The 57,671-nt window shown below is 46.8% G+C and carries 59 protein-coding genes and 1 other annotated feature (2 of these 60 only partly in view); of the genes, 56 read left to right on the top strand and 3 right to left on the bottom strand.

What is annotated here, in order from left to right:
* From IRE19_RS03740 to IRE19_RS03960, 45 genes are all read left to right on the top strand, one after another.
* Positions 1 to 211 carry the 3' portion of a YceD family protein gene (locus IRE19_RS03740; protein ID WP_191713981.1) on the top strand. 323 nt of this gene lie to the left of the window's left edge, so 211 of the gene's 534 nt are visible here — the last part of the coding sequence; its start codon lies beyond the left edge, outside the window; its stop codon occupies positions 209 to 211.
* A 24-nt stretch (positions 212 to 235) separates the two neighbouring features.
* On the top strand, positions 236 to 412 hold the full coding sequence (rpmF, locus tag IRE19_RS03745; RefSeq protein ID WP_006828847.1) for a 50S ribosomal protein L32: 177 nt from the start codon (positions 236 to 238) through the stop codon (positions 410 to 412).
* Between the two features lie 122 nt (positions 413 to 534).
* Entirely contained in the window at positions 535 to 1,287 is a 753-nt protein-coding gene (locus IRE19_RS03750; protein ID WP_203339388.1) for an enoyl-CoA hydratase/isomerase family protein, read from the top strand.
* 231 nt (positions 1,288 to 1,518) lie between these two features.
* The gene (locus tag IRE19_RS03755; protein WP_203339389.1) at positions 1,519 to 2,868 is read left to right on the top strand and encodes an acetyl-CoA carboxylase biotin carboxylase subunit; all 1,350 of its coding nucleotides are present in this window, start codon (positions 1,519 to 1,521) and stop codon (positions 2,866 to 2,868) included.
* Positions 2,865 to 3,080, top strand: coding sequence for a biotin/lipoyl-containing protein (locus tag IRE19_RS03760; RefSeq protein WP_191713984.1), 216 nt, complete (start codon positions 2,865 to 2,867; stop codon positions 3,078 to 3,080). The genes IRE19_RS03755 and IRE19_RS03760 overlap by 4 nt, the downstream gene beginning before the upstream one ends.
* A 219-nt stretch (positions 3,081 to 3,299) precedes the next feature.
* Positions 3,300 to 4,850: an acyl-CoA carboxylase subunit beta gene (locus tag IRE19_RS03765; protein ID WP_203339390.1), complete on the top strand. Its 1,551-nt coding sequence runs from the start codon at positions 3,300 to 3,302 to the stop codon at positions 4,848 to 4,850.
* Between the two features lie 79 nt (positions 4,851 to 4,929).
* A complete protein-coding gene (locus tag IRE19_RS03770) occupies positions 4,930 to 5,793 on the top strand; it encodes a ketopantoate reductase family protein (protein ID WP_203339391.1) in 864 nt (287 codons plus the stop codon).
* Positions 5,790 to 6,167, top strand: coding sequence for a DUF3397 family protein (locus IRE19_RS03775; protein ID WP_203339392.1), 378 nt, complete (start codon positions 5,790 to 5,792; stop codon positions 6,165 to 6,167). The genes IRE19_RS03770 and IRE19_RS03775 overlap by 4 nt, the downstream gene beginning before the upstream one ends.
* Positions 6,168 to 6,245: 78 nt before the next feature.
* A complete protein-coding gene (gene bshC / locus IRE19_RS03780; protein ID WP_203339393.1) occupies positions 6,246 to 7,865 on the top strand; it encodes a bacillithiol biosynthesis cysteine-adding enzyme BshC in 1,620 nt (539 codons plus the stop codon).
* A gap of 148 nt (positions 7,866 to 8,013) precedes the next feature.
* Positions 8,014 to 8,445: a division/cell wall cluster transcriptional repressor MraZ gene (mraZ, locus tag IRE19_RS03785; protein ID WP_203339702.1), complete on the top strand. Its 432-nt coding sequence runs from the start codon at positions 8,014 to 8,016 to the stop codon at positions 8,443 to 8,445.
* Positions 8,446 to 8,465: 20 nt separating this feature from the next.
* Positions 8,466 to 9,404, top strand: coding sequence for a 16S rRNA (cytosine(1402)-N(4))-methyltransferase RsmH (gene rsmH, locus IRE19_RS03790; RefSeq protein WP_203339394.1), 939 nt, complete (start codon positions 8,466 to 8,468; stop codon positions 9,402 to 9,404).
* A 12-nt stretch (positions 9,405 to 9,416) separates the two neighbouring features.
* Positions 9,417 to 9,776, top strand: coding sequence for a cell division protein FtsL (gene ftsL / locus IRE19_RS03795; RefSeq protein WP_191713990.1), 360 nt, complete (start codon positions 9,417 to 9,419; stop codon positions 9,774 to 9,776).
* On the top strand, positions 9,773 to 12,211 hold the full coding sequence (locus IRE19_RS03800) for a penicillin-binding protein (protein WP_203339395.1): 2,439 nt from the start codon (positions 9,773 to 9,775) through the stop codon (positions 12,209 to 12,211). The genes ftsL and IRE19_RS03800 overlap by 4 nt, the downstream gene beginning before the upstream one ends.
* Positions 12,212 to 12,236: 25 nt before the next feature.
* The gene (gene mraY, locus IRE19_RS03805; protein ID WP_191713992.1) at positions 12,237 to 13,205 is read left to right on the top strand and encodes a phospho-N-acetylmuramoyl-pentapeptide-transferase; all 969 of its coding nucleotides are present in this window, start codon (positions 12,237 to 12,239) and stop codon (positions 13,203 to 13,205) included.
* Entirely contained in the window at positions 13,206 to 14,570 is a 1,365-nt protein-coding gene (gene murD / locus IRE19_RS03810) for a UDP-N-acetylmuramoyl-L-alanine--D-glutamate ligase (protein ID WP_203339396.1), read from the top strand.
* 19 nt (positions 14,571 to 14,589) lie between these two features.
* Complete coding sequence (locus tag IRE19_RS03815; RefSeq protein ID WP_203339397.1) at positions 14,590 to 15,375, top strand: cell division protein FtsQ/DivIB; 786 nt, start codon at positions 14,590 to 14,592, stop codon at positions 15,373 to 15,375.
* Entirely contained in the window at positions 15,353 to 16,078 is a 726-nt protein-coding gene (locus IRE19_RS03820; RefSeq protein WP_203339398.1) for a DUF881 domain-containing protein, read from the top strand. The genes IRE19_RS03815 and IRE19_RS03820 overlap by 23 nt, the downstream gene beginning before the upstream one ends.
* Positions 16,079 to 16,094: 16 nt before the next feature.
* Entirely contained in the window at positions 16,095 to 16,811 is a 717-nt protein-coding gene (locus IRE19_RS03825; protein WP_191713996.1) for a DUF881 domain-containing protein, read from the top strand.
* Between the two features lie 2 nt (positions 16,812 to 16,813).
* On the top strand, positions 16,814 to 17,176 hold the full coding sequence (locus tag IRE19_RS03830; RefSeq protein ID WP_191713997.1) for a small basic family protein: 363 nt from the start codon (positions 16,814 to 16,816) through the stop codon (positions 17,174 to 17,176).
* 101 nt (positions 17,177 to 17,277) lie between these two features.
* Complete coding sequence (ftsA, locus tag IRE19_RS03835; RefSeq protein WP_191713998.1) at positions 17,278 to 18,561, top strand: cell division protein FtsA; 1,284 nt, start codon at positions 17,278 to 17,280, stop codon at positions 18,559 to 18,561.
* 59 nt (positions 18,562 to 18,620) lie between these two features.
* Positions 18,621 to 19,814, top strand: coding sequence for a cell division protein FtsZ (gene ftsZ, locus IRE19_RS03840; RefSeq protein WP_191713999.1), 1,194 nt, complete (start codon positions 18,621 to 18,623; stop codon positions 19,812 to 19,814).
* A gap of 110 nt (positions 19,815 to 19,924) precedes the next feature.
* Positions 19,925 to 20,596 carry a YggS family pyridoxal phosphate-dependent enzyme gene (locus tag IRE19_RS03845; protein WP_203339399.1) on the top strand — a complete coding sequence of 224 codons (672 nt, stop codon included), beginning with the start codon at positions 19,925 to 19,927 and terminating at the stop codon, positions 20,594 to 20,596.
* On the top strand, positions 20,593 to 21,087 hold the full coding sequence (locus IRE19_RS03850; protein ID WP_191714001.1) for a cell division protein SepF: 495 nt from the start codon (positions 20,593 to 20,595) through the stop codon (positions 21,085 to 21,087). The genes IRE19_RS03845 and IRE19_RS03850 overlap by 4 nt, the downstream gene beginning before the upstream one ends.
* Before the next feature lie 20 nt (positions 21,088 to 21,107).
* Positions 21,108 to 21,371 (top strand): YggT family protein, encoded by a 264-nt coding sequence (locus IRE19_RS03855; protein ID WP_191714002.1) that lies wholly within the window; start codon positions 21,108 to 21,110, stop codon positions 21,369 to 21,371.
* A 66-nt stretch (positions 21,372 to 21,437) separates the two neighbouring features.
* Positions 21,438 to 22,223: a YlmH family RNA-binding protein gene (locus IRE19_RS03860; protein ID WP_203339400.1), complete on the top strand. Its 786-nt coding sequence runs from the start codon at positions 21,438 to 21,440 to the stop codon at positions 22,221 to 22,223.
* Positions 22,224 to 22,317: 94 nt separating this feature from the next.
* Positions 22,318 to 22,839: a DivIVA domain-containing protein gene (locus tag IRE19_RS03865; RefSeq protein ID WP_191714004.1), complete on the top strand. Its 522-nt coding sequence runs from the start codon at positions 22,318 to 22,320 to the stop codon at positions 22,837 to 22,839.
* A gap of 37 nt (positions 22,840 to 22,876) precedes the next feature.
* Positions 22,877 to 23,091, top strand: a binding site (T-box leader).
* 42 nt (positions 23,092 to 23,133) lie between these two features.
* A complete protein-coding gene (gene ileS, locus IRE19_RS03870) occupies positions 23,134 to 25,896 on the top strand; it encodes an isoleucine--tRNA ligase (protein WP_203339401.1) in 2,763 nt (920 codons plus the stop codon).
* A 125-nt stretch (positions 25,897 to 26,021) separates the two neighbouring features.
* On the top strand, positions 26,022 to 26,498 hold the full coding sequence (gene lspA, locus IRE19_RS03875) for a signal peptidase II (protein ID WP_191714006.1): 477 nt from the start codon (positions 26,022 to 26,024) through the stop codon (positions 26,496 to 26,498).
* On the top strand, positions 26,498 to 27,409 hold the full coding sequence (locus IRE19_RS03880; protein ID WP_203339402.1) for an RluA family pseudouridine synthase: 912 nt from the start codon (positions 26,498 to 26,500) through the stop codon (positions 27,407 to 27,409). Before lspA ends, IRE19_RS03880 begins: the two co-directional genes overlap by 1 nt.
* 191 nt (positions 27,410 to 27,600) lie before the next feature.
* Complete coding sequence (gene pyrR / locus IRE19_RS03885; RefSeq protein WP_191714008.1) at positions 27,601 to 28,140, top strand: bifunctional pyr operon transcriptional regulator/uracil phosphoribosyltransferase PyrR; 540 nt, start codon at positions 27,601 to 27,603, stop codon at positions 28,138 to 28,140.
* 27 nt (positions 28,141 to 28,167) lie between these two features.
* A complete protein-coding gene (locus IRE19_RS03890) occupies positions 28,168 to 29,454 on the top strand; it encodes a solute carrier family 23 protein (RefSeq protein ID WP_203339403.1) in 1,287 nt (428 codons plus the stop codon).
* A 133-nt stretch (positions 29,455 to 29,587) separates the two neighbouring features.
* The gene (locus IRE19_RS03895) at positions 29,588 to 30,457 is read left to right on the top strand and encodes an aspartate carbamoyltransferase catalytic subunit (protein WP_203339404.1); all 870 of its coding nucleotides are present in this window, start codon (positions 29,588 to 29,590) and stop codon (positions 30,455 to 30,457) included.
* Between the two features lies 1 nt (position 30,458).
* Positions 30,459 to 31,736, top strand: a complete 1,278-nt coding sequence (gene pyrC, locus IRE19_RS03900; RefSeq protein ID WP_203339405.1) for a dihydroorotase — start codon at positions 30,459 to 30,461, stop codon at positions 31,734 to 31,736.
* On the top strand, positions 31,733 to 32,830 hold the full coding sequence (locus IRE19_RS03905; protein WP_203339406.1) for a carbamoyl phosphate synthase small subunit: 1,098 nt from the start codon (positions 31,733 to 31,735) through the stop codon (positions 32,828 to 32,830). Before pyrC ends, IRE19_RS03905 begins: the two co-directional genes overlap by 4 nt.
* On the top strand, positions 32,823 to 36,011 hold the full coding sequence (gene carB / locus IRE19_RS03910) for a carbamoyl-phosphate synthase large subunit (RefSeq protein ID WP_203339407.1): 3,189 nt from the start codon (positions 32,823 to 32,825) through the stop codon (positions 36,009 to 36,011). The genes IRE19_RS03905 and carB overlap by 8 nt, the downstream gene beginning before the upstream one ends.
* Positions 36,008 to 36,775 (top strand): dihydroorotate dehydrogenase electron transfer subunit, encoded by a 768-nt coding sequence (locus tag IRE19_RS03915; RefSeq protein ID WP_203339408.1) that lies wholly within the window; start codon positions 36,008 to 36,010, stop codon positions 36,773 to 36,775. Before carB ends, IRE19_RS03915 begins: the two co-directional genes overlap by 4 nt.
* Positions 36,772 to 37,686: a dihydroorotate dehydrogenase gene (locus tag IRE19_RS03920; protein WP_203339409.1), complete on the top strand. Its 915-nt coding sequence runs from the start codon at positions 36,772 to 36,774 to the stop codon at positions 37,684 to 37,686. The genes IRE19_RS03915 and IRE19_RS03920 overlap by 4 nt, the downstream gene beginning before the upstream one ends.
* A complete protein-coding gene (gene pyrF / locus IRE19_RS03925; RefSeq protein WP_203339410.1) occupies positions 37,683 to 38,372 on the top strand; it encodes an orotidine-5'-phosphate decarboxylase in 690 nt (229 codons plus the stop codon). Before IRE19_RS03920 ends, pyrF begins: the two co-directional genes overlap by 4 nt.
* On the top strand, positions 38,369 to 38,992 hold the full coding sequence (gene pyrE, locus IRE19_RS03930; RefSeq protein WP_225218326.1) for an orotate phosphoribosyltransferase: 624 nt from the start codon (positions 38,369 to 38,371) through the stop codon (positions 38,990 to 38,992). Before pyrF ends, pyrE begins: the two co-directional genes overlap by 4 nt.
* Positions 38,993 to 39,149: 157 nt before the next feature.
* Positions 39,150 to 39,494 (top strand): PadR family transcriptional regulator, encoded by a 345-nt coding sequence (locus tag IRE19_RS03935; RefSeq protein WP_203339411.1) that lies wholly within the window; start codon positions 39,150 to 39,152, stop codon positions 39,492 to 39,494.
* Positions 39,478 to 40,152 (top strand): DUF1129 family protein, encoded by a 675-nt coding sequence (locus IRE19_RS03940; RefSeq protein WP_203339412.1) that lies wholly within the window; start codon positions 39,478 to 39,480, stop codon positions 40,150 to 40,152. Before IRE19_RS03935 ends, IRE19_RS03940 begins: the two co-directional genes overlap by 17 nt.
* A gap of 85 nt (positions 40,153 to 40,237) precedes the next feature.
* On the top strand, positions 40,238 to 41,575 hold the full coding sequence (dsdA, locus tag IRE19_RS03945; RefSeq protein WP_203339413.1) for a D-serine ammonia-lyase: 1,338 nt from the start codon (positions 40,238 to 40,240) through the stop codon (positions 41,573 to 41,575).
* Positions 41,576 to 41,581: 6 nt separating this feature from the next.
* Entirely contained in the window at positions 41,582 to 41,872 is a 291-nt protein-coding gene (locus IRE19_RS03950; RefSeq protein WP_203339703.1) for a hypothetical protein, read from the top strand.
* Positions 41,869 to 42,153: a TIGR04104 family putative zinc finger protein gene (locus tag IRE19_RS03955; RefSeq protein WP_238943044.1), complete on the top strand. Its 285-nt coding sequence runs from the start codon at positions 41,869 to 41,871 to the stop codon at positions 42,151 to 42,153. Before IRE19_RS03950 ends, IRE19_RS03955 begins: the two co-directional genes overlap by 4 nt.
* A 98-nt stretch (positions 42,154 to 42,251) precedes the next feature.
* Complete coding sequence (locus IRE19_RS03960) at positions 42,252 to 42,662, top strand: VOC family protein (protein ID WP_203339414.1); 411 nt, start codon at positions 42,252 to 42,254, stop codon at positions 42,660 to 42,662.
* A gap of 41 nt (positions 42,663 to 42,703) precedes the next feature.
* Here the strand turns inward: IRE19_RS03960 and IRE19_RS03965 are convergent, their stop codons facing one another.
* The 3 genes from IRE19_RS03965 to IRE19_RS03975 form a co-directional block, all read right to left on the bottom strand.
* Entirely contained in the window at positions 42,704 to 43,384 is a 681-nt protein-coding gene (locus IRE19_RS03965; RefSeq protein ID WP_225218383.1) for an amino acid ABC transporter permease, read from the bottom strand.
* A gap of 12 nt (positions 43,385 to 43,396) precedes the next feature.
* Positions 43,397 to 44,185, bottom strand: a complete 789-nt coding sequence (locus tag IRE19_RS03970) for a transporter substrate-binding domain-containing protein (RefSeq protein ID WP_203339705.1) — start codon at positions 44,183 to 44,185, stop codon at positions 43,397 to 43,399.
* A 386-nt stretch (positions 44,186 to 44,571) separates the two neighbouring features.
* The gene (locus IRE19_RS03975) at positions 44,572 to 46,236 is read right to left on the bottom strand and encodes an Rqc2 family fibronectin-binding protein (RefSeq protein WP_203339415.1); all 1,665 of its coding nucleotides are present in this window, start codon (positions 46,234 to 46,236) and stop codon (positions 44,572 to 44,574) included.
* Between the two features lie 263 nt (positions 46,237 to 46,499).
* On the opposite strand from IRE19_RS03975, the gene gmk reads away from it, so the two are divergent.
* The 11 genes from gmk to rpe all read left to right on the top strand — a co-directional run.
* On the top strand, positions 46,500 to 47,120 hold the full coding sequence (gene gmk / locus IRE19_RS03980; RefSeq protein WP_191714024.1) for a guanylate kinase: 621 nt from the start codon (positions 46,500 to 46,502) through the stop codon (positions 47,118 to 47,120).
* A complete protein-coding gene (gene rpoZ / locus IRE19_RS03985) occupies positions 47,120 to 47,344 on the top strand; it encodes a DNA-directed RNA polymerase subunit omega (RefSeq protein WP_142826599.1) in 225 nt (74 codons plus the stop codon). The genes gmk and rpoZ overlap by 1 nt, the downstream gene beginning before the upstream one ends.
* Positions 47,345 to 47,418: 74 nt before the next feature.
* Positions 47,419 to 48,624, top strand: a complete 1,206-nt coding sequence (gene coaBC / locus IRE19_RS03990) for a bifunctional phosphopantothenoylcysteine decarboxylase/phosphopantothenate--cysteine ligase CoaBC (protein ID WP_203339416.1) — start codon at positions 47,419 to 47,421, stop codon at positions 48,622 to 48,624.
* Positions 48,614 to 51,010: a primosomal protein N' gene (gene priA / locus IRE19_RS03995; protein ID WP_203339417.1), complete on the top strand. Its 2,397-nt coding sequence runs from the start codon at positions 48,614 to 48,616 to the stop codon at positions 51,008 to 51,010. Before coaBC ends, priA begins: the two co-directional genes overlap by 11 nt.
* A gap of 19 nt (positions 51,011 to 51,029) precedes the next feature.
* A complete protein-coding gene (gene def, locus IRE19_RS04000) occupies positions 51,030 to 51,539 on the top strand; it encodes a peptide deformylase (protein WP_191714027.1) in 510 nt (169 codons plus the stop codon).
* Positions 51,536 to 52,468 carry a methionyl-tRNA formyltransferase gene (gene fmt / locus IRE19_RS04005; RefSeq protein WP_191714028.1) on the top strand — a complete coding sequence of 311 codons (933 nt, stop codon included), beginning with the start codon at positions 51,536 to 51,538 and terminating at the stop codon, positions 52,466 to 52,468. Before def ends, fmt begins: the two co-directional genes overlap by 4 nt.
* A complete protein-coding gene (gene rsmB / locus IRE19_RS04010) occupies positions 52,465 to 53,817 on the top strand; it encodes a 16S rRNA (cytosine(967)-C(5))-methyltransferase RsmB (protein WP_203339418.1) in 1,353 nt (450 codons plus the stop codon). Before fmt ends, rsmB begins: the two co-directional genes overlap by 4 nt.
* A 33-nt stretch (positions 53,818 to 53,850) precedes the next feature.
* The gene (locus IRE19_RS04015) at positions 53,851 to 54,600 is read left to right on the top strand and encodes a Stp1/IreP family PP2C-type Ser/Thr phosphatase (RefSeq protein ID WP_203339419.1); all 750 of its coding nucleotides are present in this window, start codon (positions 53,851 to 53,853) and stop codon (positions 54,598 to 54,600) included.
* Positions 54,601 to 54,602: 2 nt separating this feature from the next.
* The gene (gene pknB, locus IRE19_RS04020) at positions 54,603 to 56,576 is read left to right on the top strand and encodes a Stk1 family PASTA domain-containing Ser/Thr kinase (RefSeq protein WP_203339420.1); all 1,974 of its coding nucleotides are present in this window, start codon (positions 54,603 to 54,605) and stop codon (positions 56,574 to 56,576) included.
* Positions 56,577 to 56,599: 23 nt separating this feature from the next.
* On the top strand, positions 56,600 to 57,499 hold the full coding sequence (gene rsgA, locus IRE19_RS04025) for a ribosome small subunit-dependent GTPase A (RefSeq protein WP_191714032.1): 900 nt from the start codon (positions 56,600 to 56,602) through the stop codon (positions 57,497 to 57,499).
* A protein-coding gene (rpe, locus tag IRE19_RS04030; RefSeq protein ID WP_191714033.1) for a ribulose-phosphate 3-epimerase crosses the window boundary here: on the top strand, positions 57,492 to 57,671 show its start. 486 nt of this gene lie beyond the right edge of the window; the window shows 180 of its 666 coding nt (coding positions 1-180); it begins with the start codon at positions 57,492 to 57,494; its stop codon lies beyond the right edge, outside the window. Before rsgA ends, rpe begins: the two co-directional genes overlap by 8 nt.

The raw sequence follows: 57,671 nt of genomic DNA on the forward strand, positions 1-57,671 counted from the left end.
TGATCTTCAGCCGATACTGGAAGAATTAGTTTTGCTGGAAATACCGATTCAGGTGTTTAAGGAAGACGCTGATCAGGCCGTCATCAAAGGCGGGAATGATTGGTCGTATTCAACAGACGAAGAGTACGAGGCTGAGAAAGAAGCGGCACCACCAAAACCGGATCCAAGACTTGCTGATTTAGCAAAGTATTTTGATCAGTCAGATGAATAGAATTAGTGTAAGGAGGTGTCACCAATGGCTGTACCAGCTAGAAGAACGTCCAAAACCGCTAAAAGAAAACGCCGTACACATTTTAAATTGTCAGTGCCGGGCATGGTAATTTGCCCAAGCTGTGGCGAAAGTAAATTGGCTCACCACGTCTGCAAAGCATGTGGATCATACAAAGGGAAAGAAGTAGTAGCAAGCAAATAAAACAGTATTTGCTGCTGAAAGGCTATTGAGAGGCCATGGCTCTCGATAGCCTTTTTCTCTATACATAAGCAAGTGGCGGATTTAACCGCCAACAGAAAAATTGGCAGAAGAGAGGGATTCTATTGTCTTATACAATCAACTTTACAGAGGGCATTATGACATTTACGATTGACCGGCCCCATATCCGCAACGCCATCAACGATGAAGTCACAATGGGGCTGGAGGAATTGGTAGATAAGGCACAGCATCCTTCTGTCCGGGCCGTCATCATTACAGCTGCCGGCAAACAGGCCTTTTGTTCAGGCGGCGACCTGTCGGTATTCCATGCCCTTCGAACGGAAGAACAGGCATACGGCATGCTGAAGCGCATGAGCGAAGTGCTCTATTCGATCAAAACACTGCCTGTACCGGTTGTGGCAGTTGTTAATGGTGCAGCAGTCGGCGGCGGCTGTGAAATCGCCACAGCGTGCGATTACAGGCTTGTATGGGATCATGCCAAGTGCGGCTTTATCCAAGGCACGCTAGCCATCACCAGCGGCTGGGGAGGCGGAACATATCTTCTGGAAACCTTGCAGCATGACAAAGCGTTGCAAATGCTCAGTGAAGCTAAGGTATATACAGCGTCTGAATTAAAAGAGTCCGGTTGGGCATCAGCTATTATTCGCAGTGACCAAGATATCATTGACTTTTTCAAATCGATGAAGAAAGTCCATCCCGACGTTCATCGTGCCTATAAGGAAATGTCCATCCGCAAATGGCAGAAGACCGATTTGAAAGAACGTGTGGAACAGGAAGTTAGAAGATGCGCTATTTTATGGGAGAAAGACGCCCATCATGATGCAGTCGATGGCTTCCTCAATAAAACAAAAAAATGAAATCCCTTTTCGAAGGGGTTTCTTTTTTTATGGAATTCTTCAGAAAGTCCGGGTGTGGCGCGCTTGAAGAGTAGACTGGGTCGTAGCTCCACACAACACGGGCTTGGCGATTTGAGAAAATAATTTTAAGTTTCAATCTACTTATAAAGAAATATTTTAATGAATAGTTGAAATCGCTTACAAAATTCGTATATGCTATAGAAGGGAGAAAACATAGGGGGTATTTCTAATATGAAAAAAATCCTGATCGCGAACCGGGGAGAAATCGCACGCCGAATCATTCGGACTTGCGAACGACTCGGCATCGAGACGGTTGCTATTCATTCTGAGGCAGATGGGGATCTGCCTTACGTCAGTGAAGCGACCCAAGCTGTACTGATCGGTCCAAATCCGGTCGTACAGTCTTACCTGCAAATTGATAAAATTATTGAAGAAGCTAAAAAACACGGTGTGGACGCCATCCATCCGGGATATGGCCTGCTGTCGGAAAATGCCGGTTTTGCCCGTCGCGTGGCAGAAGCCGGGATGGTCTTTATCGGACCTTCAAGCGATATCATCGAAAAGATGGGGGATAAAATTGAATCCCGCAGAACGATGATCAAGGCTTCTGTACCTGTCGTCCCTGGTACAGAAGAAGGTGTGACGACACTTGAAGAAGCTTTGCAGGAAGCTGAAGCTATCGGTTATCCATTGATGCTGAAAGCCAGTGCAGGCGGTGGTGGAATCGGTATGGTGCGCTGTGAAAGTGAGCAAGCGCTCACTCAACAGTTTGTCTCCGTTAAAAACCGCGCGAAGGCCTATTTTGGAGACGATGTGGTTTATTTGGAGAAATTTATTGCTGACGCCCGCCATATTGAAGTTCAGATTTTCGGCGACCACCATGGCAATCTTGTTCATTTATACGAACGGAATTGTTCAGTCCAGCGCCGCAACCAGAAAGTGATTGAAGAATCGCCTTCGCCGAATTTGCCGCAAGATGTCCGTGAACGGCTTTGCGAAGCTGCGCTGCTGGCTGGAAAAGCGGTTAACTACACCAATGCGGGAACCGTCGAATTTATCGTCGACCCGGATAATAACTTTTATTTCCTGGAGATGAATACGCGTTTGCAAGTCGAGCATCCTGTCACCGAAGAAGTGACAGGGCTGGATCTTGTTGAATGGCAGCTGACTGTAGCTGATGGGGGAGAATTGCCTTCTCAGGACAGCATACAGACAAAAGGCCACGCCATTGAGTACCGCGTGTATGCTGAAGACCCAAAAACATTTTTCCCATCTCCAGGTAAGCTCGAAAAGCTTCAATGGGGAGAAGGCGCACGTATTGAAACGGGTTATGAAGAAGGCAACCAAGTGACGCCTTTCTACGATCCGATGATTTCAAAAATTATCATCCGCGGAACCGACCGGATTGATGCTTTGTCAAAATCACAGACTTTTTTCAATCATGTTACAATTACTGGTGTAAAAACCAATATTCCTTTATTTAAGGAATTTATTAGGTCAGAAGAATTTATTTCAGGTGATTACGCAACTGCGGTATTGCCGCAATGGATGGAAAAAATAAAGGAGGAACACACATTATGAAAGAATTGAAAGCGTCTATGGCAGGAACGGTATTAAACGTATTGGCGGCTGAAGGGGAAGCGGTAACTGCCGGACAAGCTGTTTTGACAATCGAGTCCATGAAAATGGAAATTCCAGTAGAAGCTGAATTTGGCGGAAAAGTCGAGAAAGTTCATGTCGAAGTTGGCGGCTTTGTCAACGAAGGCGATCTGCTGTTGACGGTCGGCGAATAAAGAGAAACTTCAATCAGTGGGGGTTCTTCATCCCCCACTGGTAAAAAGCGGAACATCGGCTAAACGCGCCGCGTCCTGCGGCAACGCCTATGTAACCGACATCCTGTCGGCCCGATCCAATCGGACTTTTACGGTCAGTGGATCTCCCGCTTGCAGAAGCGGGAGTCTTACTGCCCGTTAAAGCGGGATGATCGATTTTATTGCAAAGGGGACAGTGAAATGACGAAAACCACTGAAACAACAGGGTATAACGAACGCTTGGAACAAAAGTTGTCGAAGATTTTTGCTGGGGGGCAGCAAAAATACCACGATAAACTGAAAGAAAGCAATAAATTATTTGTCCGTGACCGTCTGAAGCTATTGTTTGATGACGAGAACTATGCGGAAGATGGACGCTTTGCCAATGTCGAAGCAGAAGATCTTCCGGCGGATGGCGTTATTACAGCCATTGGGAAAGTCAACGGGGAAACCGTTTGTGTAATGGCCAACGATTCAACTGTCAAAGCTGGTTCATGGGGCTCGCGTACAGTAGAAAAAATCATCCGCATCCAGGAAACAGCTGAAAAAATGCAAGTGCCGATGCTCTATTTGGTGGATTCTGCGGGAGCCCGGATCACAGATCAGCTGGATATGTTCCCAAATCGCCGGGGAGCAGGCAAAATTTTTCATAATCAGGTGAGAATGTCCGGAATGGTTCCGCAAGTGTGCTTATTGTTCGGTCCATCTGCTGCAGGAGGTGCCTATATTCCGGCTTTCTGTGATATCGTCATCATGGTTGAGGGCAATGCCTCGATGTATTTGGGATCGCCTCGTATGGCGGAAAAAGTCATCGGAGAAAAAGTGACGCTAGAAGAAATGGGTGGAGCCCGCATGCACTGCACCGTCAGTGGCGTCGGCGATGTCTTAGTGTCGACGGAAGAAGAAGCAATTTCTGAGGCGCGCCGCTATTTAACGAATTTCCCGTCTAATTTTGCCATCAAGCCTGAAAAGATTGAGGCGAAAGCAGCCAAAGCAGGGCGTTCGCTGGAAGCAATTATCCCGGAAAACCAAAATGCGCCGTTTGACATGTATGAACTGATTGATCAATTAGTCGATGAAGGCAGCTTTTTTGATATCAAAAAGCTGTTCGCTGGGGAATTGATTACCGGAATTGCACGTATCGACGGCCAGGTGGTCGGCATTCTTGCCAACCAGCCAAAGGTTAAAGGGGGAGTCCTATTCGGTGATTCAGCCGATAAAGGAGCAAAATTCATCAACCTTTGCGATGCATTCTCGATTCCGTTGTTGTTCCTGGCAGACGTTCCAGGCTTTATGATCGGCACAAAAGTCGAACGTGCCGGCATCATCCGCCATGGTGCCAAGTTCATCGCCGCAATGAGTTCAGCGACAGTGCCGAAAATCTCTGTCATTGTCCGCAAAGCCTATGGAGCCGGTCTCTATGCGATGGCAGGCCCAGCCTTCGAACCGGATGTCTGCATCGCGTTGCCGACAGCGCAAATTGCAGTGATGGGTCCTGAAGCGGCGGTAAATGCCGTTTACTCGAATAAAATTGAAGCCATCGAAGATCCGAAAGAACGCCTTCAGTACGTACAGCAAAAACATCAAGAATACAAAGAGGAAATCGATATTTATCGTCTGGCATCTGAATTGATCATTGATGAAATTGTTGCGCCGCATCAATTGCGTTCGGTTCTTTCTCAACGCCTGTCTTTTTATGAAACAAAAGATTTGCCATTGCCATATCGAAAACATCCGATTTATCCTGTATAATAAAGTTTATTATTGGAAGTCTGCCTAATATGGGCAGGCTTCTTTTTTAAGAAACTGTGGCACTGTAAGGAGTGATTCTATGAAATATGCAATTGTCGGAGCTGGAGCCAACGGAATGCTGCCAGCCTATCTATTGAAAAAAGCGGGCCATGATGTACAAGTGGTCACGGAGCATGAAGAACAAGCTGCGTCGATCAACGAGCAGGGAATCATACATGGTAAGGACCGGCAGTATATAAAAGCCTACACGGATATTGAGCAGATCGATCCGGACGCTTTTATTCTTCTGACGGTGAAGTACGAAGATCTTCAGCCGATTTTAAGGCTTCTGAAAATCCGCTGTCCAAGCAACCGGATTGTTTTCCTTCAGCAAGGGATGCTGTTTTTGGAAAAAGCCAGAACTTTGTCGCATCGCCATATTGCAGCAGCTGTTTTGGAAACAGATTGCGTCAAGTTGAGCAATACGGAAATTAGTTTCAACAAAACTGCACACGTCACCTATGGTTTGGTAAAAGGCCATATGGAAGAGTTTCAGCCGCTTCTTGAATCTTCTGCCTGGCAGACAAATTGGGTGGAGACGATTGAAGAGCAGCTTTTTGAAAGCTTGCTGTTCAGCAGCTTGATCGATCCATTGACAGCGTTGATGAAAATCCGCAACGGTGAATTGATCACCAATCCACATGCATATGAATTGTTCAGAAACCTGTACAACGAACTTTATCTGGCATTTCCTGAAATTGAATCGCTGCAGCCGATTGAGAAAGTGGCTGCATTCTGTGCAGCAGAGCCAGAACGAGCATCGGCAATGTTGACAGATCGCTTGGCAGGCGATCCGATGGAAGTTGAAGGATTGATGCTGTATGTCTTGAATCGTTCCAAATTGGAATTGCCTTTATTCAAGGCTTTCTATCACCTATTAAAAACTGTTGAGGTAGAAAAATGACGCTATTACATACAATTGGAACGATTTTTCTTTATATTCCCTTTCTTCTTTTCATCTTTGTTTATTTTTTGTTTTTAAGAAAGAAAAAACGGAAAGCGCTTGGTGTGGCATCTGATATCACCACTTTCTTGCTGTTTTTTTCCGTACCTGCGTCGGTAGACTTCCTATGGGGCTATTCTGTATCTGCGATTGTTTATTTCGTGGCACTTGTATTGGCGATCGTCTTGCTGGTCATCGAATGGAGAACCGCCAAAGAAATTGAAATCATCCCGTTTTTCCGGAAATTATGGAGAACCTGCTTTCTGCTATTGGCTTTCGCTTATGCGCTTGTATGGCTGGCCGGACTGGTAATGATCATCATTGAATCAGTTTAGCAGGCGTATTTTTTTTCTTTAGGAGATGCGTTTGATATAGTAGATTTTAAATGTAAAGGGAAAAGGGGACTTTTTTTCATGAAGGTAGAGGAACAATATATAGAACCGGCCAGTAAATTGATGAGTGATTATGTAAATGGCAGACCGGCCATCCGCCAGTATTTTTCATATGATCCGCAAATGCAGTCACTTGAAGGGCGATTGAAGAAGCTTCAAAGCCATTCTGTCGATCGTATCAAACTGTCAGGCGTTTTGCGTCAATACATGGGACGGAATGGATTGTCCGAATCAGCAGAACGGCATTTGAAGAGTTTCGAAGAAGGTGCGCCGGTGGTTGTGACAGGCCAACAGGCAGGCCTCTTAACAGGTCCCTTATATACGGTACATAAAGCAATATCGGTTATTGTTCTGGCCAAACAGGCTTCTGCGCAGCTGAACACCAAAGTGGTGCCGGTATTTTGGATTGCCGGAGAAGACCACGATTTGGCTGAAATCAGCCATCTGTACAGAGAAGTCAATGGACGAGTGGATAAATTAAACATTCCGCACGCTGAATATGGAAAGCATTCCGCTTCTTCTGCCACGCTGAATAAACCGAAGATCGCTTCTTTTCTGGAAGAGTATTTCCGCAGTCTTCCCGAAACCGAACATACCAAAGAAATCCATGGCCTGGTTTTCGGTTTGTTGGAACAATCCGTATCCTTCACCGATTTCTTCGCATGCCTGCTCGATCATTTTTTCAAAGAAGAAGGACTATTGTATATCGATGCGGCAGATGAAAATCTTCGCAACTATGAGTCTCCTTATTTCAAACAGATGATTGAACGATCCGCCGAAATTGCGGAAACGGTTGCAGCCGCTGAGCGATCATTGGCGAAGGACGGCTATAGTGCCGTCATCGGAGCCGAAGAAAACGCAGCCCATTTGTTTATTACAGTGAAGGGGGAACGCTTGCTGCTAGAGCGCCAAGACGGGGAGTTTGTTGCGAACAACGGTGCCATCCGCTTTACAAAGCAACAGCTTTTGGATATAGCTGAAAAGACTCCTGAACTGCTGAGCAATAATGTGGTGACACGACCGCTGATGCAGGAAATGGTCTTCCCGGTGCTGGCTTTTGTAGGCGGCCCTGGAGAAATCGCTTATTGGGCAGCTTTCAAAGGCGCTTTCGAATTGTTCGGCATGGAACTGCCGGTTGTTATGCCGCGCTTAAGCCTGACTTTAGTGAACCGCCAGACGCAGCGTCTTTTAGAAAAGTACAATTTGGATTTTGCTGCAGTGGTCAACGAGCGGCAAGTGGCCATCAAAAGAAATGAGTTGATGGAATCGATCCGTGAAAAGGAAGCCGAGGCCCTGATTGCGGAGCTGCAGGACCAGGTCGAAAAAGCATACAAAGAGATCCATGAAAAGTTCTCTGCCATCAGCACGGGATTAACGCCGATTGTGGAAAAAAATCTGCAATTGCACGTTAAGCAATTAAGTTTTTTGAAGAATAAACTGGAAGATGAAGTGGTGCTTCAAAATAGCATTGAGTTTGGCCATTACGCTGCCATTGAAAACGAGTTGCTGCCGAATGGTGGGTTCCAAGAACGAATCTATAGCCCGTTTATTTATATGAATCAATACGGAAGTGGACTCGTAAAAGATCTTCTGGCATTGCCATTGAAGTATGATAAAAACCATAAAATTATTTGGTTATAATTGTCAAAAAGTCTGCATTCGCAGGCTTTTTTTATGTCAAAATAACTTGTTGAGACATTTTAATGTAACAAACGTGAAATATTTCAAAAACAAGTGGTGACAAGTGGGGGATTGTGGTACATTTAGTACAATAAGTGGGGTGAAGGGTATGTTCATGGGCGAATATCAACATAGCGTTGATGCGAAGGGACGGTTAATCGTTCCGGCAAAGTTTCGTGAGCAGCTGGATGACCAATTTGTCATTACCCGAGGCCTAGATCAATGCTTATTTGGTTACACTATGGACGAATGGCAGAAAATTGAAGAAAAGCTGAAAGAGCTGCCGGTCACCAAAAAAGACGCTCGTGCTTTTACACGTTTCTTTTTTTCAGGAGCTACAGAAGTGGAACTTGATAAGCAAGGACGCGTCAATATACCGACGACATTAATTTCTTATGCGAAACTTGAAAAAGAATGCATCATCTTAGGTGTGTCCAACCGTTTTGAAATATGGGCAAAAGATTCATGGGAAAGCTATTTTGCAGCATCTGAAGATTCCTTTAACGAAATCGCGGAAAATTTAACTGATTTTGACTTTTAAAAATGAACGGGGGAAATGGATTGTTCAACCACACCACGGTTTTACTGCATGAAACTGTCGATGGTCTGAACGTTCGTCCTGACGGCATATATGTGGATTGTACGCTGGGCGGCGCAGGCCACAGCGAATATTTGGTTCAGCAATTATCTGACCAAGGTCATTTGTATTGCTTTGATCAAGACGCGACGGCACTGGCTCATGCAAAAGAAAAACTGCAAGATTACTTACATAGAATTACATTCATCCATGCCAACTTTAAGTTTTTAAAAGAAGAGCTGGAAATGCGTGGAGTGGAAAAAGTCGATGGCATTCTTTATGACCTCGGTGTTTCTTCCCCGCAATTAGATACTCCAGAACGCGGTTTCAGCTACCATAACGACGCGCCACTGGATATGAGAATGGACCAAAGCGCTGAATTGAGCGCCAATCACGTCGTCAACGAATGGTCTTTTGAAGACTTGGTAAGAATTTTCTACCGCTACGGTGAAGAAAAATTCTCTAAACAGATAGCCCGCAAAATCGAAGCTGCACGAGAAAAGCAACCCATTGAAACAACGGGGCAACTAGTCGAATGCATTAAAGACGGTATTCCTGCTTTTGCGCGCCGCAAAGGCGGACACCCTGCGAAACGGGTATTTCAAGCGATTCGGATTGCCGTAAATGATGAACTGGGCGCTGCTGAGACATCGCTGCAGGATGCAATTGATCTATTGGCCATTGGGGGAAGAATCAGTGTCATCACCTTCCATTCCCTTGAAGACCGGCTTTGCAAAGCGATTTTCAAAGAAGCCTCGTCCCTCCCGGAACTGCCGCCGAATTTGCCGGTGATTCCAGACGGGATGGAGCCGATACTGAAGCTGATTACAAGAAAACCGATTCTGCCAACAGAAGAAGAGCTTGCACACAATAACCGGTCAAGATCCGCAAAATTGCGGATTGCAGAAAAAATAAACGAGTAAGGACGTGTTCAAATGGCGTTGAATGCAAGAACTGAAACCTACATCCAACAGCCGGCCGTTCCTCAAAATCCGAGTCGGCAGCCGGTAAGAAGAAAGAGTTTAATCACTAAAGGTGAAAAAATACTGTATGTAACTTTCGTAGCAGTCTGTATCCTGTGCGCCTTGGTGATTTTGCAGAATCAATCAAAGATTCAGGCATCCACACAAGAAATCCAAACAATTGAACAATCAGTCAGTGAAATGACGAAGCAAAATTCAGATTTGTCCGTACAGGTGAAAGAACTGTCTTCATACGAGCGCATTTGGGCAAAAGCGAAAGACCTTGGCCTTAAATTAAATGAGCACAATGTAAAGGTAGTGCCTGGACAATGAAAAAAAAGTTTCGATTTCAAGGAGGAGCCTTTCTGCTATTTTTGTTATTTGCAGGGCTCTTTTTCCTTTTATTGACCAGAATTGTGACGATTCAAGCAACGGGAGAAGTGGAAGGGCAGGAACTTGCTGCCAGAGCAGCAGCGAAATACAGCCAGGAAGAAGTATTGACTGCTGAACGGGGCCGCATCATTGACCGGAGCGGAGAAGTGATTGCTGAAGACACACTCACTTACAAACTTGTCGCGGTACTGGACGAATCAGCAACGCAAAAAGCCAGTGATCCACGGCATGTCGTAGACGTGGAAGAAACAGCCGAAAAATTGGCTGGATACCTGGATGCTTCTGAAGAAAGTATTTTAGAGACATTGAAACAAGGCGTGGAAAAAGATCGCTACCAAGTGGAATTCGGTTCAGCAGGACGCGAAATCAGCCACACAAAGATGCTTGAAATGAAAGAAGCCAATATTCCGGGATTATTGTTTGTCCGGGATTTGAAAAGGCTATACCCGAACGGTGTCTTTGCGTCTCACCTGATTGGTTATGCCATGAAAGAAGAGCTGAAGGATGGCGAAACCAAGACTACTGGGAGGATGGGACTGGAATCCATTCACAATGAAGTGTTGACCGGCAAGAACGGAAAAATGGAATTCGATACGGATAAATGGGGCTTCCTATTGCCTAATAGTGAATCGGCAGTCACTCCAGCCGAGGACGGTTCAGACGTTCAGCTGACTTTAGACAGAACCTTGCAGAATTTCCTGGAAGACGCCATGTCTGGAGTTCAAGAAGAATACGATCCGACGCGAATGATCGCCGTAGTTGCAGATCCGAAAACTGGTGAAATTCTGGCTATGTCACAACGTCCAACGTTCAACCCGAATACACGCGAAGGGCTTTCGGACAATTGGCTGAACGAAAGCATCGAACTGACGATTGAACCAGGATCGCCAATGAAGATGTTTACATTGGCAGCTGCAATAGAAGAAGGCAAATGGGATCCGAACGCTGTCTATAACTCTGGAACCTACAATTTATTAGGCATTACCATCGGTGACCATAACGGTGGGCGCGGTTGGGGAACCATCTCCTTCCTTGAAGGGATTCAACGCTCTTCTAACGTATCGATGGCCTATTTATTGGAGCGCATGGGAGCAGACACGTTTATGAAATACGTGGATGCATTTGGATTTGGCAAACAGACCGGCATCGATCTGCCGAAAGAGGCAACCGGTAAAATACTGGATCAATACCCAATCAATAAATTGACGACAGCATATGGACAGGGATCGACAGTAACGCCGATTCAGATGATTCAAGCCGCCTCTGCTATTGCAAATGACGGCGTCATGATGAAACCGTACGTCATCGATCAAATCAAGAACAAGGATACTGGAAAAGTCACGGTTAAAAGTGAGCCGGAAGAAGCCGGGAAGCCTGTGTCAGCAGAAACTGCTGAAAAAGTACGGGAAGTTCTTGCGTCAACCGTGACTTCCGAAGTCGGTTCAGCAAGAGGATTTGCATTGCAGGATTACACGATTGCCGGGAAGACGGGTACAGCGCAAGTTCCGAAAGAAGGCGGCGGCTATTTGAAAGGCAGAAACAATTATTTGTTCTCGTTCCTTGGAATGGCGCCTGCAGATGATCCGGAACTGCTTATCTATATCGGTGTCCAGCAGCCGAATGTGCCTGCTGATGAATATGGTTCTGTACCGGTAGCGAAAATCTTTACTTCTGTCATGGAAAATAGCTTGAAGTATTTGAACATTGAGCCAGAAAATATGGCGGAAGCTACGACGATGCCTGTGGAAGAATATACAGGCAAATCTGTGGCAGAGGCTACTGAAGAGTTGACTGAGCTTGGTGTCGAAGTCGTTGTTACAGGTGACCAGTCAGAAGTCGTGGCTCAGTACCCGGAAAATGAGGACACTGTACTGAAAGGCGGCAAAGTTATTCTGAAGACAGCGGGTAAAACGGCGTTGCCTGATTTTACTGGCTGGTCAAAACGTGAACTGCTTGCCTATCAGTCCTTAAGCGGCTTAGCATTGGAAATTGCGGGCCAAGGATATGTTTTGACGCAAAGCATTGCGGAAGGCGAAATTGTAGAGGATAATGAGCCTGTAGTAATTGAGCTTCATCCTCCGGAAATTTATTATCCAGCGCAGGCACAAGAAGACGCGGCCGAAGAAGACGATGGCGAGCAGCTGCTTGAAGAAGAGGCTGCAAAAGGTTTTGAAGCTGAAAGTGAACAGCAGGAACCACAAACGGACACTGAAGCTACGGAAACAGAAGCACAAACTTCTGAAACACCAACAGTGGAAACAGAAGAAGTAGAAGCAACAACAGAAGAAGCAACAACAGAAGAAGCAACAACAGAAGAAGCAACAACAGATGAAGCCGAAGCCACGGAAACAGAAACAGAAGAAACAACCGAGTAATCTCGTGTTTAAAGGAGCTCTCTAAATGAACGCTTATACAATAATGGGTCTTGGACTTGCTTTAATCCTAACGGTCGTGCTTATGCCGATTTTCATTCCGTTGTTGAAACGGATGAAATTCGGGCAAAGCATCCGTGAAGAAGGACCTGAATCACATATGAAGAAAACAGGAACGCCGACTATGGGCGGACTGGTTTTCTTAATTTCAATCATCATCACTGTGCTATTGGTTGCCTGGTTTGCCGAACTTTTGAATGCCAAAGTACTGATTCTATTGCTTGTACTTTTCGGATATGGATTGATCGGATTCCTGGATGACTTTATCAAAGTAGTCTTAAAAAGAAATCTGGGATTGACTTCATTGCAGAAGTTAATCGCACAAATCGTCATCGCAGTCATTTCGTTCTTGGTATTGAACGGCATCGATTTTGAGACTGGCGTAACAATTCCATTTACAGATATCGCACTGGAATTATCCTGGTTCTATGTATTTTTCATTGTCTTTTGGCTGGTCGGGTTTTCCAATGCAGTCAATTTGACAGATGGGCTCGACGGCTTAGTGGCCGGCACAGCTTCAATTGCATTTGCTGCATTTGGCCTATTGGCGATTTATCAAGACCAAATCGGCATTGCCATCTTTACTTTTTCCGTCACAGGCGGTTTGCTTGGATTTTTGATTTTCAATAAATATCCGGCTAAAGTCTTTATGGGAGATACGGGTTCATTGGCTTTGGGTGGCGCATTGGCCATGGTGTCTATTTTGTTGAAACAGGAATTGCTGCTATTGCTGATTGGGCTTGTTTTCGTTATCGAAACAGCTTCAGTTATTCTGCAGGTCGGCAGTTTCAAATTGCGCCAGAAACGAATCTTTAAAATGAGCCCGATCCACCATCATTTTGAATTAAGCGGATGGTCAGAATGGAAAGTAGTCATCGTATTCTGGTCAGTCGGTCTTATCAGCGCGGCAATCGCAGTCTTTTTGGAGGTAATGTAAATGAAAGAGGTGCCACAATTACACCATAAAAAAATCTTGGTTCTGGGTCTTGCGAAAAGCGGATTTACCGCTGCACGCATCCTTCACAAACTGGGAGCATTTGTTACAGTCAACGACTCCAAGCCTTTTGAAGAAAATCCGGAAGCGCAAGAGTTATTGAATATGGGCGTCACCGTTATTTGTGGGAGACATCCTGAAGATTTACTGGAAGAGGGATTTGAACTGGTTGTCAAAAATCCGGGTATCCCTTATACCAATGTATTGATTGAATCTGCACTGGAGAAGAACATTCCGGTTTGGACTGAAATTGAGTTGGCTTATCTGATCAGTGAAGCGCCATTTATCGGCATCACTGGATCTAACGGCAAAACGACAACGACCACTTTGTTGTTTCATATGCTCAACCAAGACAATAAAAAGCCATTGATTGCCGGGAATATCGGCACAGTTGCAAGCGGGGTTGCTGAAAAAGCGAAGCCTGAAAATGTGGTGGTGACCGAATTGTCTTCTTTCCAACTAAAAGGAACTGATTCTTTCCGCCCGAATATCGCAATTATCACGAATATTTACGAAGCGCATCTGGATTATCATGGGACGATTGAAGACTATCGAGCTTCAAAAATGAAGCTTACTGAAAATCAGACAGCTGAGGATTATTTCATATATAATGCCGATCAGCCTTTGTTGGTGAACCATGCCAAAAACTGCAAAGCGCAGTTGGTGCCGTTCACTTTAAAAGGACGGACGCCGACAAGCATCAGTGCTGACAGTGATTTCATATACTGGAAAGGCGAAAAGCTGATTGAACGTTCAAAAATTATACTTGGCGGACAGCATAACCTGGAGAACATTTTGGCGGCAACCGCTGCAGCTATGTTGTGGGGTGGAACGAAGGAGACCATCATACGTGTTTTGACTTCTTTCACGGGCGTTAAGCATCGTTCCCAGTTTATTGTGGAGTGGCAAGGACGCAAATTCTACAACGATTCGAAGGCGACCAATGCCTTAGCGACGAAAAGTGCATTGGAAGCTTTCCCGGAAAATATCATCTTATTGGCTGGAGGTTTGGAGCGAAACCATTCACTCGAAGAAATCCGTCCTTATATGAATCGGGTCAAAGCTTTGATTACGTTTGGGGAGACGGCACAGCGCTTTACAGCTTTTGCAGAAGACTGTGGTGTAGCACATATCGTACAAGCAGGGAAAATGGATGACGCGGTCGAGAAAGCGATCAATCATTCCGCCAGCGGCGACACGATCCTCTTATCTCCTGCATGCGCAAGCTGGGACCAATACGACAGTTTTGAAATTCGAGGCGATGCTTTCATTACCGCAGTCCAGCAGATGACGGAAGCCAACGAATAAAAGATAAGGGGCAGCAATTATGGACAAAGTGATTGACATCGAAGAACGCATCCCGACGCTCCGCGAGCGCCGGAAAAGAAGAACCAATCGCAAGTTCGTGGCGCTGCTGTTCATTTTCCTCACTTTGCTTGCCGTACTTTTATACAGCCAGTCGAAGTACAGTGAAATCCAGACGATTACCATTGAAGGCGCTGTGCTCTTTGACAAGGAAAGCTACCAGGCTGCAAGTGGATTAGCCGTCGGAGATTCGATGTGGTCTTTCGATGCAGGAGCGGTAGCGAAAGAATTGGAAAAACTCGAGTGGATCGAAGACGCCTCTGTCGAGAAAAAATGGCTGACAGGCGTGGAAATCAAGCTGACTGAATATGTTCAAATGGGTTACTTAGACCGTGGCAACAGCTACCAGATTGTTCTATCCAATAATTTGGCTCTGGATCAGCCGGTCACTGTCGTAGACGGTCCGATCTATTCGAATTTTGAAGACGATAAGAAACGGCAGAAACTGGTAGATCAATTATTGGAAATCGATGCTGAGGTTCTTCAACTAGTTTCACAAGTGATACTGGATCCTGATCAGGAAGACGCAGACTACGTAACTTTATATATGAACGATGGAAATGAGATCCACGGCATTTTGAGTACCTTGGCTGAAAAAATTAATTATTATCCTTCTGTCATTGCTCAATTGGAAGAAGGGCAGAAAGGCATTATCGATATGGAAGTCGGGATTTTCTTCCGTTCTTATGAAGATGTCTTTGGCCTCGAGAAGGAAGGTGCCGACGATGAAGAACCCGAAGAAGAGTAACCGCAAAAACTTCAGTAAATCGATCGTTTTTTCACTGGTCTTTTTGGTTCTTGGTTTTATCATGGCTTATTCCTACAGCTTGTCGAATGCCAATAAAGAAACAGAAGGATTTACAGGTGGAGCCTTTTTTGAACAGGAAGAACGGTATCGGAAGGACCTGATCGAGCAGCAGGAACACAATAAGGAATTGCGTGAAGAATTGCAGGAAAAGCAAGGCAAGGTCCAAGAATTTGAAAAATCATTTGCGGATGGAGAAAATCGCTATACCGAATACGCAGCCGAAGCCGAAGAACTGCGGAGGTACCTTGGGTTGGTGCCAGTTCAAGGGAACGGTTTGAAAGTGACGTTGCAGGACGGCGATTACAATCCCAATTCAGTGAATCCGAACGATTACATTGTTCACGAAAGCCATGTTTTCCAAGTGATCAATGAATTGTATATTTCCGGAGCTGAAGCCATTTCCATCAATGGCCAGCGCATTCATGGAAACTCCTACATCGTCTGTACAGGGCCGGTCATCACCGTCGATGGCGTGCAATACCCAGCACCGTTTGTCATAGAAGCGATTGGTGAACCTGATGTATTGACTTCTTCGATGGAATTGACGGGTGGCATCATGGATCAATTGCTGAATGATAATATCATTGTGACGTTGGATGAGGGGCAATTGATTGAAATGCCTGCTCTTCTGGCGGAATCATGAGTCAGGGGGGAATTGCGTGAAGAAAAGGATTCTTACCCGATTTACGGTGATTATGTTTATAATCGGTTTAATGACAGCCATTCAGTACAATACGATCAATGAACCGGACATCCGTGATACACGGGATGCCTGGGAAATCAGACAGGAATTGGCAAGAGAAAATCAGCTTCAATCAGAGCTGTTATCTGAAATCAGCTCACTCGATGATACTTTAGGCAAATACGAAGCTGCTTCGGATGCGAGCCCAGAGCAAGCGCTGCGGGAAACAGCGGGTGAACTTAGAAAAGCCGCTGGCCTGGCAGAAACTGTTGGACCCGGCATCGAAGTCCTGATTGAACCTTCCCTGGAAGCGGTTGCGATGGGACTGGACATTGAAGGGATTTCACCAGATTTGCTTATTCGCCTGGTAAATGAAATCAACCGTTTCAATGGCTTATATGTATCGATCGATGGCAAACGAATCATCAACACGACAGCGATCCGGGATATAAACGGCCAAACGACCGTCAATACGAAACCGGTCGATACACCGCCGTTTTCCATCAAAATCATCTCGAAGTCGTTGGAAGACTCGGAAAAGCTGTATAATCATTTATTGGCGTCGCGTATTCTGGACGACTTCTATATCGATAACTTGACATTGACAGTCTCTGAGCCTCAAACTGACCTTGTCATCGAGGCATACGACGGTGCTATCGACACCAAATATTTACAGGCATCAGAGGGGGAATAGCGATGTGGTTGTCCATATTAGGTTTAATACTCGGAATATCGCTCGGGCTTTTGACGGATATTCAAATCCCTCCGGAATATGCCAATTACCTGTCCATAGCCGTATTGGCATCACTCGATACGCTTTTTGGCGGAATTCGTGCACATCTTCAGCAGGTTTATGACGACAAGGTATTTGTATCCGGTTTTTTCTTTAATATCGCCCTTGCAGCAGGTCTTGCTTTTCTGGGTGTCCATTTAGGGGTAGATTTATACTTAGCGGCAATCTTTGCGTTCGGCGTTCGGCTATTCCAAAATATCGCAGTCATTCGACGCATCATTTTAGCGAAATGGGCAGAAAAGAAAGAAGTTAGAGAAATAAATTGAACAATTGAAGGAAATTTTTCTAAGTTTTGCGATTTTCTTAGACAAGGTGCATGATTTGCAATAGAATATAAGTACAGCAGTTTATAAGGAGGTGCCACGAATTGAGTCAATCAGAATTATACGTTAGTCTAGATATCGGTTCGTCATCCGTTAAAGTTTTAATCGGGGAAATGGCCAACAAGTCGCTGAATGTAATCGGCGTCGGAAATGTAAAATCTAATGGAATCAGAAAAGGTGCGATTGTTGACATAGATGCAACTGTGCAGTCCATTAAAAAAGCAGTCGATCAGGCAGAACGCATGATCGGAAAATCCATCCACGAGGTCGTATTGGGAATTCCGGCAAACAAAGCGGTGCTTCAACCTGTTAAAGGGATTGTGGCAGTCAACAGTGAAAACCGGGAAATTACAGACGATGATTTGGATCGCGTATTGGAAGCGGCACAAGTTATGTCGATTCCGCCAGAACGCGAATTGGTCAACATCATTCCTGAACAGTATGTGGTCGATCATTTGGGTGAAATCAAAGATCCACGGGGCATGATTGGTATCCGCCTTGAAATGGATGGTACAATGGTGACGACTTCAAAGACCATTTTACACAACGTACTTCGCTGTGTGGAAAGAGCAGGCTTGGAAATTCGTGATATTTACGTACAACCGCTTGCTGCAGGAAGCTACGCATTAACTGAAGATGAAAAAAATCATGGTACAGCGTGTATCGATATCGGTGGAGGTTCTACTTCTATTGCCATCTTCCAAGAAGGCCACTTGACCGCTTCTTCTGTTATTCCAGTTGGAGGCGACCACGTTACAAAAGATTTGTCCATCATTCTAAAGACACCGACGGATCAAGCTGAAAAAATCAAACTCGAGCATGGCCATGCATTTTTTGAAGATGCTTCAGAAGATGAAGTGTTTGAAGTTCCGGTCATCGGATCAGATTCCACAGAACAATACAATCAAAAATACATATCTGAAATAATCGGAGTTCGCCTGGAAGAACTTTTCGAACTGATTTTGGATGAGTTTTACCGCTTAGGTGTACAAGACCTGCCAGGAGGAGTCGTTTTAACCGGTGGTATGGCTAAATTAGATGGCTTGCCTGAACTTGCACGGAACATCCTGCAAACGCGTGTCCGTCTGTTCACTCCGGAGTTTATCGGTGTACGCGAACCTCAGTACACAACAGCAGTTGGCCTGATCCAATACGCATACATGGAAGATGTCTTCTATGGCCGAGTTGGAACTGGAACAGCTGCCGCAAGCGCTGTGAAAGTTGAGCACCAAGAAGTACAACAGCCTAAGAAACAAAAACAGCCAAAACAAAATTCCGAAGGTGTCGTAACTAAAGCCAAGAAGATGTTTGATCGATTCTTTGAATAAAATCAACATTGTATCTAGCTTGCAAGTAAAAAAGCTGAGCAATTTTAGGAGGAAAAAGAATGTTGGAATTTGATACAAATATTGATGCAATGGCCATAATTAAAGTCATCGGTGTAGGCGGCGGCGGGAACAACGCTGTCAACCGGATGATCGAGCATGGAGTCCAAGGTGTAGAATTTATTGCAGTAAATACAGACGCACAGGCATTGAACTTGTCAAAAGCGGAAGTACGCCTACAAATCGGCGGTAAATTAACGCGCGGCCTTGGTGCTGGAGCAAACCCTGACGTAGGGAAAAAAGCTGCAGAAGAAAGCAAGGAACAGATTGAAGAAGCATTGCGCGGAGCGGATATGGTATTCGTAACTGCAGGAATGGGCGGCGGTACAGGTACTGGCGCAGCACCGGTTATTGCCGGAATCGCTAAAGAACTTGGCGCTTTGACTGTTGGTGTCGTAACTCGTCCTTTCACATTTGAAGGCCGCAAGCGTTCAACACAGGCAATCGGCGGAATTTCCATTATGAAGGAATCTGTTGATACACTGATCGTTATTCCAAACGACCGTTTGCTTGAAATCGTAGACAAAAACACACCGATGCTTGAAGCATTCCGTGAAGCGGATAATGTGTTGCGCCAAGGTGTATCGGGTATCTCAGATTTGATCGCCGTCCCTGGATTGATCAACCTGGATTTTGCCGATGTTAAAACAATCATGTCCAACAAAGGTTCTGCATTGATGGGAATCGGTGTCTCTTCAGGAGAAAACCGTGCCTCTGAAGCTGCTAAAAAAGCAGTTTCGAGCCCGTTGCTTGAAGTATCCGTTGATGGGGCAAAAGGCGTCTTGATGAACATTACAGGCGGCTCTAACCTTAGCCTTTATGAAGTACAGGAAGCAGCGGATATCGTAGCTTCAGCGTCTGATGAAGAAGTGAACATGATTTTTGGATCGGTTATCAACGATAACTTAAAAGACGAAATCATCGTTACTGTAATTGCTACTGGATTTAATGAAGAACAGTTGCAGCCAAGAACTCCTAGAGGTTCTGGATTGAACTCGAGCCGTGTCCAGTCGATCCAACAGCAGACTCCTGCACCTTCAATCCGTGATGCACGCCGTGAAGAACAACGCCGCGACGAGCAGCGCCGTGAAGAACAACAGCCTTACTACAATCAGGAACCACAAAGACAAGAAAAACATAACGAAGATGCATTGGACATCCCGACGTTCTTGCGTAATCGTCAAAAGAGACGTTAATCCGAACAGCTGCCGGTTGGGCAGCTGTTTTTTTTAGGAAATGGCTTAATTGATAAATCAGCCGAATCTTGTTACAATATACTGGACTTCTATAGAAAAGTTGTGAAAGCATGGAACCTATCAAACCAGTTTTTGAAGAAATTACTGAACAGTTAAATTCGATAAGAGAACACATCCAAGTGATTGCTGTCACCAAACAAGTAGGTGTGGAACGCACCAAAGAAGCCATACAGTCGGGGATCCGCCATTTAGGTGAAAACCGTCCTGAAGGATTGGCCCAAAAACTAGAGGCAATCGACGAAGATGTTTGCTGGCATTATATCGGCAATCTTCAAACCCGAAAAGTAAAAGACGTCATCGAAGAGATTGATTACCTGCATTCCCTGGACCGTTTAAGCTTGGCAAAAGAAATTCAAAAACGTGCGACCCGCCAAGTAAAATGTTTTGTACAGGTAAATGTATCGGGTGAAGAGTCAAAGAGTGGAATTGCTCCGGAAGAGGCAATTGAGTTTATACAATCCTTGGAAGCCTTCGACAAAATCCAGGTAGTCGGATTGATGACGATGGCACCGAACACAACGGATGACCAAGTGATTCGTAAAGCATTTAAAGGATTAAAATTACTCCAACTCCAAGTATCAGAGAAACAGTGGGCACATGCTCCATGCACAGAATGCTCCATGGGCATGTCCAATGATTACTTAATCGCTGCAGAAGAAGGGGCAAGTTTCGTCCGGATCGGAACAGCATTAGTCGGGTCGGAAAGTGAGGCAAAACAATGAGCATGAAAAATAAATTTAAAAACTTTTTCTACTTAGATGAATACGAAGAAGAACAAGTTCGTGAACAGCCTGTTCGTGAACAACCAGCAACTCAACAAAAGCCAGCTCCGCGGTATGAAAAACCGGCAGTCATGCAAGAGCCGAAAAAAACACCAAAAGAACGGCGCCAGAAAGTGGAGGAGACCATTGTGCCTAATTTAGTTAGTTTGCAGAGTGCTTCAAAATCTTCAAAAGTCAGCTTGGCAGAACCACGGGTTTATGCAGAAGCGCAGGATATTGCAGAAAGCCTGAAAAGCAAGCAGGCCGTTGTCGTAAATCTTCAGCGTATTGAAAAAGATCAAGGTCTTCGGATCATCGACTTTTTGAGTGGAACAGTTTACGCCCTTGGCGGAGATATTCAACGCATCGGAACTGACATCTTCCTATGTGTACCAGACACTGTTGAAGTGGATGGCGCCATTTCAGGATATTATTACGATGATCAAGAATAAGAGGGGTGCCATAAAATAATATGATAGTTCTTGTAAATTTATTGCTCTCGGCCATTAATATCTATTTTTACATTTTAATCGTCAGCGTCTTTATGAGCTGGGTGCCGAGCATCAAGGAATCAGGATTCGGCCAAATGATTTCTAAAATCACCGATCCCTACTTGGATATTTTCAGGCGTTTTATCCCGCCGATCGGAATGATTGATATTTCGCCGATTGTTGCGATTTTCACGTTAAGCCTGGCTAGCCAGGGGATTGTTGTATTAGCGAATTACTTCATTTAACTCAAAACCTCACGTGATGTGAGGTTTTTTTCTTGAACACATGACCATAGGTAAAGGAGCATCCATATGGAAGAGATATTTCAGCATTTCAGAAAAGAAGAACAGCAATTTATTGAGCAGGTATCAGGCTGGCTGCGTGAAGTGGAAGACCGCTATTCACCGAAATTGACTGATTTTCTGGATCCGCGCCAGCGTTTTATCGTTGAGGCGGTCGTTGGCTCGGGTGATGTGCAGATGATGGCTTCGGGACGCTTTAAAGATGCGGAAAGACAGCGTGTGCTGTTGTATCCTTCCTATTTTGAACCACAGCAGGAGGATTTCAACATCACAGTCTTCGAGTTGAAATACCCTTCGAAGTTCGTGAACCTGCGCCATCCTGATATTCTGGGTTCTTTGATGTCGTTAGGATTGGACCGCAGTAAATTTGGTGACATCCGGATAGAAAATGAGCGCGTACAGCTGGCTGTCATGGATGAAATCAGCCCTTATCTGCAGAGCAATTTCGTCAGTGCGGCTAAAGTGAAGGTGCATTTGAATGAAGTGACCGTTGCTGAAGAGCTGATTGAGACGCATGAGGAATGGTTCGAAGAATCGTACACAGTCAGTTCGATGAGATTGGATACTGTCATGAGCTCGGTCTATAACATTTCACGGCAGAAAGCGTCTGCTTTAATTCATGGGGGAAAAGTGAAGGTCAATTGGACGCTGCAGGAGCAGCCATCTTTTGAACTGCATGAATCGGACATGATTTCTTCAAGAGGCTACGGACGTGTGCGCTTGATCATGATTGAAGGCCGCACGAAAAAAGACAAGGTCCGTCTGCAAGTCGGCCGCCTGGAAGCGAAAAACTAGGCGGCTTTTAAAAAAAACGAAATAATACTGAAATTTTGGGCCGTGGACTGTATAATAGGAAGATAAGATGACAAGTTAAGGAGAGGTTTACTCAATGCCATTATCCCCGTTAGATATACATAACAAAGAATTCAGCCGAGCATTCCGAGGATATCAGGAAGATGAAGTAAATGAATTCCTGGAACAGATCATGAGAGATTATGAAATCCTTTTGAAAGAAAAGGCGGCACTTGAAGATCGTTTGAAAACGACCGACGAGCGTGTGGGCCATTTCAATACAATCGAGTCGACCTTGCAGAAATCGATTTTTGTGGCTCAGGAAGCTTCGGAAGAGGTTCGCCGGAATTCACAGAAAGAAGCGGAATTGATCATCAAGGAAGCTGAGAAAAACGCTGACCGGATCGTCAATGAGTCATTGACGAAAGCACGTCGCATCGCTTCAGAGATCGAAGAATTGAAAAAGCAGTCGCGCATTTTCAAAAACCGATTCAAAATGTTGGTTGAAGCCCAATTGGATTTGATCGATACAGATGATTGGGAAACGTTGTTGGAATACGATATTGATACACAGAACTTAGAGAAGATTGAGAAGGATAAAGAAGAGTCGAACTCTTGACTCTGAGACTTTCTGCTTCTATAATTACGACATACAAAAAAACGCGCTGATAGAGACAGTACGCCATGCAGGAAGGCAAAGCGAACCAGGGACAGTGAAAGCCTGGCACGGATGCATGGAAGAAAATCACTCTTGAGCAGGATTGGTGAACGACAGTATCCAATTCCGTCTACGCCACGTTACGGTGATCGAGTGGCAGCTATTTAGCTGCAACAAGGGTGGTACCGCGAGTCTAAGCTTCTCGTCCCTTTCCAGGGATGGGGGCTTTTTATTATGCCTACAGGAGGAATAGAGATGGAATACAAAGATACCTTATTAATGCCGAAAACAGATTTTCCGATGCGCGGCAATTTGCCGAACCGGGAACCGGAAATGCAAAAGAAATGGGAAGAGATGGACATTTACAAAAAAGTATTGGACCGGACAAAAGGTCGTCCTTTCTTCGTCCTTCATGACGGACCGCCTTATGCGAACGGCGATTTGCATATGGGCCATGCCTTAAACAAAGTTTTGAAAGATATGATCGTCCGTTCCCGTTCAATGATGGGCTTCCATGCACCATATGTTCCAGGCTGGGATACCCACGGCTTGCCGATTGAGCAGGCTCTAACGAATAAAGGTGTAAATCGCAAAGAAATGTCTCTGGCTGAGTTCCGCAAACTCTGTGAAGAATATGCTTACCAGCAAATCGACAGCCAGCGTTCGCAATTCAAACGCATTGGTGTGCGTGGGGATTGGGAAAATCCTTATGTGACATTAAAACCGGCATATGAAGCACGCCAAATTGAAGTATTCGGCAAAATGGCCAATAAAGGCTATATCTATAAAGGCTTGAAACCTGTCTATTGGTCCCCATCAAGTGAATCGTCACTTGCTGAAGCGGAAATCGAGTATCATGACAAAAAATCTCCGTCCATTTATGTCTCTTTCCCTGTCACTGACGGAAAAGGCGTATTGGCTGAAGGCACGAACTTAGTGATCTGGACGACGACTCCTTGGACAATCCCGGCAAACCTTGGGATTTCTGTACATGCCAAATTGGATTATGCAGAAGTTTCCGTAAACGGATCGCTGTACATCATTGCACAGGAACTGTTGAAGGAAGTTGCTGATGAATTGGGCTGGACGGATTATGAAGTTGTCCGTCTGTTGCAGGGGGCTGAGTTGGAGCATATTCTGGCGAAACATCCATTGTATGACCGCACATCGCTAGTGATGCTTGGCGACCACGTAACGACCGATTCCGGTACAGGCTGCGTTCATACAGCTCCTGGACACGGTGAAGATGACTTCTTGATCGGCAAAAAATACGGACTGGATGTTCTGTGTCCAGTGGACGAACGTGGAGTCATGACAGACGAAGCGCCTGGATTCGAAGGTGAATTCTACGACAAAGCCAACAAGTCCATCACAGAAGCATTGGATAATGCAGGAGCTCTTGAAAAACTTTCATTCATCACACACTCGTATCCGCATGATTGGCGGACGAAAAAACCGGTCATTTACCGTGCGACAGCTCAATGGTTTGTTTCGATCGATGCTTTCCGTGATCAGATCCTGAAAGCGATCAAAGAAACGTCCTTCACACCGGCATGGGGCGAAACACGCCTGTTCAACATGCTGCGTGACCGCGGCGATTGGAATATTTCACGCCAGCGCGTGTGGGGCGTTCCGATTCCGGTCTTCTACGCTGAAAACGGTGATCCGGTCATCACAGAAGAAACCATTGCCCACATTGCGGATCTGTTCCGCGAGAACGGATCAAATATCTGGTTTGAACGTCCAGCGGCAGAGTTGTTGCCACCAGGATTCACTCATCCGAGCAGCCCGAACGGCTTGTTCACAAAAGAAATGGACATCATGGATGTCTGGTTCGATTCAGGATCATCTCACCAAGGTGTACTGGTTGAGCGCGAAGATCTGCAATACCCGGCTGACCTTTATCTTGAAGGATCTGATCAATACCGTGGCTGGTTCAACTCATCGTTGACGACAAGCGTAGCCATCAACGGCATCGCACCATATAAAGGCATCCTGAGCCATGGCTTTACGCTTGACGGCAATGGCCGCAAGATGAGTAAATCATTGGGCAACGTCATCGTGCCGGCTAAAGTGATGAATCAAATGGGAGCGGATATCCTGCGTTTATGGGTGGCTTCTGTAGATTACACAGCGGACGTCCGTGTGTCTGACGAGAACTTCAAGCAAGTATCGGAAGTTTACCGCAAAATCCGCAACACGCTGAAATTCCTTCACGGAAACTTGGCTGATTTCAAAGAAAAAGAGCATCGCGTGGCATTTGAAGATATGCGCGAAATGGATCAATACATGGCGATGAAATTGCAGAAGATGGTGGAAACTGTGCGCAAAGCGTATGAAACTTACGAGTTCTCATCCATCTACCATGCATTGAACAACTATTGCGCAAATGACTTGAGCTCTTTCTACTTGGATGTTGCAAAAGACGTTGTTTACATCGAAAGCCAGGATCATCCGCATCGCCGTGCTATGCAGACAGTGATGTTCGATTCACTGATGGCAATCCTTAAGTTGTCAGCACCGATCATCCCGCACACAGCAGATGAATTATGGTCATACTTGAGCTTTGTTGAAGAAGAAAGTGTTCAATTGACCGACTTCCCAGAAGCAGTTTCCAATCCGGCATTTGAAGGCCTGGATGAAAAATGGAGCCGTTTCATGGATGTTCGAGATGATGTGCTGAAAGCACTTGAAGAAGCGCGTGCAGCTAAAACGATCGGTAAATCACTGGAAGCGAAAGTGACAGTTTACGGCAATGAAGAATTGGCCGCATTGCTCGCTTCAACAGACGACAACCTGGCCCAATTGTTCATCGTATCCAAATACGAATACGGTGGTGCACAAGACCAGGCACCGGCTCACGCAGTGAAATTGAACGAAGTTTCGGTAACAGTCGAAAAAGCTGAAGGCGAAAAATGCGAACGCTGCTGGACGATTTCAGAAGAAATTGGCCAAAGTGAAGCGCATCCGGCATTATGCCCGCGCTGTGCAAGTGTCGTAGAAACACAATACGCTTAATTCCAGCAATGGATAAAGCCGATAGTAGAGGTCTGGAAAACCGGAATGCCGGTTTTTCAGACCTTTACTTTTTTTGCTGACATTGTGTTAAAATAGATTGACTGCTGAATTGACGGAGGATACGGATGTTTATTTATTATGGAATCGCATTGTTGATAATTGCATTGGATCAATGGACAAAATGGCTGGTCCTGAAGAATATGGAATTGGGTGAACGGATTTCAGTGATCGACCCTTATCTCGGGTGGCTTTCACACCGCAACCGTGGCGCTGCCTGGGGGATGCTGGAAGGGCAGATGTGGCTGTTTGCAATCATCACGGTAGCGGTCATCATCGGAATTCTATACTATTTTCATAAACATGCAAATGGACAGCCTTTATTCCAGCTGAGCCTGATGGTTCTTTTAGGCGGAGCAGTCGGCAATTTTATTGATCGTATGCTGCGTGGGGAAGTCGTCGATTTTGTTGATGTGCTGATTCCAGTGATCAATTATGATTTTCCGATATTTAATGTTGCGGATGCCGCTTTAACGATCGGTGTCGTATTGATGATCATCTATATTATTTATGACGAAAAACAACAAAAGAAAAAGGTGTCTTAATGGAAGATTTAACGATTGAAATCACAGAAGAAATGGCCGGCGAACGAGTAGATAAAGCCGTGTCATCGATAGATGAAGACTGGTCGCGTTCACAGATCGCGAACTGGGTTAAAGAAGGTGCGGTAAAAGTGAACGGCATTACCGTGAAGCCGAATTACAAAGTGCGTTTGCAGGATGTCATCATCGTCACACCTCCAGAGCTTGAAGAACTGGATGTCGTGCCCGAAGACCTTAACTTGGAAATCGTTTACGAAGACGAGGATGTGCTGGTCGTCAACAAACCGAAAGGCATGGTTGTTCACCCGGCTCCCGGACATGCCAAAGGGACATTGGTCAATGGCCTTATGCATCACTGCACAGACCTTTCAGGAATCAACGGCGTCGTACGCCCAGGAATTGTCCATAGAATCGATAAAGATACATCTGGTTTGCTGATGGTGGCGAAAAATGACGTTGCCCACACCTCATTGGTTGATCAATTGGTGAAAAAAACTGTAACACGCAAATACGTGGCATTGGTCCATGGCCATATTCCGCATGATAAAGGAACAATCCAGGCGCCGATTGCCCGTGATCCGAAAGAACGCCAGAACATGGCAATCGTCGATAAAGGCAAGCATGCCGTGACACATTTCCGTGTCTTAGAGCGTTTCGGCAATTTCACGCTGGTGGAATGCCGCCTGGAAACCGGAAGAACCCATCAAATCCGTGTTCATATGAAGTATATCGGCTATCCGCTTGTGGGCGACCCGAAATACGGACCGAAAAAAACGATGGATATTGGCGGACAAGCATTGCACGCTGAAGTGATCGGATTTGTTCATCCGAAAACGAATGAATACATGGAGTTTTCTGCAGAGCCGCCGGCTGAATTTGCAGAACTTCTTGAAACTCTTCGAGACAAGGATTGACAAACCACACCATCTATATCTATACTTGAAAAAACGAATCGAATATTGAACACCTTTAATAACAGTCCAGAGAGGCTGAGAAGGTATTTACGCAAGCCGGAAGTCTGTCTTCCGTGCTGAATTTTTCTGCGCATCTATCCTCTTGCCTCTCAGGCAAGAGGTTTTTTATTTGCAGAAAAGGAGCGGATCTCATGGTTGAAAAAGCGGATATTTTGGATGAACAGGCGATCAGCCGAGCGATCACACGCATTGCACACGAAATTATCGAGCGGAACAAAGGCATCGATGAATGCATACTGGTCGGCATCAAAACGCGGGGAGCTTTCATTGCGAAGCGGCTGGCAGAAAAGATTGAAAAGATCGAAGGGCGTCCCATAATGGAAGGGGAACTCGATATCACCCTTTACAGAGACGATTTGAGCGTCAAAACGAAAAATCAGGAGCCGCTGGTCCAACAGGTGGACATCAAGCACAGCATTCTCGATAAAAAAGTGATTCTGGTGGACGATGTGCTTTACACAGGGCGGACAGTCCGGGCTGCGATGGACGCAGTTATGGATTTGGGGAGGCCCTCACAAATCCAACTGGCAGTGCTGATTGACCGGGGCCATCGTGAATTGCCGATCCGTGCGGATTTTGTCGGAAAAAACATTCCGACTTCAAGCGATGAACGGATTGTCGTCCAGATGATTGAAAGCGATCAGGTTGACCGGGTAGCCATTCACGAATAAAGAGTTAGAGACAGGGGAGAACGGAAATTGAGCGAAGCCATTTTAGATGTACACGATAAACCGAAAGCCGGGCAATGGATTTCATTAAGCCTGCAGCATATGTTCGCGATGTTCGGCGCGACCATCCTGGTTCCACAGTTGGTCGGCTTGAGCCCGGCCATCGCCTTATTGACAAGCGGCATTGCCACGATCATCTTCATCATCATCACCCAATTCAAAGTGCCGGCCTATCTGGGATCTTCATTCGCCTTTATCGTGCCGATTACCATCGCCACTGAAACCGGCGGAATCGGGTCGGCCATGATCGGTGCCATGTTCGTGTCACTGGTTTACGCCATCGTCGCGCTGATCATCTGGAAAACAGGCTATCAATGGCTGATGAAACTGCTGCCTCCGATTGTGGTGGGGCCGGTCATCATCGTCATCGGACTCGCTTTATCCGGAACAGCGGTGGATATGGCAATGACTATTCCAGTCGGCGACGCTTCGGAATACAGCCTGCTGCATTTCTCAGCAGCGCTCGTCACATTGATGACCGCGATCATCTGCAACATCTACTTCAAGAACATCATTTCCTTGATGCCCATCCTGATCGGCATCATCGTGGGCTACGCCTACTCAGCCGCGATCGGCATCATCGATTACACGGCAATCAGTTCAGCGAAATGGTTCGCGGTGCCGGAATTCCTGATTCCGGGAGTGGATTATTCATTCCAAGTGACACCCACCTTGCTGTTCGTCATGGTCCCGATTGCCATCGTCACGATTTCTGAACATATCGGACATCAGCTGGTTCTCGGCAAAATTGTAGGCCGCAATTACATAAAAGATCCGGGATTGCACCGCTCAATATTGGGCGACGGTATCGGAACGTTCATCTCTTCACTGGTCGGCGGTCCGCCAAAGACGACATACGGTGAAAACATCGGTGTCTTGGCCATCACGAAAGTGTTCTCGGTCTACGTCATCCTCGGAGCTGCCGTATTCGCCATCATCTTTTCTTTCTTCGGCAAGCTAATGGCAGTTATCGAGACGATTCCGACAGCTGTTCTTGGCGGAATTTCCATCCTGCTGTTCGGCATCATCGCTTCTTCCGGATTGCGCATGCTGGTGGACAACAACATCGACTTCGGCAATAACCGAAACTTGGTGATCTCCTCGGTTATCCTGGTCATCGGCATTGGAGGAGCCAAGCTGGAGTTCAGCGAAACCTTCTCGATTGAAGGAATGGCGCTCGCTGCAATCGTCGGCGTAATTCTGAACCTGATACTGCCGGGCCTGAACAAAAACGAATTAGATGACGGAACTGAATAATCACCTTTTAATGAATGTCCAGAGAGGCATGGAAAGGGTTGAAAAATGGGGAGTACTCTGCCCTTTTTTCCTCACACCTTCCTGCCCCTGGGAAGGTGTTTTTTTGTAGGATGGATGAAAGGATGAGAAGACTATGCCGAACTTACTATCCATGAACAACCTGGAAAATGAAACGATCATGCGTTTGCTGGAGCGTGCAGAACAATTCCGGCAGGGAGAAAAGGCTCCAATCGATGGGGCGGTCGTCAATCTGTTTTTTGAACCGAGCACGCGGACGAAGATGAGCTTTGAAATGGCCGAGCATAAAATGGGACTGGCGGTCCTGCCTTTTGAAACAGCTTTTTCCAGCATCTTGAAAGGGGAAACGCTGTACGACACAGTCAAGACGATGGAATCCATCGGCGTGGACGCAGTCATCATTCGCCATGAAGAAGAAGAATATTACCAGCAGCTGGAAGGCTGCCAGGTGGCAGTCATCAATGGAGGAGATGGATCGGGCCAGCATCCGACGCAGTCCTTGCTGGACTTGCTGACGATTTATCAAGAGTTTGGCCGCATCGAAGGCGTACACGTTACGATCGTCGGAGATATCGCACACAGCCGTGTGGCAAAATCGAATGCAGCTGCACTTCAGCAGCTGGGTGCACAGGTCAACTTCATCTGTCCGGCTGAGTGGAGCGGTGAGTACGATTCATCGGAACACCTGGATGACTTTATTGAAAAGACGGATGTCGTGATGATGCTCCGGGTTCAGCATGAGCGCCATGCCGTATCAGCTCTCTTTTCGAAAGATAATTACCATGAGCAGTACGGCTTGACGGCTGAACGAGAGAAAAGAATGAAAGACGGTGCCATCATCATGCATCCGGCGCCCATCAACCGAGGCGTGGAGATTGCAGATTGCCTCGTTGAATGTGAACGTTCACGGATTTTCAAACAGATGGCTAACGGAGTATTTGTCCGGATGGCAGTACTTGAATACGCATTGAAAGGGAGAGATTGAATTGAATTTATTCATTAAAAACGTAAACATGCTGCAAAATGGAGAATTGGCACCAACGAATGTCCGCATCACAGATGGCAAGATTGATGAAATCGGCCAAGAGTTATCAGCGAAAAATGAAACAGAAATTGACGGCAAAGGCCGGATGATCGCACCAGGATTTGTTGATGTCCACGTGCATTTGCGTGAACCGGGCGGTGAGCAGAAAGAAACGATCGAAAGCGGGACGAAGTCAGCAGCTAAAGGCGGATTCACAACCATTTGCGCCATGCCGAATACACGCCCTGTACCCGATACGAAAGAAAATCTGCAGCTGGTCAACGGATTGATCGAGAAAAATGCGCTTATCCGGGTTTTGCCGTACGCTTCCATCACGATCAGGGAAGCCGGAAAAGAACGCACGAACTTGCAGGAACTGAAGGAAAACGGCGCATTCGCTTTCACTGATGACGGTGTCGGCATCCAGCAGGCAGGAATGATGTATGAAACGATGCAGGATGCAGCGAAAATCGATATGGCAGTCGTGGCCCATTGTGAAGACAATAGCCTGATCTACGACGGTGTCATGCACGAAGGCAAGCGCAGTAAAGAGTTGGGGTTAAAAGGCATACCGTCGATTGCAGAATCGGTGCATATCGCACGCGACATCCTTCTTGCGGAAGCAGCAGGCGCACATTATCATGTCTGCCATGTCAGCACGAAAGAATCGGTCCGCGTCATCCGTGATGCCAAACGGGCAGGAGTCCGCGTCACAGCTGAAGTGACACCGCACCACTTGTTGTTGACAGAAGATGACATTCCTTCAGACGACGCGAATTACAAGATGAACCCACCGCTCCGCGCCAAGGAAGATTGGCAGGCATTGCACGAAGGCTTGCTTGACGGGACGCTCGACTTTATTGCGACAGACCATGCACCGCATACAACCGCAGAGAAAACCAATGGCATGAACGGATCGATGTTCGGCATCGTGGGATTTGAAACGGCATTTCCATTGCTCTACAGCAAGTTTGTCAAAACAGGCACATGGACGCTGCAGCAATTGATCGACTGGCTGACCATCAAGCCGAGTGAAACTTTCCAGTTGCCATATGGCAGCATGGAACCCGGACAAACAGCAGACTTGGTACTGCTGGATCTGGAAAAAGAGCAGACGATTCAAGCAGATGCCTTTTTATCAAAAGGCAGAAATACACCATTTGACGGCTGGAGTTGTACAGGCTGGCCGGTAATGACCATTTTTGGCGGAGAAATCGTATGGCAGGAGGAGACAAATTGATGAAACGTTATTTGATCTTAGAAGACGGTACGGTATTTGAAGGAACAGCATTTGGAGGCGAGGGCGCTTCAGTAGGGGAAATCGTTTTTAATACCAGCATGACCGGCTATCAGGAAATCTTGTCAGATCCTTCTTACTGTGGACAAATCGTCACTATGACTTACCCGCTGATCGGCAACTACGGCATCAACAGCGATGATTTCGAATCGATCGAACCAGCAGTCAAAGGAATGGTTGTCCGTGAAATCGCTGAGTTCCCATCCAATTTCAGAAACAACGCAACGCTGGACGAATTGTTCAAAATCAAAGACATTCCGGGGATTTCCGGGATTGATACGCGGAAATTGACGCGCCTGATCCGCTCGAAAGGTTCCACCAAAGGCGTGTTGACTGCAGCAGGGGAAGACGTTCAAGTTGAAGAAGTGGTCAAGACCCTTCAAGCGACCGTTTTGCCGAGCAATCAAGTGTCGCAAGTTTCAACAGTCCGCCCTTATCCAAGCCCGGGACGCGGCAAACGCGTGGTGCTGATCGATTATGGCATGAAGCACGGCATCCTGCGTGAGCTTAACAACCGTGACTGCGATGTCATCGTCGTGCCGTACAATACTTCCTCAAAAGAAATTCTGGCATGGGGACCGGACGGTGTCATGCTGTCGAATGGCCCTGGAGATCCAAAAGACGTGGAGGAATGCGTAGAAGTGGTCCGCGAGCTGCTTGGAGAAGTTCCGATTTTCGGCATTTGCCTGGGCCATCAATTGTTCGCTAGAGCCTGCGGAGCGGATACATTCAAATTGAAGTTCGGCCATCGCGGAGGCAACCATCCGGTACGCGATCTGGTCACCGGTAAAATTGAAATCACTTCCCAAAACCATGGCTACGCTGTAGATGAAGAGACGCTTCAAGGCACCCGGTTGAAAGTGACGCACAGCGCATTGAACGACGGAACGAATGAAGGACTGGCACATCTGGATTATCCTGCATTCACTGTCCAGTACCATCCGGAATCCTCACCGGGACCGGAAGACTCGAACTACTTATTCGACCGCTTTATTGATGTTATGAACGCAACTCGAAAGGAGCAACAACATGCCTAAAAGACAAGATATTCAAAGTATACTCGTAATCGGATCCGGACCAATCGTCATCGGACAAGCAGCAGAGTTCGACTATGCAGGAACGCAAGCCTGCCTGGCTCTAAAAGAAGAAGGCTATCGCGTCATCCTGATCAACTCGAATCCGGCGACCATCATGACGGATACCGAAATTGCAGATAAAGTCTATATCGAACCGATCACTTTGGAGTTCGTCAGCCGCATTCTGCGCAAAGAGCGGCCTGATGCCTTGCTTCCGACACTTGGTGGCCAGACTGGGCTGAACATGGCGATTGAGCTCGACGAGTCAGGAATTTTGGACGAATTGAATATTGAAATCTTGGGCACTAAGCTTGAAGCGATCCATAAAGCGGAAGACCGTGATTTGTTCAGAACCTTGATGAACGAGCTCGGAGAACCGGTGCCGGATTCCGACATCATCCACAACATGGCAGAAGCCGAAAACTTTGTCGCACGTGTCGGTTATCCGGTCATCGTCCGTCCGGCCTTCACGTTAGGCGGAACGGGTGGAGGCATTTGCCACGATTATGAACAGCTCCAGGAAATCGTCGCCAGTGGTTTGAAATACAGCCCGGTTACACAATGCTTGCTGGAAAAATCAATCGCCGGCTTCAAGGAAATCGAATACGAAGTGATGCGCGATAAAAACGATACGGCGATAGTTGTCTGCAACATGGAGAACATCGATCCGGTCGGCATCCATACTGGCGATTCGATTGTCGTGGCACCAAGCCAGACCTTATCGGACCGTGAATACCAGATGCTGCGCAACGTGTCGCTGAAGATCATCCGCGCATTGAAAATCGAAGGCGGCTGCAACGTGCAGCTGGCACTCGATCCATTCAGCTTTAATTACTACATCATCGAAGTAAACCCGCGTGTCAGCCGGTCTTCAGCTCTGGCTTCAAAAGCGACCGGTTACCCGATCGCCAAACTGGCTGCCAAAATCGCAGTCGGCCTGACCTTGGATGAAATGATGAACCCAGTCACGGGCCGGACCTATGCTGCATTCGAACCTGCACTGGATTACGTCGTAACAAAGATTCCGCGCTGGCCTTTCGATAAGTTCGAAGCAGCAAAACGCAATCTGGGTACACAGATGAAAGCGACAGGCGAAGTGATGGCGATGGGCCGTACTTTTGAAGAATCCATCTTGAAAGCGGTCCGGTCATTGGAGACAGGACAATTCCATCTGGAGCTGAAAAATGCGGATGCCATGAGCGATGAGTGGATACAAAAACGCATCTGCCGTGCGGGAGATGAGCGTTTGTTCTTTATCGGAGAAGCGCTGCGCCGAGGCGTGACAATTGAAACCATCAATGAATGGAGCCAAATCGATCTATTCTTCTTGAAAAAGTTCGAGAACATCGTCAAATACGAAGATGTGCTGAAAAACGCCGCTTTCGACTACGATACTGCCAAGCGTGCGAAACGCCTTGGCTTTGCTGACCGGACAATCGCCAAACTATGGAATACGACGGAACAGCAAGTGTACAACTGGCGCAAAGAAAATAACTTAATGCCGGTCTATAAAATGGTCGATACATGCGCGGCAGAGTTCGAATCCGAAACGCCTTATTTCTACGGCACGTATGAAGATGAAAACGAATCAGTGAAAACGGAAAAAGAATCGGTCATTGTTCTCGGTTCAGGACCGATCCGCATCGGACAAGGAGTCGAATTCGACTACGCAACCGTGCATTCTGTCTGGGCAATTAAAGAAGCAGGCTATGAAGCGATCATCGTCAACAACAACCCGGAAACCGTTTCAACGGATTTCTCGATTTCAGACAAACTCTATTTCGAACCGTTGACGATCGAAGATGTCATGCACATCGTCGACTTGGAGCAGCCGAAAGGCGTCGTCGTCCAATTCGGCGGACAGACAGCCATCAACTTGGCCGAGAAGCTGGAACAGAATGGTGTTACCATTTTGGGTACATCACTGGAAGATACAGACCGTGCAGAAAACCGCAATAAATTCGAAGCGGCCCTTCACGAAATCGGCATTCCACAGCCATTAGGCAAAACGGCTGTCAACGCAGAAGAAGCAATCATCATTGCAGCAGACATCGGCTATCCGGTCTTGGTCCGCCCATCTTATGTACTCGGCGGACGCGCAATGGAAATCGTCTACAACGAGGAAGACCTGAAGCATTATATGGAACATGCCGTAGAAGCAAGCCCGGAACATCCGGTCTTGGTCGACCGTTACCTGACAGGCATTGAAATCGAAGTGGATGCCATCTCGGACGGAGAAAACGTCTTGATTCCTGGCATCATGGAGCATATCGAACGCGCAGGCGTCCATTCGGGCGACTCGATTGCGGTTTATCCAACGCAAAATATTTCAGCGGAATTATTGGATACGCTGGTCGACTATACGACGCGCCTTGCAAAAGGGCTGAACATCGTCGGGTTGCTGAATATTCAATACGTCATTTCCAAAGGTGAAGTGTACGTCATCGAAGTCAACCCGCGCTCAAGCCGGACGGTTCCGTTCATGAGCAAAATCACATCGATCCCGATGGCCAATATCGCGACAAAAGCGATTTTAGGGCAAAGCATCGTCGACCAAGGCTTTACGCCTGGGCTTGCACCGATTTCAAAAGGCGTCTTCGTCAAAGTCCCTGTCTTCTCATTTGCGAAGCTTCGCCGTGTCGACATCACGCTGGGGCCGGAAATGAAATCGACAGGAGAAGTCATGGGCAAAGACACGACACTTGAAAAAGCGTTGTACAAAGGATTGGCAGCAGCTGGTATGGAAGTCAAAGACCATGGCACTGTGCTCTTGACGGTGGCAGATAAAGACAAAGAAGAAGCGGTTGGTTTGGCAAAACGATTTAAAGCGATCGGCTACCAGATCATGGCGACCGGCGGCACAGCGAAAGCTTTCGAAGAAGCGGGCATTGTTGTTGCGCCGATCGGAAAAATCGGATCAGAAGGCAAGACCTTACTGGACGTCATCCAAAACGGCGATACGCAAATTGTCATCAACACGTTGACAAAAGGCAAACAGCCCCAGCGTGACGGTTTCCGCATCCGCCGCGAATCTGTCGAAAACGGCATTCCGTGCCTGACTTCACTGGATACAGCCGAAGCGATGCTGCGTGTCATCGAATCAATGACTTTCTCAGCGGAGGAAATGGGTGCCAGCGTATGATCAAACAAGAGCGCATGAAGGTCATCAAACAGCAGGAAATCGCCAAGCATATCTTTGAATTGACAGTACAGGGCGAGCTGGCCAATGAAATGGCCGAGCCCGGACAATTTGTCCATATCCGTGTAGCAGACAGCTTTGAACCGCTGCTGCGCCGGCCGATTTCTGTGGCGTCGATTGATTTGGAAGCTTCCCAATTCACCATGATTTACCGGGCTGAAGGCCGCGGCACAGGATTGCTTTCAGAAAAGAAACCGGGTGATCTATTGGATGTCCTCGGGCCTCTTGGCCACGGATTTCCAGTGGAAGAAGCACAGAAAAAAGCATATTTGGTTGGCGGGGGCATCGGTGTGCCTCCTTTATACGAACTCGCCAAGCAATTAAATGAACGGGGCATTGAAACTGTCCATATTCTCGGATTCGAAAGCAAGCAGGCTGTGTTTTACGAAGACAAGTTCCGAGAACTTGGCGACACGCATATTGCTACAGTCGACGGCTCTCATGGCACCCAAGGGTTTGTTACGCATATTCTCAATGAACTCCCAAGTGATTTTGATACGTATTACAGCTGCGGACCGACGGCAATGTTAGAAGCGGTGCAATGGGCGTATCCGCAGAAAAAAGGCTTCCTGTCTTATGAACAGCGGATGGGCTGCGGCATCGGGGCATGTTTTGCCTGCGTTTGCCGCACAACGAAAAGCGAAACGGATTACATCAAAGTATGTTCAGATGGACCGGTATTTCCAGCAGGAGTGGTGATTTCATGACAGACTTAACAGTTGAACTTCCAGGACTCGATTTAAAAAATCCGATCATGCCGGCATCCGGCTGCTTCGGATTCGGCAAAGAATATGCGCAATTGTACGACTTGTCTCAGCTTGGCGCCATCATGATCAAAGCGACGACAGTTGAAACGCGGCTGGGAAATCCGACGCCGCGGGTTGCGGAAACGGCATCCGGTATGTTGAATGCCATCGGACTGCAAAATCCCGGACTTGAAAAAGTAGCGGGCCAGGAACTGCCTTGGCTAGAACAATACGATGTGCCGATCATCGCGAACGTGGCTGGCACGACGACTGAAGATTATGTGGAAGTCGCGAAAGCCATTTCACAGGCGCCGAATGTCCATGCACTGGAAATCAATATTTCCTGCCCGAACGTCAAACTCGGCGGCATCACTTTTGGAACAGACCCGGATGTAGCCCGCGAACTGACGCGTGCAGTGAAAGAAGTTTCTTCCGTGCCTGTCTATATCAAATTATCGCCGAATGTCACGGATATCGTGTCGATCGCCAAAGCGGTCGAAGAAGGTGGAGCGGATGGCATCACCATGATCAATACCTTGCTCGGCATGCGCATGGACACCAAAACGGGACGCCCGATCATCGCCAACATCACGGGTGGCTTATCGGGTCCTGCCATCAAGCCGGTAGCGCTGCGGATGGTCTACGAAGTCAGCAAGCATACCAAGCTGCCGATCATCGGCATGGGAGGCGTCACCAATGTGGATGATGTCATCGACTTCTTGTCGGCTGGTGCCAGTGCAGTGGCTGTAGGAACAGCCAACTTCGTCAATCCTTTTGTGTGTCCCGAAATCATCGGGCAGTTGCCGGAACGCTTGCATGAACTTGGATTTGATTCAGTAAAAGAACTTGTCGGAAGGAGCCACCGTCTGTGAATAAACCCATCATCGCTTTAGACTTTGCATCGAAGGAACAAGTAGAGGAACTGCTGTCGCAGTTTTCCGAGCCGCTTTTTGTGAAAGTGGGCATGGAGCTTTATTTCCAGGAAGGACCGGATCTCATTCGTTACATCAAGTCACAGGGCCATGACATTTTTCTGGACCTGAAACTGCACGATATTCCGAATACCGTGGAATCCGCTATGCGGGGCTTGGCCAAACTGGGTGTGGACATGGTCAATGTCCATGCAGCAGGTGGGCTGGAAATGATGAAGGCAGCGAAACGCGGATTAGCAGGCAGCAGCACAAAACTCATTGCCGTCACGCAATTGACTTCGACGAGCGAAGAAGAGATGCATGAAGATCAGCTTGTCTATGTCAGTCTCGAAGAATCGGTGCTGCATTATGCAAAGCGGGCGCTGCAGGCAGAATTGGATGGAGTGGTTTGTTCTGCACTTGAAGCAGAAGCCATTACAAAAGTCTGCGGCCCGGATTTCCTCCTGGTGACACCGGGAATACGGCCGGCATCGGTTTCAGCCGATGATCAAAAACGGGTGGCGACACCTGCTGAGGCTCGTATAAAAGGCTCTACTCACATTGTGGTGGGAAGAGCCATCACGAAGTCGGAAAATCCGGCGAAAAGCTATGGACAAATTGCAGCAGAATGGAGTGGACGATCTTGAAAAACGAAATTGCAAACCATTTATTATCCATCGGAGCGGTTGAATTGCGTCCGCAAGATCCTTTTACATGGGCATCAGGCGTTAAATCACCGATTTATTGTGACAACCGTTTGACCATGTCATACCCAGCTGTGCGCAAAGATATTGCGGCTGGATTAGCGGAGACCATCAAACAGTATTATCCGGAATGCCAAGTGGTTGCCGGAACAGCGACAGCGGGCATTCCACATGCAGCCTGGGTCAGCGATCTGCTTGAACTTCCGATGGTTTATGTCCGTTCTAAAGCAAAAGAGCATGGCCAAACGAACATGATCGAAGGCAAAGTCGAACCCGGACAAAAAGTGGTGGTTGTGGAAGATCTCATCTCCAAAGGCGGTTCAGTACTTCAGGCAGCGCAGGCATTGGAAGCAGCAGGCTTTGAAGTGCTTGGCATCGTGGCCATCTTCACTTATGATTTGCCGCAGTCAATCGAAGCAATCACCGGCGCAGGCTATACGTTCCATACGCTGACGGATTTCTCTGCACTGGTCGAACAGGCGTTAAATACAGGCGCCATTCGCGAAGAAGACATGCCGATGCTTGCCGATTGGCACGAGAAATTAAAAACAGGCACATTATAGAGTCGGCCATTTGGCCGGCTTTTTCTATTACTCTCTATAAAGAGGTTGACAAGAAAGAATTGATTGAATACAATGAAAACAACTAATTGGTAATGCAAGGTAGTTATTTTTTTGGCTAGCTATCTTGTATCACCAAGTACCTTGAGGGGGAACAGACATGGCTCTCAGAAGCCAATTGTTGAAAGGGGTATTGGACGCTTGTGTCATGGCGGTTGTGGAAGAGCAACCCGTTTATGGCTATGAGCTGTCACAGAAACTTCAAGCAATCGGTCTGCCGGATATCAGTGATGGCACCATATACCCAGTGTTGCTGAGGCTTCAGAAAAATGGTTTTATCCGCGGGGAGATGAGGCCATCTGCATCAGGGCCCAACCGCAAATATTATTTTTTGACCGATCAAGGACAAGCAGAGCTGGAACAGATTGCTGCTGAATGGCTGGAAATCGCCAAACCGGTCAGCCAATTATTGAAAAGGGGTGGAGGATATGAGAAAGACAGCTGAACTGATCGAAGAAAACAATCACAAAAGGGAATTGCTGAACGTTGAAAACGAAAAGGTATACGAAGATTTACTTTTGTATCTAAGAACCGATCTTCGGATTGATGAACACGCAGGGGAAGAGATACTTATGGATCTGCTGGACCATTTGGTGGAAGCACAAGAAGACGGCAAGTCTGCAAAAGAGTTGTTCGGAGAATCGCCTCAGAAATATGCGGACGAACTGATTGAAAATTTACCAAGCCAAAAGAGAAGGAATGTTTTTTTGTTCAGCGCTTCACAGGTTCTCGGCTTAACGGGTTGGTTTGCAGCTAGCTTTGGGATGATTAGCCTGATCGTGTCGTTTTTCCGTCCGGTGGATAACAGCATTGCCCTTGGCAGCTTATTGCTCATGCTGCTGTCTGTGATGCTAGTGGCATTCGTGGGCGTTTCGGTGATATTTAAAATTATCCGTTCCTCGGTATTTCAAGCAGAGAAAAAGAAGTGGCAAGCTTATGTAAAAGCCGGATTATATGGTGCTGCGGCTTTTGCGTGTGTAGTCTTGATAGCATGGCTATTCCAGGATTTTGGGCCAGTCATCAAATTAGAATGGTGGCTTTTCCTGCTGATTGGTTTGGCTTTTCTGGCGTTCAGCAAACTGATGTACAAGTGGTCTGAATAGAACTTTCTCCAGGGAAACTGAAATTTTCATGTTCGTCCTGTATGATGAAACTAACAGAAAGAATAACTGAGGGGAGATTTGTAAGATGGACATGGAACAACAGGAATTAAACTGCTGGATCAAAAAGTATCCATTGCTGAAGAACATCATCAATTTGAAACCGGTCGTCTGGCAAAATCCGAAAATGAAAAAAATCGGTGAAATGACGCTTCCAATCGGCCTTCGGGAGATGGAACAGGCAGAACAGCTGTGGCAGCGTTTTGCTCCATATTTGTCAGCAGAATTTCAGGATACCTCAGCAGCAGGCGGGATTGTGGAATCGCCTCTGCGCGAAATTCCATCCATGAAAGAGCGGCTCAGTGTACATTACGATGGAGATATAGGAGGCAAGCTGTTTCTTAAATGTGATAACGAATTGCCGATAGCGGGATCGATTAAAGCGCGCGGCGGTGTTTATGAAGTGCTGCATCATGCAGAAAAATTGGCCATGGATGCCGGCTTGCTGAACGTCGACGAATCTTACGGACAATTCTCATCCGAACGGTTCAAACAGTTTTTCAGCCAGTACTCCATTGGCGTAGGTTCGACGGGAAATCTTGGCCTAAGCATAGGCATCATCAGTGCCAAACTCGGTTTTCAGGTATCTGTTTATATGTCTTCAGACGCGAAACAATGGAAAAAAGACCTGCTGCGTGAAAAAGGGGCAACAGTAGTGGAATTTGAAGGAGATTTCAGCGAAGCGATATTGGCTGGCCGAAAGCAGACACTGGCTAAGCCGGATGCTTATTTTGTCGATGACGAAAAATCTAAACATTTGTTTCTGGGCTATAGCGTCGCTGCTTTCCGCCTCAAAAAGCAATTGGAAGACTTAGGCATACCAGTGGATGCCGAGCATCCGCTGTTTGTCTATCTGCCGTGCGGAGTGGGAGGCGCTCCTGGAGGCATTGCATTCGGACTGAAGCAGGTGTTTGGCGATGCGGTCCATTGCTTCTTTGTGGAACCGACGCATTCGCCTGCAGTGCTGATCGGTTTGATGACCGGTGAAAAAGACAAAGTCAGCGTCCAGGATTTCGGCATCGACAACGTGACTGAAGGGGACGGATTGGCTGTTGGCAGACCGTCAAGTTTCGCTTCAGGAATCAGTGAACAAACAGTCAGTGGCATCTATACAATTGAAGATCCGGAACTGTTTAAATTATTGGCGCTGTTGGCCGATAGCGAAACGATTTTTGTTGAGCCATCGGCCACAGCCGGATTGCTGGGGCCGGTGAAAATACAGGCAACCGATTATGCCGAAACAAATCAGCTGCAGATGGCTGCGGCTAGTCATATCGTCTGGTCGACTGGAGGCGCCTTGGTGCCGAAAGAAGAAATGGAAGGGTTTTACCGACGCGGAAAAACCTATTTGGGAGGTGCTGAATAAATGGATTTGTCATGGATTATGATTATTATTGGGGCTGTTCTTGTATTGGTCTATATCTTTTATAATGCCACGGAACAGCGGATTAAAGCCTTGGAAACCAGAGTCAGGCATATGGAGAAACTTCTCCAGAAATCCTCGCAAGGTGAAACGTTTACAGAACCTGAAATCAATAAAGAACTCCGGCGACTGCTGCAGCAAGGGAAAAAAGTCGAAGCCGTCAAACGAACCAGACAGGAATTCGGCTGGTCACTGTTGGAAGCGAAACAATATGTAGATGAGCTGAAGGGTGGAGAATGATGCAGCGATGTGAAATCTGCCAGACTTCATTTACTTGGAAACAAGTCAGCAAGTCTCTTTGGCTGGCCTATAAACCGATTGCCTGCCCGGCTTGCGGCAAGCTCTATAAAGTCCAATTCCTTTCAAGGATTTTGGCATCGGTTTTGCTAGTTGGACCAATCTTCGCTTTCAGCTCCTTTGCCTATCCAATTAGCACATATGCATTAATTTTTGGCGTCTTGGTCTTGTTTCCGGTTATTTCTCTCTTGCTGCCTTATATATTGCGATACCGCCTGGCTTAAAAGATCCTTTTAAAGGATCTTTTTTTTATTGGGCAGGAGATTTTGTTCTAACAGAGAATAATGCAGATAACAAAAAAACAGGAAAGGAGGGGAGAAAAATGAGTGTCCAATCCAAGCATATTTTTGTCAACTTGCCGGTAAAAAATTTAGATCGGTCCAAAGCATTTTTCGAAGAAATGGGCTTTGGGTTTGACGAAGAGATGACAGATGAAAAAGGAGCCTGCATGATTATCGGGCCATCGATTTACGGGATGCTGCTGACTGAAGAGTTTTTCAGGAGTTTTTCAAAAAGAGAAATTGCGGATACCTCGAACAGTGCGGAAGTGATTACAGCTATTTCTGCAACCAGCAAAGATGAAGTGGATAGCCTGGTCAATGCTGCTTTCGCAGCAGGAGCTCAACAAGCCGGTGAAAAAATGGATGATGAATATATGTATCTCAAGAGTTTCAAGGACCTGGACGGGCATATGTGGGAAGTCCTCTATATGACTGAGGAAGAAACAAAATAAAGTAAAAAAAAGCATCTCGGAGAAAAATCTCCGGATGCTTTTTAAAGGTAGTCCGCATAACGCTTTTCAAGGTAGTTCTGCAAAATGGTCATCGCTGAACAGATCGCCCAGTAGATCAATGCCACCAAAATCAACATGGTCAATAAATCATATTCACGGGCGCCGACGATCCGCGCTTTCTGAAAAATCTCCGGAACGGTGATCATGGCAGCCAATGAAGAGGCTTTGATCAAATCCAAGTAGACATTCGATAAAGGCGGGACCGCAATCCGCACTGATTGCGGCAAAATGATCCGGCGCATCGATTGCCAATAGGTCAAGCCGAGTGCAGTGGATGATTCCCATTGCCCTTTATCGACTGAGGCAAGAGATGAACGGAATACTTCAGCGATATAAGCGGCACTGTTGATGGTGAATCCGATCAAGGCGGCCTGCACGGCTGAAAATTCAATGCCGATGACCGGCAGGGCGAAATACAGCAAGAACAGGATCACCAGAATTGGAACACCTCGCATAAAGGAAATATACAGGCGTGCAGGAAATTGCAGAATCTGTAACCGCGATGTACGGGCGAGTGCCAGGAAAAAGCCGATGAATATGCCAAGAACCATACTGACTACGGAAATCAATAAGGTATAGCCGATTCCTTCCAGTACGTAGGGAAGGGATTCGATCGCCAATGCCGGGTCAAACAGCAATCCCCATTCGATATCATTCATCAGACAACCTCCTGCTTAATTTTCTTCAATGTCCGGTTTGACAGAGACATCCGCACCGCCGAAAAATTCTGCAGAGATTTCAGTGATCGTGCCGTCTGCAAGCATCTCTTCCAATGCTTTATTGACGTTATCGGCCAATTCGGTATTGTCTTTGTTCATAACGAGCCCAACTTCTGACGGAGCATATTTGATGTCAGGGTGAATGGTGATATTTAAGTCAGGAAAAGCTGCGACACCGAATGTGGATAGATAATAATCGTTCAGGATAACATCGGTACGGCCGATTGAAACATCGCGCAAATACACTTCGTTTGTGGCGTTGTCATAAGTTACTTCTTCTGCGCCGTATTCACGTGCAATTTCCATATAGATTGACGTAGAAGCACCTGCTGCTTTTTTCCCAGGAAGGTCTTCCAAACTTGCGATGCCGGACAAATCATCTTTTCTCACAACCGCAGTCCCATAGGAATGCTTGATCGGAGTCGAGAAGATAAACTCTTCCGCACGGTCTTCAGTGATTTCAATATCATTGGCTGCAATGTCAATTTGCCCTGTATTGACACTTGTCAGCATTTCATCAAATCCGATTTCAGTGAACTCAATATCAAGATCCAAACGTTCCCCAAGTTCCCGGACAACTTCCACTTCAAAACCCGTCAGTTCATCCGTCTCCGCGTTATGAAAAGATGTGGCCAATAGCGTCCCGGAAGTCGCAACAGTCAATGTTCCTTGTTCCTGAATTTCATCCCACGCGGTTTTCTTTTCTTCAGTTTGTGTTTCGTCATTGCCACAGCCTGCCAGCATAGCTACAGCAATGGCACTTGCAGCAAAAAATAAATTTCTCTTAGTTGAGTATGTATACACGTGTAAAGCCCCCTTAAATTTTCAATCCTTTATGAACATAGCATTTAAGTCTGGCCAGGGCAACGGGTTATGCTTAATATGTGTGAAAACTCTTTCGGGTTAACATATTAATATTATGTAAACTAAATGAGTGCAGCCATTACGCTTTCAATTTCGCAGTAAATAAACTTGTTAACATGATGTCTAAGAGTGATGAAGGAGTAAACAGACTGCTTGGATAAATAGGTCAATTCTCTCCAATAAACTGTGGAATTCCATGTTAATTGCAGTTCACTGATTAACTTCAATAAAAAACCGGAAAGCATAAAGCTTTCCGGCATCCTAACTTATTTTTTCAATTTAATGACCAGTTCTTCATCTGGCGTGACGAATACGGTTTTCTGTTCAAAATAAATGACGAATCCAGGTTTTGAGCCATTCGGCTTTTTCACTTGGCGGACTTCAGTGTAATCGACCGGTACAGAAGAAGATTCACGTGCTTTGCTGAAGTAAGCAGCAATCGTAGCAGCTTCGAGTATAGTCGTTTCATCGGGATTGCTGTCATGGATGATGACGTGTGAACCCGGAATGTCTTTTGTATGAAGCCATGTATCGGATTTGGAAGCTACTTTGAATGTCACGTAATCGTTTTGCTTGTTGTTTTTGCCGACAGAGATTGGCGTTCCGCTAGAAGAAACATAGGCTTCTAAAGAAGGCTTGGTCGGTTTTTTCTTTTTCTTCGATTTTTGAGCCTTCATAAACCCTTGCTCAGCGAGTTCTTCACGGATTTCTTCGATATCGGAAATGCCGGCTTGTTGGACTTGAGACATCAAGGTCTCGAAATACTCGATATCCTCTGTCGTTTTGTCGATTTGTTCCTGGGTTTTGACGACGGCTGTTTTCGCTTTCTGGTAGCGTGAATAATAACGCTGGGAATTGTCGATCGGCGTTTTCCGCGGATCCAACGTGATGGTGACTTTTTCATCGTTGTAATAATTGTCGACTTCGATTTCCTTCATGCCCTTGGTGATGCGGTGAAGGTTGGCCATGATCAATTCGCCATTTAATTGAAGCGTTTCACGTTTTTCAGCTTGGTCCTGTTCTTTTTTCAATTTCTTCAGCTTCAGTTTCAACTTGGAAATTTCATTTTGCAGCCATCTTTCCAGATCCCCGGCCTGCTGTTTAACACGGTCGCGTTCGGCTTTTGCGTAATACATCCGGTCAAGCAGTTCGCCGAGTGTCGGGAATTCCAGTCCTTCTTCTTGGATATGGGTCAACGGAGTGGCAGAGAAAAAGCTTTTGCCGCCATGTTCGACATAATAGCCTTGTGGCTGCTGTTTCAGGAAATCTGCCAGAAATGCTTCAGCAATTGCCGCCTTCTTGTCGGAAGTTTCCAGGCGAAATGCAAGTTCACGCGCATTTAATGGAGAAAATCCGGAAAATTGGCTGACGATTTCTGTTGGCTCTGTAACCGCCAATTCCTCGGCTGCTTCGAACGGATCTTTTTTCTCCTGGGATGGAGGGAAGATATAAGGCTGGCCGGGAAGAATGGTGCGAAAAGAGTTGACGCTTGGCGGCAAATGTTTCAAGCTGTCGAGAATCATCGTACGCTCCGCATCGATCAGGATGACGTTCGAATGCCGACCCATCATTTCGACGTGGAGTTCACGTTCGATGTCATCGCCGATTTCATTTTTTGCTTTGATCTTCAGCATGATCAGGCGGTCCATCCCGTATTGGGAGATTTCGGTGATGACGCCGCCTTCGATGTGCTTGCGAAGCAGCATGCAGAACATCGGCGGTTCAGAAGGGTTGATGTTTGCTGCGGCCGTCAAGTGAATCCGTGAATAGGACGGATGGATGGAAATCAACAATTTATGGTTCTTTCCTTGGGCACGTATATGTAGAAGCAGTTCAAGCTGGTTGGGCTGATGAACTTTTGAAATTCTGCCGGTGACGAGCTGTTGAAGTTCGCTTGTCATCGATTTTGTAAATAATCCATCAAATGCCATTAAATATCCCTCTTTCAAATCGTTTTGTTCCATCTTATCATTTTCTCGGTGTATTATGATATAATAAGACAGTTAGTTAGAAAACGAAGAATAAGGTTCAGCAGAAAATGTCCGTGAAACAATCTGTGAAAAGCAGGAGAATTCAGTTCGGTTTGCTGGATGCGAAAATGGAACGGCACATCGGGTGATCCGGTAACGGCAGAGCTGGAACCTTTAGTTCTGGCGTTTGAAAGAAAATGATGATGAGGCAAGTGAGGGATAAAATGAGAAACCAACGTGGACTGCTGATAGTCCTATCAGGGCCTTCGGGTGTTGGAAAAGGCACCGTAAGAAAAGAGCTGTTCTCACAGCCAGATACAAATTACGAATACTCCATCTCGATGACGACTAGAGCGCCACGGGAAGGGGAAGTTGATGAAGTCGATTATTTCTTCAAAACACGCAGTGAGTTTGAGGAATTGATCGAGCAGGATCAACTGCTCGAATATGCAGAGTTCGTCGGAAATTACTACGGGACGCCGCTTGAGTACGTCAACAAGATGCGCGATGCGGGCCGTGATGTATTTCTGGAAATCGAAGTACAGGGTGCTGCCCAGGTCCGTTCGAAAGTTCCGGATGGCCTGTTCATCTTTTTGGCGCCGCCGAGCTTGTCGGAACTTGAAGAAAGGCTGGTCGGGCGTGGCACTGAATCGGATGACGTGATCGCTTCCCGCCTGCAGGCCGCGAGGCAAGAGTTGGAAATGATGAACTTGTACGATTATGTAGTCGAAAATGACGAAGTTGAAAATGCCTGTGACCGAATCAATGCCATCATTATTGCGGAGCATTGCAAACGTGAACGTGTTGAAAAACGATATTTTGATATGCTAAAGGAGAATGTCTGATGTTATACCCATCCGTTGATAAACTGAAAAGCCGAATTGATTCAAAATACTCGCTGGTTGCGCTTGCTTCTAAACGTGCACGCCAATTGCACGAACACGGTGATGAAAAATTGGATTCATATGTTTCTACTAAATCGGTCGGAAAAGCACTTGAAGAAGTAGCCGCCGGCGCTTTGACACAGGAAAAACAAGATGAATTTGCAGTATACGAAGACGAAATTTAACCATTAATCGCAACAGACGACTCCCAGAGCAAACTTGTTCTTTGGGAGTTTGTTGTTTAGAAAGGGTGTTTGAGTTGTTGGAGAATCGTAAAATCCTACTATGTGTCAGCGGAGGAATTGCCGTCTATAAAGCTGTGGCGCTTGTCAGCAAGCTTTCTCAGGCGGGAGCTTCCGTTAAAGTCATCATGACCCGTTCAGCACAGCAATTTGTGCAGCCGCTGACGTTCCAGGTCATGTCCAGAAACGATGTCTATACCGATACATTTGATGAGAAGGATTCTTCCGTCATCGCACATATCGATCTTGCGGATTGGGCAGACCTGATCATTGTTGCACCGGGCACAGCCAATGTCATCGGCAAATTGGCAGGCGGCATCGGTGACGATATGGTCACGACCACTTTGCTGGCAGCAACCGCTCCTATCTGGATTGCTCCGGCAATGAATGTCCATATGTACGACCATCCGGCAGTGAAACGCAATATCCAGCAGCTTCATGAAGACGGCATCCGTTTTATCGAACCTTCCGAAGGCTTTTTGGCCTGTGGCTATGTCGGCAAAGGACGCCTTGAAGAGCCAGAAAAAATCACAGAGCTCGTCAAAGGTTATTTTACGCGCGAGCATAAACTTGCTGGAAAAAAAGTCATTGTTACCGCTGGGCCGACACGTGAACGCATCGATCCTGTTCGGTTTCTGACCAATTTTTCAAGCGGCAAGATGGGCTATGCCATGGCAGGTGCTGCTGCGGAGATGGGAGCCGAAACCATTTTAATCAGCGGTCCCGTGTCATTGCCGGTGCCAAGCGGCGTTACCCGGATACTGGTGGAAAGTGCTGAAGATATGCTGCAGGCAGTCGAAGCGCATTACGACAGTTCAGATTACGTCATCAAAACGGCTGCTGTGGCTGATTACCGACCAAAAACAGTAGCTGATCGAAAAATGAAGAAACAAGAAGGCGGCTCGACCATCGTTCTTGAACGGACAGTCGATATCCTTCAACAGCTGGGCGAAAACAAGAAAAACCAGGTGTTGATCGGTTTCGCGGCCGAGACCAATGATGTTGGACAATACGCCAAAGATAAATTGGAACGTAAAAATGCAGATTATATTATTGCCAATGATGTAACAGAAGCACAGGCGGGTTTTGAATCGGATACCAATCGGGTGACAGTCTACGGGAAAAACGGCTTTGAACAAGCATTTGACATGATGTCCAAGCAGCAATTGGCCCGCCAATTGCTTGACTTGATTACGGAAAAGGAAAAACTGCATGATAGCTGAAGTCATTGTGGACGTAGCTGCCCATCCGATCGACCGCCCTTTTGATTATGCCATTCCGAAAGAAGTGGCAGTCCTGGCAGAGCCGGGAATGCGTGTCAAAGTGCCTTTTGGCAACCGCAAAGTACTAGGGTTCATCACTAAGCTCAAAGAGACTTCAGAATTTGACCCGAAACGCCTGAAACCGATTCATGAGCTGATGGACGTGGTGCCGGTTTTAAATGAAGAACTGCTGAAGATGGCCCAATGGATGAAAGAGCAAACGGTTTGTTTTGAAATTGACGCGCTGCAGGTCATGGTGCCAGCAGCTTTGCGGGCAAAATACGAGAAGCGTTTTGTACTGAATGCACCGCTTGAAGAAATTGCAGCGCCTTTGCGCATCTATTTCGAAAAACGGCCTTTTATCCGGCTGCAGGACGCAGTGGACATATATAGTCTGCTGAAAAAAGAGATGGAAAAAGGCACAATCATTGCGGATACCGATATTCAACAGCAAACCGCTGTTAAAAAAGTCCGTATGATTCATATCTCTGACAGCATTGAAAAGCTGGAAGCCATTGAAATTCGTGCCAATGCCAAGCAACAGCTGAAGTTGATGGACTTTTTCCTAAAAAATCCGGGCCGTTCGATCGAATCTTCCCAACTTCAGAAAGAAGCGGAGGTTTCGCTGCCGACAATCTACAGCTTAGTGGAAAAAGAAGCCGCTCAGATTTCCAATATGGAATCGTACCGGGATCCGAAGCTGCTGACTGAAATCGAGCAAAAATCGTCGCTGCAATTGACCGGAGCCCAACAAATCGCTTTTGATTCGATTGAAAATGCATTGAATACACCGAAGACCTTTCTGCTGCATGGCATTACTGGTAGTGGAAAGACCGAAATCTATCTGCAGACCATCGACCAGGTGCTGAAGCAAGGAAAAGAAGCGATCATGCTGGTGCCGGAAATTTCGCTGACCCCTCAAATGACCATTCGCTTTAAAGAGCGTTTCGGAGACCAGGTCGCTGTTTTGCACAGTGGATTGTCGGCTGGCGAAAAATACGATGAATGGCGAAAAATCCAGCGGGCTGAAGTGAAAGTGGTAGTAGGGGCACGTTCGGCTATTTTTGCGCCTTTTCAGAATCTGGGCCTGATCATTCTGGATGAAGAGCATGAATCCAGCTATAAGCAGGACGATTCCCCACGCTATCACGCACGCGACATGGCCATTTGGCGCAGTGAATACCATAATTGTCCGGTTATTCTTGGCAGCGCAACGCCTTCATTGGAATCATATGCACGTGCACAAAAAGGTGTCTATGAATTGTTGGTACTGGAAAAACGGGCAAAAAACCAACCATTGCCGGATGTCCATATTGTGGATATGCGGGAAGAACTGCGCAACGGCAACCGGTCCATGTTTTCGGTGCAATTAGCGGATGCCATCCGCGACCGTCTGGAGAAAAAGCAGCAGACCGTATTGTTCCTCAATAAACGCGGCTATTCATCGTTTGTGTTATGCCGGGATTGCGGAACGGTCATGCAATGCCCCAATTGTGATATTTCGCTGACTTACCACCGCTCAAGCGAAACGATGAAATGCCATTATTGCGGCTATGATGAACGCGTACCGAAAACCTGTCCGGAATGCGAAAGCGAACATATTCGGTTTTTCGGAACCGGTACGCAGAAAGTCGAAGAAGAACTGGCGAAAGTGGTGCCGGAAGCACGCGTTCTTCGAATGGACGTCGACACGACGCGCAATAAAGGTGCACATGAGAAAATCCTGTCTGCATTTGGCAATGGCAAAGCAGACATCCTGCTGGGTACCCAAATGATCGCCAAAGGCTTGGATTTTCCGAACATCACATTAGTGGGCGTGTTATCGGCAGATACGACGCTGCATCTGCCTGACTTCCGGGCGGCGGAAAAGACTTATCAATTATTGACGCAGGTCAGCGGCCGCGCAGGGCGGGATATTCTGCCGGGAACGGTTTTTGTCCAATCCTATACGCCGGAACATTACGCCATCACGTTGGCGAAAGACCAATTGTATGAGCCGTTTTATGAACAGGAAATGGCCATGCGCAGAGCGAGTGGTTATCCGCCGTATTACTATGTCGTCAACATCCAGTTTACGCACGAAGATTTAATGACAGTGGCTGAATACGCCGATCAAACGGTCCGTTATTTGAAGAGCCACTTGTCTCCCAACACCTTGATCATCGGGCCCTCAGCTTCCCTGATCGCCCGTGTCAACAATAGATATCGTTATCAATGTTTGATAAAATACAAAAAAGAACCGAAACTGACCGATACGATGCAGCAACTGATCAAAATCCATCGCACGGAATGGCTGAAAAAAGGCGCCACGCTGTCGATTGACATGAATCCGACATCGGTCATGTAACAGAAAAGAGGAAATGAATATGTCTATTCGAATGGTAGTAAAACACCCGAACGAAGTATTGGAAACGAAATGTCAGCCGGTGACGGCTTTTGATAAAAAATTGGCTGCGCTTTTGGATGATATGCATGAAACAATGGTGGAATCGGACGGCGTCGGCATTGCCGCCCCTCAAGTGGGCGTAGCAATTCGTGCCGCGATCGTTGATTTCCGTGAAGGGCAGGATCCGATTGAAATGATCAATCCGGAACTGGTGCTATTTGAAGGCGCTGAAACCGATATTGAAGGCTGCCTCAGCTTCCCAGGGATTTTTGGGGAAGTGGAGCGCTATGACCACATCAAGATTAAAGCGCAGGAACGCGACGGTTCCTGGTATGAGCTGGAAGCGGAAGGCTATGAAGCCCGCGCGATCCAGCATGAAATGGACCATTTGGACGGCGTCTTGTTTACCAGCAAAATCACAAAATATGTGACACAGGAAGAATTGGATGAAATGATCCGCCAGCAGGAAGAAGAGGAGGAACAGGTTTGACCAAAATCGTATTTATGGGAACCCCTGCCTTTTCCGCACCCATTTTGCGGATGCTCGTCGAGGAAGGCTATGAAGTCATTTCCGTCGTTACGCAGCCGGATCGGCCAGTCGGACGCAAAAAAATTATGACGGCAACACCGGTTAAAGAAGAAGCGATGCGCCTTGGATTGCCGGTCTATCAACCGGAAAAACTGAAAAATCCGGAAGAGCTTCAACATGTGTTGGATCTTGAAGCTGATTTGATTGTTACTGCAGCATTTGGGCAGATTTTGCCAAGTGAGATTTTGGAAGCGCCGAAACTTGGAGCCATCAATGTCCATGCGTCATTGTTGCCGGCATACCGCGGAGGCGCGCCGATCCATCAAGCCATCATGGATGGCCAGAAAGAAACAGGCGTTACAATCATGTACATGGTGGACCGGTTGGACGCTGGCGATATCATCTCGCAGGTGGTCGTACCGATTGAAGAACGCGACCATACGGGCAGCATGTTCGACAAGCTGAGCATTGCCGGGCGTGATCTGTTGAAGAGAACACTGCCGCCGATTATTGCGGGAACAAACGAACGCATACCTCAGGACGAACAGGCGGTTACTTATGCCCGCAATATTTCGCGTGAGCAGGAACGCATCGACTGGTCGAAGCCAGCTGCGGCCATCTATAACCAAGTTCGGGGATTGCATCCATGGCCAGTTGCTTACACAACGTTCAATGGAGCGAATATGAAAATCTGGTGGGCTGAAAAAACGTCATCAAACGCCAGCGGCCAAGCCGGCAAAGTTGTCGGCTTGACCGAAGACTCGATTTTGGTCCAGACCGGAGAAGGCGTTTTGGCCATCACCGAATTGCAGCCGGCAGGAAAAAAACGCATGACGGCAAAAGAGTATTTAAAAGGACCTAAAATCCAGGCAGGAGATTTATTCGAATGAAAAACAAAAAACTTCAAGGCAACGTCCGCGATGCCGCATTCTCAATCCTATGGGCAGTGGAGAACAAGCAGGCTTACAGCAACTTATTGCTTCACCAGACGATTGAAAGCTATGGCATTGCAGCTAAAAACAGGGGCTTGCTGACGGAAATCACATATGGCACTCTCCAGCATCAAATGACACTGGATTATTACCTGGAACCTTACCTGAAAGGAAAAATCGAACCTTGGGTTAAAACCTTGCTGAGATTATCCTTGTACCAGATTGTCTACTTGGATCGGATTCCTGCACACGCAGTGGTCCATGAGGCGGTTGAAATCGCAAAACGCCGTGGACATGGCGGAGTGGCTTCTGTGGTCAATGGCGTTCTGCGTTCAGTTCAGCGCAATGGCGTCCGTTCGTTCAACACCATCAGTGACCCATACGAAAAGATTTCCATCGAAACGAGCCATCCGATCTGGATGATCAGACGTTGGGCAGAACAATTCGGTTTGGAAAAAACACGTGAAATGGCATTGGAAAACAACAAAACACCGTTACAGACTGTCCGTGTCAACACCACCCGTGCCACAGTCGAAGAAGTGATTGAAATGCTTCAATCAGAAGAACTGGAGGCAGTGCCGAGTAAATTCATCCCGGAATGCCTGGTTGTCACGAATGGCCAACCTGCCCGCACGGCTACATTCGAAAAAGGCTTTATCACCATCCAAGATGAAAGTTCCATGCTGCCGGCTTATGCCCTGCAGGTTGAACCGGACATGACGGTGCTTGATATGTGCGCAGCACCTGGCGGCAAAACCACCCACATTGCGGAAAAGATGAACAATAGCGGAACTTTGTATGCGCTTGACCTGCACGCGCATAAAGTAAAGCTGATTGACGAAACAGCCAAGCGATTGGGCCATACGGTCATTGAAACAGAAGTGGGCGACGGCAAGAAAAGCGTTGAACGTTTCGGTGAAGAAAAATTCGACCGCATCCTTGTGGATGCTCCGTGCAGCGGTTTGGGTGTCATCAAACGTAAACCTGATATTAAGTATACGAAAAAAGAAGAGGACTTCGCCCGTCTGCAGAAAATCCAACTCGAGCTGCTGGACCAGGCAGCCCGCCTATTAAAAGAAGGCGGCATCGTGGTCTATAGCACCTGTACAGTGGATGCCATGGAAAACAGAGGGACAGCTGAACAGTTTTTGAAAGAACATCCCGAAATGGAGAAAATCCAGGCAGCCTTGCCTGCAGCCATGGGCATCAAGCATACAGGCTTTGTTCAGGTATTTCCGCAGGATTATGGAAGCGATGGTTTTTTCATCGCGGCTTTTCAAAAGACCCAGAAAACAGCAACAGCTTAAAGCAGGATAAGATTAGAATCGGGGTGTCATGATTTGTTTCGGTATGTGGTAGAAAGTGATCCAGGTAGGATCCGTGAAGTAAATGAGGACAGTGTGGCGGTATTAAAACGCCCCGACGGCCTCCTATTGGCAGTCGTGGCAGATGGAATGGGCGGACATAAAGCCGGCGATGTTGCCAGCAAAATGACAGTCGATCAGCTCAGCCAGTATTTTCTGGAAGATGAGGCAATGTCGTTCCTGACGCTTGACAGCAAAAGGAAATGGCTTTCGGAACGGATTCAAACAGTCAACCGGCTGGTTTTTGAACATTCGTTGGCCAACCCGGAATGCAAAGGGATGGGCACGACGTTGATTGCGGCGCTGATTGATGACAAAGAAGGCATTTTATGCCATATCGGCGACAGCCGTGCTTACTTGATCAATGGCGGCATCAGTCAGATTACACGAGACCATTCGTATGTCAATGTGCTGGTCGACAGCGGGGAAATCAGCCAGGAAGAAGCTGAAGAACATCCGAAGAAAAATTGGATTGTCCGGGCGCTCGGGACCGAGGCTGAGATTGAAAGGGAAATGATCAATTTCTCTTTTGATGAAGCCTCCTATCTATTGATTTGTTCAGATGGCCTCAGCAATAAAGTTTCGAAAGAGGAATTGGCTTCCATCGTCAGATCAACAGCTCCGCTTTCCCAGAAAGGGCAGGAGCTGGTCACTTTGGCCAATGATCTTGGAGGAGAAGATAATATTTCCTTGATTCTTCTGTCCTCTGTGGATGAGGAGGTATAAGTATGTTGATAGGCAAAAGCGTCAACGGCCGCTATAAAATCAAGGAATTGATTGGCGGCGGCGGAATGTCCAATGTGTATTTGGCACATGACATGATTTTGGACCGTGACATCGCGATCAAAATCCTCCGTTACGATTTTTCAAATGAAGAAGAACTGCGCAGACGTTTCCAACGGGAAGCGTTGTCCACCACCAGTCTGGCACATCCGAACATCGTCAATATTTTTGACGTGGGCGAAGATGGATCTGTCCATTACCTGGTGATGGAATACGTTCCAGGGAAAACCTTGAAAGAGTACATAATCGAACATTCACCAGTATCGCCTGAGCGGGCTGTTGAGATTATGAAACAATTGACATCGGCTTTAGCACATGCCCATCACAATCAAATCGTCCACCGGGACATTAAACCTCAAAACATTTTGATGGATGCCGAGGGCAATGTGAAGATTTCCGATTTCGGTATTGCCATGGCGTTGAGTGCAACGTCCTACACCCAGACCAATTCTGTGCTGGGGACCGTCCATTACTTGTCTCCTGAACAGGCACGCGGGGGCACAGCAAATAAAAAATCCGATATTTACTCACTCGGTATTGTCATGTACGAATTGATCACGGGCAAGCTGCCGTTTTCCGGTGAATCGGCTGTATCGATTGCCTTAAAGCATCTGCAGACCGAAACCCCTTCTTTGCGTGATACAGTTCCGGCACTTCCTCAAAGTTTGGAAAATATCGTTTTAAAAGCCACTGCAAAAAACATGCAACACCGTTATCAGTCGGCTGATGAAATGGAAGAAGATCTGGCTTCAGCTTTATTGCCGGAACGTCTGAATGAACCGAAATTCATGGTTCCTGAGGATCAGGATGAAACGCGTGCCATGCCAGCAATCAAAGACGCCGCTGCTTATACGACTGTGGCGGATACGAAAACGATGCCATTGCCGGTCAATGAAGTGAAAAAAGAACAGCAAATTCCACCCAAGAAGAAAAAGAAAAAATGGCCATGGATTCTAGGGATTCTAGCTTTTCTGCTGATCAGCGGATTGGTTCTCGCTATTGCTTTTCCGAGTTTATTCGAACCAAGACAAGTGGCTGTTCCGGATATAACCGGCATGGAGCGCAACGAAGCACTTGAAGAACTGCAGGCCGCAGGGTTTATTGCGGGTGAAGAAACAGATGAATACTCGGAACAGATAGCAGCTGGTCATGTGGTTCGAACGATACCGGAAGCCGGAAAAATGAGGGACCGCGAAACCCAAATTCAATTATTTGTCAGTATGGGCAAAGAAGTTGCTGAAATGGATGATTTTGTCGGCAGTACCCTCGAAGAGGCAGAAGAAGCACTGGAAGAACAGAAATTTGCGCCAGCTGAGTCCAGTGAAGAATTTTCCGACCAGCCGGTGGGCACCATTTTGACTCAAGAACCCGCAGCTGGTGAAGAAGTCATCATCAGTGAGACCACTGTAGAGTTTATTGTCAGCAAAGGTCCGGATCTTCGCAATGTAGAGAATTTGGCAGGATTTACAGAAGAGAACCTCAATGAATACGCCCGTTCTTCCGGATTTAATATCCGCATAATATCGGAACAAGCATCTGATGAAGTCGAAGCGGGGAAAGTCATGTCCCAGACTCCTGCTGCTGGAGAACAGTTGGAAGCTGGCAGTACAATTGAAGTCGTTATCTCAGCAGGCCAACCGGAAAAACCGATGAAAACCTATATCCATACTGTAGAAATTCCATATGAACCTGCTGAACCCGCCGCAGAAGGCGAAGAGCCTGTGGAGCAGACCGTCCAGATCTATGTCCAGGACAATTCACAGACGATGGTAGAGCCTGTCGAGGAGTTTGCCATTACAGAAGACAAGCAGCATCGCATCGAAATGCAGATTGCCGAAGGAGAAAGGGCTTCTTACAGGATCGTCCGGGATTCTACGGTCATCCAAGAAGAAACTTTTGAATATTCAAGCGTAGACTAAACAGCAACTAAAGGAGTGGAAAGATGCCGAAAGGTCAAATCAGAAAAGCATTGAGCGGATTTTACTACGTATTGGATGAAGACGGACAGCGTTACATCCAATGCCGTGGCCGTGGGGTATTTCGCAATCGACAAATAACGCCGCTCGTCGGGGATTACGTCGACTACAAAGCGGAAAACAACGATTTGGAAGGGACGATCCTGCATGTTTATGAGCGGAAAAACGAATTGGTGAGGCCGCCAATTTCAAACGTCGATCAAGCCATCCTTGTTTTTTCAGCCAAACAGCCGGACTTCCATCCGTTGTTATTGGACCGTTTTTTAACCGCTATTGAGTCGCATTCGATTCAGCCGATCATTTGCCTGACAAAAATGGATCTGCTGAAAGAGGCAGAGAAAGACAAAATCCAACGCTATGTAGCTGATTACGAAAAGATTGGTTATGAAGTAATTCCGACTTTCATTGATGATCCTGCGTTAAAAGATCGTTTGATGCCCGTCCTGGAAGGGAAGATCAGCGTTCTGGCAGGGCAGTCGGGAGTGGGGAAATCAACTTTGTTGAACACCATCCTGCCATCTTTGGAGTTGAAGACGGACGATATATCCAAAGCGCTGAACCGCGGAAAGCATACCACGCGCCATGTTGAACTGATTGCGGTCAATAATGGCTTACTGGCGGATACGCCTGGCTTCAGTTCATTCGATTTTGAAACCATCGAACGGGAAGAGTTGTCTGCCTGTTTCCCGGAATTCGCAGCGCGTTCCAATGACTGCAAATTCCGTGAATGTTTGCACATGAATGAACCTAAATGTGCGATTAAAGCGGCCGTAGAGGCTAATGAAATTCCTGATTACCGTTACAAGCATTACCTGAAATTCCTGGAAGAAATAATGAGCCGAAAGCCGAGGTATTCAAATGATTAAAATTGCACCGTCTATTCTAGCAGCCGATTTTGCAAAACTTGGAGAAGAAGTATTGGAAGTGGAAAAAGCAGGAGCCGATTGGATCCATGTGGATGTTATGGATGGCCATTTTGTACCGAATATTTCATTTGGGCCGATTGTCTTGAATGCTATCCGCCCGTTGACGGAATTA

The organism is Planococcus beijingensis (assembly GCF_016820615.1).
In the GTDB taxonomy this organism is placed as follows: Bacteria; Bacillota; Bacilli; order Bacillales_A; family Planococcaceae; genus Planococcus; species Planococcus notacanthi.

What these genes read in the sequence shown, in the direction of transcription:
- IRE19_RS03800 (WP_203339395.1), top strand. Translation starts at nt 9,773, where the DNA reads ATGAAAAAAAAGTTTCGATTTCAAGGAGGAGCCTTTCTGCTATTTTTG.
- IRE19_RS03760 (WP_191713984.1), top strand. Translation starts at nt 2,865, where the DNA reads ATGAAAGAATTGAAAGCGTCTATGGCAGGAACGGTATTAAACGTATTG.
- mraY (WP_191713992.1), top strand. Translation starts at nt 12,237, where the DNA reads ATGAACGCTTATACAATAATGGGTCTTGGACTTGCTTTAATCCTAACG.
- IRE19_RS03775 (WP_203339392.1), top strand. Translation starts at nt 5,790, where the DNA reads ATGACGCTATTACATACAATTGGAACGATTTTTCTTTATATTCCCTTT.
- IRE19_RS03850 (WP_191714001.1), top strand. Translation starts at nt 20,593, where the DNA reads ATGAGCATGAAAAATAAATTTAAAAACTTTTTCTACTTAGATGAATAC.
- IRE19_RS03865 (WP_191714004.1), top strand. Translation starts at nt 22,318, where the DNA reads ATGCCATTATCCCCGTTAGATATACATAACAAAGAATTCAGCCGAGCA.
- lspA (WP_191714006.1), top strand. Translation starts at nt 26,022, where the DNA reads ATGTTTATTTATTATGGAATCGCATTGTTGATAATTGCATTGGATCAA.
- ileS (WP_203339401.1), top strand. Translation starts at nt 23,134, where the DNA reads ATGGAATACAAAGATACCTTATTAATGCCGAAAACAGATTTTCCGATG.
- IRE19_RS03955 (WP_238943044.1), top strand. Translation starts at nt 41,869, where the DNA reads ATGATGCAGCGATGTGAAATCTGCCAGACTTCATTTACTTGGAAACAA.
- rsgA (WP_191714032.1), top strand. Translation starts at nt 56,600, where the DNA reads ATGCCGAAAGGTCAAATCAGAAAAGCATTGAGCGGATTTTACTACGTA.
- IRE19_RS03820 (WP_203339398.1), top strand. Translation starts at nt 15,353, where the DNA reads ATGAAGAACCCGAAGAAGAGTAACCGCAAAAACTTCAGTAAATCGATC.
- IRE19_RS03855 (WP_191714002.1), top strand. Translation starts at nt 21,108, where the DNA reads ATGATAGTTCTTGTAAATTTATTGCTCTCGGCCATTAATATCTATTTT.
- IRE19_RS03845 (WP_203339399.1), top strand. Translation starts at nt 19,925, where the DNA reads ATGGAACCTATCAAACCAGTTTTTGAAGAAATTACTGAACAGTTAAAT.
- IRE19_RS03895 (WP_203339404.1), top strand. Translation starts at nt 29,588, where the DNA reads ATGCCGAACTTACTATCCATGAACAACCTGGAAAATGAAACGATCATG.
- bshC (WP_203339393.1), top strand. Translation starts at nt 6,246, where the DNA reads ATGAAGGTAGAGGAACAATATATAGAACCGGCCAGTAAATTGATGAGT.
- rsmB (WP_203339418.1), top strand. Translation starts at nt 52,465, where the DNA reads ATGAAAAACAAAAAACTTCAAGGCAACGTCCGCGATGCCGCATTCTCA.
- ftsL (WP_191713990.1), top strand. Translation starts at nt 9,417, where the DNA reads ATGGCGTTGAATGCAAGAACTGAAACCTACATCCAACAGCCGGCCGTT.
- IRE19_RS03920 (WP_203339409.1), top strand. Translation starts at nt 36,772, where the DNA reads ATGACAGACTTAACAGTTGAACTTCCAGGACTCGATTTAAAAAATCCG.
- priA (WP_203339417.1), top strand. Translation starts at nt 48,614, where the DNA reads ATGATAGCTGAAGTCATTGTGGACGTAGCTGCCCATCCGATCGACCGC.
- def (WP_191714027.1), top strand. Translation starts at nt 51,030, where the DNA reads ATGTCTATTCGAATGGTAGTAAAACACCCGAACGAAGTATTGGAAACG.
- IRE19_RS03960 (WP_203339414.1), top strand. Translation starts at nt 42,252, where the DNA reads ATGAGTGTCCAATCCAAGCATATTTTTGTCAACTTGCCGGTAAAAAAT.
- mraZ (WP_203339702.1), top strand. Translation starts at nt 8,014, where the DNA reads ATGTTCATGGGCGAATATCAACATAGCGTTGATGCGAAGGGACGGTTA.
- IRE19_RS03935 (WP_203339411.1), top strand. Translation starts at nt 39,150, where the DNA reads ATGGCTCTCAGAAGCCAATTGTTGAAAGGGGTATTGGACGCTTGTGTC.
- IRE19_RS03815 (WP_203339397.1), top strand. Translation starts at nt 14,590, where the DNA reads ATGGACAAAGTGATTGACATCGAAGAACGCATCCCGACGCTCCGCGAG.
- IRE19_RS03860 (WP_203339400.1), top strand. Translation starts at nt 21,438, where the DNA reads ATGGAAGAGATATTTCAGCATTTCAGAAAAGAAGAACAGCAATTTATT.
- rpoZ (WP_142826599.1), top strand. Translation starts at nt 47,120, where the DNA reads ATGTTATACCCATCCGTTGATAAACTGAAAAGCCGAATTGATTCAAAA.
- IRE19_RS03940 (WP_203339412.1), top strand. Translation starts at nt 39,478, where the DNA reads ATGAGAAAGACAGCTGAACTGATCGAAGAAAACAATCACAAAAGGGAA.
- IRE19_RS03765 (WP_203339390.1), top strand. Translation starts at nt 3,300, where the DNA reads ATGACGAAAACCACTGAAACAACAGGGTATAACGAACGCTTGGAACAA.
- pknB (WP_203339420.1), top strand. Translation starts at nt 54,603, where the DNA reads ATGTTGATAGGCAAAAGCGTCAACGGCCGCTATAAAATCAAGGAATTG.
- IRE19_RS03915 (WP_203339408.1), top strand. Translation starts at nt 36,008, where the DNA reads ATGATCAAACAAGAGCGCATGAAGGTCATCAAACAGCAGGAAATCGCC.
- IRE19_RS03880 (WP_203339402.1), top strand. Translation starts at nt 26,498, where the DNA reads ATGGAAGATTTAACGATTGAAATCACAGAAGAAATGGCCGGCGAACGA.
- IRE19_RS03975 (WP_203339415.1), bottom strand. Translation starts at nt 46,236, where the DNA reads ATGGCATTTGATGGATTATTTACAAAATCGATGACAAGCGAACTTCAA.
- pyrR (WP_191714008.1), top strand. Translation starts at nt 27,601, where the DNA reads ATGGTTGAAAAAGCGGATATTTTGGATGAACAGGCGATCAGCCGAGCG.
- IRE19_RS03755 (WP_203339389.1), top strand. Translation starts at nt 1,519, where the DNA reads ATGAAAAAAATCCTGATCGCGAACCGGGGAGAAATCGCACGCCGAATC.
- IRE19_RS03770 (WP_203339391.1), top strand. Translation starts at nt 4,930, where the DNA reads ATGAAATATGCAATTGTCGGAGCTGGAGCCAACGGAATGCTGCCAGCC.
- murD (WP_203339396.1), top strand. Translation starts at nt 13,206, where the DNA reads ATGAAAGAGGTGCCACAATTACACCATAAAAAAATCTTGGTTCTGGGT.
- ftsZ (WP_191713999.1), top strand. Translation starts at nt 18,621, where the DNA reads ATGTTGGAATTTGATACAAATATTGATGCAATGGCCATAATTAAAGTC.
- IRE19_RS03830 (WP_191713997.1), top strand. Translation starts at nt 16,814, where the DNA reads ATGTGGTTGTCCATATTAGGTTTAATACTCGGAATATCGCTCGGGCTT.
- IRE19_RS03970 (WP_203339705.1), bottom strand. Translation starts at nt 44,185, where the DNA reads ATGCTGGCAGGCTGTGGCAATGACGAAACACAAACTGAAGAAAAGAAA.
- dsdA (WP_203339413.1), top strand. Translation starts at nt 40,238, where the DNA reads ATGGACATGGAACAACAGGAATTAAACTGCTGGATCAAAAAGTATCCA.
- gmk (WP_191714024.1), top strand. Translation starts at nt 46,500, where the DNA reads ATGAGAAACCAACGTGGACTGCTGATAGTCCTATCAGGGCCTTCGGGT.
- carB (WP_203339407.1), top strand. Translation starts at nt 32,823, where the DNA reads ATGCCTAAAAGACAAGATATTCAAAGTATACTCGTAATCGGATCCGGA.
- rpmF (WP_006828847.1), top strand. Translation starts at nt 236, where the DNA reads ATGGCTGTACCAGCTAGAAGAACGTCCAAAACCGCTAAAAGAAAACGC.